General features: G+C 45.2%; 44 protein-coding genes and 2 pseudogenes (1 of these 46 running past the window's edge). 26 read left to right on the top strand and 20 right to left on the bottom strand.

The features are described from left to right. Positions 1-420, bottom strand: partial view of an arginine deiminase-related protein gene (locus AB4167_RS16710; protein ID WP_136977772.1) — the beginning only. The gene continues 555 nt to the left of window position 1, outside the view; only the first 420 of its 975 coding nucleotides appear in the window; the start codon lies at positions 418-420; the stop codon falls past the left edge of the window. 586 nt (positions 421-1,006) lie between these two features. On the opposite strand from AB4167_RS16710, the gene AB4167_RS16705 reads away from it, so the two are divergent. Then, positions 1,007-2,857 (top strand): ABC transporter ATP-binding protein, encoded by a 1,851-nt coding sequence (locus AB4167_RS16705; RefSeq protein WP_102393785.1) that lies wholly within the window; start codon positions 1,007-1,009, stop codon positions 2,855-2,857. Positions 2,858-3,143: 286 nt separating this feature from the next. Beyond that, a complete protein-coding gene (locus tag AB4167_RS16700) occupies positions 3,144-3,848 on the top strand; it encodes a hypothetical protein (protein ID WP_017065155.1) in 705 nt (234 codons plus the stop codon). A gap of 108 nt (positions 3,849-3,956) precedes the next feature. Here AB4167_RS16700 and AB4167_RS16695 read toward each other — a convergent pair whose 3' ends face one another. Next, on the bottom strand, positions 3,957-4,445 hold the full coding sequence (locus AB4167_RS16695) for an Lrp/AsnC family transcriptional regulator (RefSeq protein ID WP_004732526.1): 489 nt from the start codon (positions 4,443-4,445) through the stop codon (positions 3,957-3,959). Between the two features lie 278 nt (positions 4,446-4,723). On the opposite strand from AB4167_RS16695, the gene AB4167_RS16690 reads away from it, so the two are divergent. Further along, entirely contained in the window at positions 4,724-4,894 is a 171-nt protein-coding gene (locus tag AB4167_RS16690; protein WP_017071239.1) for a hypothetical protein, read from the top strand. 638 nt (positions 4,895-5,532) lie between these two features. Here the strand turns inward: AB4167_RS16690 and putP are convergent. The 4 genes from putP to AB4167_RS16670 form a co-directional block, all read right to left on the bottom strand. Continuing rightward, complete coding sequence (gene putP / locus AB4167_RS16685; protein ID WP_102320958.1) at positions 5,533-7,023, bottom strand: sodium/proline symporter PutP; 1,491 nt, start codon at positions 7,021-7,023, stop codon at positions 5,533-5,535. 183 nt (positions 7,024-7,206) lie between these two features. Continuing rightward, positions 7,207-7,911, bottom strand: a complete 705-nt coding sequence (locus AB4167_RS16680; protein ID WP_017065152.1) for a 1-pyrroline-5-carboxylate dehydrogenase — start codon at positions 7,909-7,911, stop codon at positions 7,207-7,209. An 11-nt stretch (positions 7,912-7,922) separates the two neighbouring features. Then, complete coding sequence (putA, locus tag AB4167_RS16675) at positions 7,923-11,060, bottom strand: bifunctional proline dehydrogenase/L-glutamate gamma-semialdehyde dehydrogenase PutA (protein WP_372136772.1); 3,138 nt, start codon at positions 11,058-11,060, stop codon at positions 7,923-7,925. A 181-nt stretch (positions 11,061-11,241) separates the two neighbouring features. After that, on the bottom strand, positions 11,242-12,066 hold the full coding sequence (locus AB4167_RS16670) for an AraC family transcriptional regulator (protein ID WP_017065150.1): 825 nt from the start codon (positions 12,064-12,066) through the stop codon (positions 11,242-11,244). 261 nt (positions 12,067-12,327) lie between these two features. Between AB4167_RS16670 and AB4167_RS16665 the strand changes: the two are divergent. Beyond that, positions 12,328-12,507 (top strand): annotated as a pseudogene (locus AB4167_RS16665) (SUMF1/EgtB/PvdO family nonheme iron enzyme); the annotation flags it as partial. 375 nt (positions 12,508-12,882) lie between these two features. Next, positions 12,883-13,665: a helix-turn-helix transcriptional regulator gene (locus AB4167_RS16660; protein WP_136982551.1), complete on the top strand. Its 783-nt coding sequence runs from the start codon at positions 12,883-12,885 to the stop codon at positions 13,663-13,665. A 102-nt stretch (positions 13,666-13,767) separates the two neighbouring features. Here the strand turns inward: AB4167_RS16660 and pdxH are convergent, their stop codons facing one another. Beyond that, positions 13,768-14,403 carry a pyridoxamine 5'-phosphate oxidase gene (pdxH, locus tag AB4167_RS16655; RefSeq protein WP_017061203.1) on the bottom strand — a complete coding sequence of 212 codons (636 nt, stop codon included), beginning with the start codon at positions 14,401-14,403 and terminating at the stop codon, positions 13,768-13,770. A gap of 167 nt (positions 14,404-14,570) precedes the next feature. Between pdxH and AB4167_RS16650 the strand changes: the two genes are divergently transcribed. The 6 genes from AB4167_RS16650 (at position 14,571) to AB4167_RS16625 (ending at position 24,129) form a co-directional block, all read left to right on the top strand. After that, complete coding sequence (locus AB4167_RS16650) at positions 14,571-16,493, top strand: ATP-binding protein (protein ID WP_136982550.1); 1,923 nt, start codon at positions 14,571-14,573, stop codon at positions 16,491-16,493. A 68-nt stretch (positions 16,494-16,561) separates the two neighbouring features. Continuing rightward, the gene (locus tag AB4167_RS16645; protein WP_017061205.1) at positions 16,562-17,848 is read left to right on the top strand and encodes a sigma-54 dependent transcriptional regulator; all 1,287 of its coding nucleotides are present in this window, start codon (positions 16,562-16,564) and stop codon (positions 17,846-17,848) included. Positions 17,849-17,960: 112 nt separating this feature from the next. Further along, on the top strand, positions 17,961-19,352 hold the full coding sequence (locus AB4167_RS16640; RefSeq protein WP_372136771.1) for an HlyD family type I secretion periplasmic adaptor subunit: 1,392 nt from the start codon (positions 17,961-17,963) through the stop codon (positions 19,350-19,352). Positions 19,353-19,411: 59 nt separating this feature from the next. Continuing rightward, the gene (locus AB4167_RS16635; RefSeq protein WP_019823329.1) at positions 19,412-20,080 is read left to right on the top strand and encodes a transglutaminase-like cysteine peptidase; all 669 of its coding nucleotides are present in this window, start codon (positions 19,412-19,414) and stop codon (positions 20,078-20,080) included. Between the two features lie 5 nt (positions 20,081-20,085). Continuing rightward, the gene (locus AB4167_RS16630) at positions 20,086-21,996 is read left to right on the top strand and encodes a LapD/MoxY N-terminal periplasmic domain-containing protein (protein ID WP_050647601.1); all 1,911 of its coding nucleotides are present in this window, start codon (positions 20,086-20,088) and stop codon (positions 21,994-21,996) included. A gap of 18 nt (positions 21,997-22,014) precedes the next feature. Next, complete coding sequence (locus tag AB4167_RS16625; protein ID WP_017061209.1) at positions 22,015-24,129, top strand: type I secretion system permease/ATPase; 2,115 nt, start codon at positions 22,015-22,017, stop codon at positions 24,127-24,129. Between the two features lie 122 nt (positions 24,130-24,251). On the opposite strand, the gene AB4167_RS16620 is transcribed toward AB4167_RS16625, so the two are convergent. From AB4167_RS16620 to AB4167_RS16605, 4 genes are all read right to left on the bottom strand, one after another. Beyond that, positions 24,252-25,922: a DUF342 domain-containing protein gene (locus AB4167_RS16620; protein WP_372116819.1), complete on the bottom strand. Its 1,671-nt coding sequence runs from the start codon at positions 25,920-25,922 to the stop codon at positions 24,252-24,254. Positions 25,923-26,341: 419 nt separating this feature from the next. Beyond that, complete coding sequence (locus AB4167_RS16615) at positions 26,342-28,435, bottom strand: GNAT family N-acetyltransferase (RefSeq protein ID WP_372136770.1); 2,094 nt, start codon at positions 28,433-28,435, stop codon at positions 26,342-26,344. Positions 28,436-28,528: 93 nt separating this feature from the next. Next, positions 28,529-29,503: a ParB/RepB/Spo0J family partition protein gene (locus AB4167_RS16610; RefSeq protein WP_017065141.1), complete on the bottom strand. Its 975-nt coding sequence runs from the start codon at positions 29,501-29,503 to the stop codon at positions 28,529-28,531. A gap of 5 nt (positions 29,504-29,508) precedes the next feature. Beyond that, positions 29,509-30,726 carry a ParA family protein gene (locus AB4167_RS16605; protein ID WP_017061213.1) on the bottom strand — a complete coding sequence of 406 codons (1,218 nt, stop codon included), beginning with the start codon at positions 30,724-30,726 and terminating at the stop codon, positions 29,509-29,511. 1,260 nt (positions 30,727-31,986) lie between these two features. Between AB4167_RS16605 and AB4167_RS16600 the strand changes: the two genes are divergently transcribed. Continuing rightward, a complete protein-coding gene (locus tag AB4167_RS16600) occupies positions 31,987-33,966 on the top strand; it encodes a replication initiator protein RctB domain-containing protein (RefSeq protein ID WP_050632639.1) in 1,980 nt (659 codons plus the stop codon). Positions 33,967-34,346: 380 nt separating this feature from the next. On the opposite strand, the gene AB4167_RS16595 is transcribed toward AB4167_RS16600, so the two are convergent. Further along, positions 34,347-34,865, bottom strand: a complete 519-nt coding sequence (locus tag AB4167_RS16595) for a hypothetical protein (RefSeq protein ID WP_017061216.1) — start codon at positions 34,863-34,865, stop codon at positions 34,347-34,349. Continuing rightward, a pseudogene (locus AB4167_RS16590) lies at positions 34,862-35,749 on the bottom strand (ABC transporter ATP-binding protein). Before AB4167_RS16590 ends, AB4167_RS16595 begins: the two are co-directional and overlap by 4 nt. 185 nt (positions 35,750-35,934) lie before the next feature. Between AB4167_RS16590 and AB4167_RS16585 the strand changes: the two are divergent. Both AB4167_RS16585 and AB4167_RS16580 read left to right on the top strand, forming a co-directional pair. Then, complete coding sequence (locus AB4167_RS16585; protein WP_017061218.1) at positions 35,935-36,129, top strand: hypothetical protein; 195 nt, start codon at positions 35,935-35,937, stop codon at positions 36,127-36,129. 189 nt (positions 36,130-36,318) lie between these two features. Further along, entirely contained in the window at positions 36,319-36,879 is a 561-nt protein-coding gene (locus tag AB4167_RS16580) for an NADAR family protein (RefSeq protein WP_050643559.1), read from the top strand. A 174-nt stretch (positions 36,880-37,053) separates the two neighbouring features. Here AB4167_RS16580 and AB4167_RS16575 read toward each other — a convergent pair whose 3' ends face one another. After that, positions 37,054-37,812, bottom strand: coding sequence for an ABC transporter substrate-binding protein (locus AB4167_RS16575; RefSeq protein ID WP_019823349.1), 759 nt, complete (start codon positions 37,810-37,812; stop codon positions 37,054-37,056). An 88-nt stretch (positions 37,813-37,900) separates the two neighbouring features. Here AB4167_RS16575 and AB4167_RS16570 point away from each other — a divergent pair, with 88 nt between their 5' ends. Continuing rightward, positions 37,901-40,333 (top strand): response regulator, encoded by a 2,433-nt coding sequence (locus AB4167_RS16570; RefSeq protein ID WP_372136769.1) that lies wholly within the window; start codon positions 37,901-37,903, stop codon positions 40,331-40,333. Positions 40,334-40,484: 151 nt separating this feature from the next. Here AB4167_RS16570 and AB4167_RS16565 read toward each other — a convergent pair whose 3' ends face one another. Together AB4167_RS16565 and AB4167_RS16560 are read right to left on the bottom strand one after the other, a co-directional pair. Then, entirely contained in the window at positions 40,485-41,237 is a 753-nt protein-coding gene (locus tag AB4167_RS16565) for an SDR family NAD(P)-dependent oxidoreductase (protein ID WP_017061222.1), read from the bottom strand. A gap of 12 nt (positions 41,238-41,249) precedes the next feature. Then, entirely contained in the window at positions 41,250-41,945 is a 696-nt protein-coding gene (locus tag AB4167_RS16560) for a sulfite exporter TauE/SafE family protein (RefSeq protein WP_017061223.1), read from the bottom strand. A gap of 362 nt (positions 41,946-42,307) precedes the next feature. Here AB4167_RS16560 and AB4167_RS16555 point away from each other — a divergent pair, with 362 nt between their 5' ends. Further along, complete coding sequence (locus AB4167_RS16555) at positions 42,308-43,624, top strand: aspartate aminotransferase family protein (protein WP_069595314.1); 1,317 nt, start codon at positions 42,308-42,310, stop codon at positions 43,622-43,624. A gap of 205 nt (positions 43,625-43,829) precedes the next feature. Here the strand turns inward: AB4167_RS16555 and AB4167_RS16550 are convergent, their stop codons facing one another. Continuing rightward, positions 43,830-45,344: a PLP-dependent aminotransferase family protein gene (locus tag AB4167_RS16550; protein ID WP_017061225.1), complete on the bottom strand. Its 1,515-nt coding sequence runs from the start codon at positions 45,342-45,344 to the stop codon at positions 43,830-43,832. A gap of 239 nt (positions 45,345-45,583) precedes the next feature. On the opposite strand from AB4167_RS16550, the gene AB4167_RS16545 reads away from it, so the two are divergent. From AB4167_RS16545 to AB4167_RS16530, 4 genes are all read left to right on the top strand, one after another. Beyond that, complete coding sequence (locus AB4167_RS16545) at positions 45,584-46,450, top strand: transporter substrate-binding domain-containing protein (protein ID WP_065584482.1); 867 nt, start codon at positions 45,584-45,586, stop codon at positions 46,448-46,450. Positions 46,451-46,581: 131 nt separating this feature from the next. Further along, positions 46,582-47,220 (top strand): amino acid ABC transporter permease, encoded by a 639-nt coding sequence (locus AB4167_RS16540; protein WP_372136768.1) that lies wholly within the window; start codon positions 46,582-46,584, stop codon positions 47,218-47,220. Between the two features lie 137 nt (positions 47,221-47,357). Beyond that, positions 47,358-48,023, top strand: a complete 666-nt coding sequence (locus AB4167_RS16535) for an amino acid ABC transporter permease (RefSeq protein ID WP_372135649.1) — start codon at positions 47,358-47,360, stop codon at positions 48,021-48,023. Beyond that, on the top strand, positions 48,016-48,870 hold the full coding sequence (locus AB4167_RS16530; protein WP_102428101.1) for an amino acid ABC transporter ATP-binding protein: 855 nt from the start codon (positions 48,016-48,018) through the stop codon (positions 48,868-48,870). The genes AB4167_RS16535 and AB4167_RS16530 overlap by 8 nt, the downstream gene beginning before the upstream one ends. 133 nt (positions 48,871-49,003) lie before the next feature. On the opposite strand, the gene AB4167_RS16525 is transcribed toward AB4167_RS16530, so the two are convergent. Further along, positions 49,004-49,732, bottom strand: coding sequence for a UTRA domain-containing protein (locus tag AB4167_RS16525; protein WP_004732583.1), 729 nt, complete (start codon positions 49,730-49,732; stop codon positions 49,004-49,006). A gap of 211 nt (positions 49,733-49,943) precedes the next feature. On the opposite strand from AB4167_RS16525, the gene AB4167_RS16520 reads away from it, so the two are divergent. The 6 genes from AB4167_RS16520 to AB4167_RS16495 all read left to right on the top strand — a co-directional run bounded on the left by AB4167_RS16520 (position 49,944) and on the right by AB4167_RS16495 (position 55,327). Next, positions 49,944-51,047: an ABC transporter substrate-binding protein gene (locus tag AB4167_RS16520; RefSeq protein WP_372136767.1), complete on the top strand. Its 1,104-nt coding sequence runs from the start codon at positions 49,944-49,946 to the stop codon at positions 51,045-51,047. Between the two features lie 61 nt (positions 51,048-51,108). Further along, entirely contained in the window at positions 51,109-51,972 is an 864-nt protein-coding gene (locus tag AB4167_RS16515; protein ID WP_372136766.1) for an alkaline phosphatase family protein, read from the top strand. Further along, a complete protein-coding gene (locus AB4167_RS16510) occupies positions 51,969-52,862 on the top strand; it encodes an ABC transporter permease (protein WP_372102643.1) in 894 nt (297 codons plus the stop codon). The genes AB4167_RS16515 and AB4167_RS16510 overlap by 4 nt, the downstream gene beginning before the upstream one ends. Then, entirely contained in the window at positions 52,862-53,647 is a 786-nt protein-coding gene (locus tag AB4167_RS16505; RefSeq protein ID WP_108155998.1) for an ABC transporter permease, read from the top strand. Before AB4167_RS16510 ends, AB4167_RS16505 begins: the two co-directional genes overlap by 1 nt. After that, positions 53,647-54,666 (top strand): ABC transporter ATP-binding protein, encoded by a 1,020-nt coding sequence (locus tag AB4167_RS16500; protein ID WP_372136765.1) that lies wholly within the window; start codon positions 53,647-53,649, stop codon positions 54,664-54,666. Before AB4167_RS16505 ends, AB4167_RS16500 begins: the two co-directional genes overlap by 1 nt. 1 nt (position 54,667) lies before the next feature. Then, complete coding sequence (locus tag AB4167_RS16495) at positions 54,668-55,327, top strand: HAD family hydrolase (RefSeq protein ID WP_280532112.1); 660 nt, start codon at positions 54,668-54,670, stop codon at positions 55,325-55,327. Between the two features lie 75 nt (positions 55,328-55,402). On the opposite strand, the gene AB4167_RS16490 is transcribed toward AB4167_RS16495, so the two are convergent. Both AB4167_RS16490 and AB4167_RS16485 read right to left on the bottom strand, forming a co-directional pair. Next, the gene (locus AB4167_RS16490) at positions 55,403-56,068 is read right to left on the bottom strand and encodes a response regulator (RefSeq protein ID WP_010432275.1); all 666 of its coding nucleotides are present in this window, start codon (positions 56,066-56,068) and stop codon (positions 55,403-55,405) included. Next, the gene (locus AB4167_RS16485; protein WP_108092646.1) at positions 56,065-57,435 is read right to left on the bottom strand and encodes an ATP-binding protein; all 1,371 of its coding nucleotides are present in this window, start codon (positions 57,433-57,435) and stop codon (positions 56,065-56,067) included. The genes AB4167_RS16490 and AB4167_RS16485 overlap by 4 nt, the downstream gene beginning before the upstream one ends. Positions 57,436-57,671: the final 236 nt, after the last annotated feature.

Here is a 57,671-nt window from a genome sequence, read left to right as displayed (position 1 = left end):
CTCTAGAGACTCGCTATGGTTAACAATGCGACCCGACGCTTCTAACGCTTCAATAAGAGCATTTGGCTTAACTTCATTCTGACGGTTTTCACAGGCCATAGGGAAAGTGAATAAACTTCCATCACTACAAGTACTGAACCAGTTGTTTGGGAACACTGCGTCAGGGGTTTCGACACCCAATTCTGGGTAATCAAACTCTACAACTTGCACACCTTCTTTACGCAACGAAGCCACCATAGCCTTAAATTCGGCCATCGTTTCTAGCTTCACCTCAGCTTCGGTCAGATTGACTCTGTGCTGAAACTCGTTGTCACGTGCTGTTTCTTCGTTAAATCGAAACTCTTTTGGCGGAACCATAACAACGCAATTGGCATTTTGAACATTAGTAATATGAAGTGATTTTTTGTGTAGGTTTAACATCTCAACCGTCCCTATCTTTTATTTACCTCAGAATTGTAAACAACTTGTTACGAAAAGATTCACTGAAAATAATAATGATTTGAATATTTATCCCAAACAATTACTGCAGATCTTAGATTAATCGGTAATTTTTACTGCAAGATAACAGCACATCAGAAAGAACCAACTGTATGCATATTCGTTAAGTCACTTTATGGATAAATATTCTGATTCCATTTTCTCGCCCATCACGAGTTTTGATTACAATTCAATCCATTTAACGTTAGGATTATCACCGTTGCATAACAATCAATTACGTTTGAAATAAGCTTAACTTTTCCTGTCTAATTCAATCTAAAATAAGCGTCATGAAAGACACTCTTTGGACCTTTCCTGTATCGCTTAGACAAAGTTTTAGTGTTTTAAAGCCAAGTGCCTAAATAGGCGCTAGAACAAAATCCATCGAATGACTTAATACTGATAAGAACCCATGGGCGCTTATATAATTTCAAACTAAGACAGTTAAATTTCGAATCAAGACCATAAAAACAAAGCTGCACCAACGATGCAGTCGCTTATAGATGCACTAGTTTATAAAGGGAAATCTATGTACAAGAAATTTGAAGGCTTTACTGAAGCCTTTCCAAAGGGAGAGCCGATACAACCTCCTACTGGCATACTGGCATTCTGCCGCCATTACACTCGAGGTTTCGAAAAACCATTGATTTTGCTCGGGTTGATGAGCATGACCATCGCGATCATCGAAGTCGCGCTGTTCGGTTACATGGGGCAATTGGTCGACTGGCTATCAACAAGCAACCCAGACACTTTCTTAGCAGACAACGAATCGACATTGATGGGGCTCGGTATTCTGCTGTTGGTTGTGATGCCAATCTTGATCAGTGTTTACTCGCTATTGCTTCACCAAACTTTGCTGGGCAACTACCCAATGTCGATTCGTTGGTTAGCACACCGCTACCTTTTGAAGCAAAGCCTGTCCTTCTATCAAGATGACTTCGCCGGACGTGTCGCGACCAAAGTGATGCAAACCTCGCTTGCAGTGCGCGAAACTGTGACCAAGATGGTCGATGTGTTTGTCTACGTGACGGTTTACTTCACGGCGATGCTGTTCATGCTTGCTGAATCAGATTGGCGCTTGATGGCTCCGATGCTGATTTGGCTATTCGTTTACATCGGTATTCAACTGCACTTCGTGCCAAAGCTAAAAGACGTGTCTTCAGAGCAAGCGGATGCTCGTTCACTGATGACAGGTCGTATTGTTGATAGCTACACCAACATCGCGACGGTGAAATTGTTCTCACACAGTAAAAGAGAAACCGAATACGCCGAAGAAGGCATGGAAGGCTTCCTAGATACTGTGCACCGCCAAATGCGCTTGGTAACCGGCTTCAACATCTGCGTGGAATTCGCTAACTATCTATTGGTGTTCAGCATTGCGGGTATCTCTATCTACCTATGGCTAGATAGCGCAATCACCGTGGGTGCAATCGCGATTGCGGTCAGCTTGGCTCTGCGTATTAACGGCATGTCGAAATGGATCATGTGGGAAATTGGTGGTCTGTTTGAAAACCTAGGTACCGTGATTGATGGCATTAAAACTCTGTCTAAGCCTATTGCTATTGAAGACAAGAAAGACGCGAAGCCTCTGGAGGTTCCACAAGGCGGTATCAACTTCGACAATGTAAGCTTTAACTACGGTGAGAATAAGGGGGTGATCAACAACCTAAACCTCAACATCAAACCGGGTGAAAAAGTGGGTTTGGTTGGCCGTTCAGGTGCAGGTAAATCGACCCTAGTTAACTTACTACTGCGTTTCCACGATGTAGAAAGTGGTCGCATCCTGATTGATGACCAAGAGATCTCGAGCGTTACTCAAGATTCTCTGCGTAGCAACATAGGTATGGTGACCCAAGATACCTCACTGCTGCACCGTTCGATCAAAGACAACATTCTTTACGGTCGACCAGAGGCATCAGACGAAGAAGTATACGCGGCAACTAAACAAGCACACGCGCATGAGTTTATCGAAACGCTAACCGACCCGTTTGGCAACATTGGTTACGATGCTCAAGTAGGTGAACGTGGCGTTAAGCTTTCTGGTGGTCAGCGTCAACGTGTCGCTATCTCACGTGTTCTTTTGAAAAATGCACCACTATTGGTTCTCGATGAAGCAACTTCTGCACTCGATTCTGAGGTAGAAGCGGCCATCCAAGAGAGCTTAATTGAGCTAATGGAAGGCAAAACGGTTATTGCGATTGCACACCGCCTGTCGACCATTGCTGCGATGGATCGCCTGATCGTGCTTGATGCCGGCAATATCGTAGAAGAAGGCACGCACCAAGAGCTGATTAACCAGAATGGTATTTATGCGCAGCTATGGAATCACCAAACCGGTGGCTTCATTGCCGATGACCTTGAGCAAGCTACAAACGCTTAATTTTTGTGCTATTTTAAAAGTGCGATGTGATTCACAGCAATTTGTTTATTAGCGGTAAATTACACATGGCAGAATGTTATGTCGTAATTATATAATGACATTAACACCAAAGACGCATCGCTTGCGCGTTCTGGAATAAGGCTAGACTTCGGGGGGAGGCTAGCCTTTTTTATGCCTGCTATTTGGCGCTCTTTGCTACCTGTCCAATAAACTTCATCGATCCTTTTGTTTTTTTCTTGGCGTTTTTTTCTTAAAATGCGCGCAATATTCTTTCTAGAGATCAACCATGAACAAAAGTGTCTTAACTAACGTTATCGCGTTAGCGCTGCTTGCTGGCGGCTATGCGACAGCAAACCAATACTTGCTTTATGCAGGCCTATTCGCCTTTTCTGGTGCCATCACCAACTGGCTTGCGATTCACATGTTGTTCGAGAAAGTACCCGGCCTATACGGTTCTGGAGTGATTCCAGCGCGCTTTGAAGAGTTCAAGGCGGCCATCAAGCAACTGATGATGGAGCAATTCTTTACAGAAAGTAACATCGACCGCTTCCTAAGCAGCGAGATGACAGGAAAGTCGCTCAATCTAGAGCCTGTGATTCAGAAGATCGACTTTAACCCTGCATTCGACTCACTGGTGCATGTTATCGAGAACTCTCAGTTTGGCGGTATGTTGGCAATGTTTGGTGGCACAGAAGCACTAGAGCCAATGAAAGCGCCGTTTGTTGAGAAGATGCAAGAATCTGTGATTGAAATCAGCAAGAGTGATTCTGTAAAAAATGCCATCAAAGACGAGCTAGAATCGCCTGCGATGATGGATGAAATCAAAGAAAATATTGAGGCGATCATCGATCAGCGCTTGAATGAACTAACACCTAAGCTGGTTAAAGAGATGGTTCAGACCATGATCAAGAAACACCTTGGCTGGCTTGTGGTTTGGGGCGGTGTATTCGGTGGTGTGATTGGCTTAATCTCTGCGGCCATTACGCTTTAAGGCGAACAAGTTTATCGGATTGCTCTTTATCTGACGCTCAACAAAAAATGGAAGCTTATTGCTTCCATTTTTTATATCTAAATCACGTTGGTAAGCGAAATTAGGCCACTATTTTAGAGTTGCCAACAACTCAGGGTTCACGCCGAAGCCCTTTTTATGCTCTTCAATCACCACTTCACTACGTGTCTGAATCACACCAGGCAAGGTGCCCAGCTTGGTGGCCATAAACGCTTGGTACGCCTTCATGTCTTTCACTCGAACCTTGATCATGGTGTCAAAGTCACCCGACAGTGAGTAGCACTCTTCCACCTCAGGCATCATTTCCACGGCTTGGGCAAATTTGTCGAAGATCGAAAAGCTAGTCTGATCGAGACGGATATGGATAAAGACTTGAACATCGAGTCCCAGCTTTTCTGAACAAAGCTCAGCATGATAGCCCGTGATGTAGCCCTCTTTCTCCAATCGCTTGAGTCTATCAGAGCAAGGTGACGTCGTAAGGTTGACCTGTTTTGCCAGTTCAACAACAGGTAAACGCCCTTTCATATGCAGAATTCTTAGTATCTCTTTATCGATACGATCGAGCTGATGCTGAGACATAACATTCCTTAAACATTCTAAATTCCGCTCAGTATATTCCATACCAAGTGCAATCGAAGAAAACCTCGCTCACACATTTAAAAACTAAATGCACGGATGATATTCACGCCAGATATAAACACATACAAATAGATAAGAACCCTTATAAATCAAACTCTGGTTATTAACAAATTATTATTGAAATGACCCGATTAACAAATAAGTTGAGCCGGAAACGAAAGAAAGGATATAGGCCAAAGTGAATAATATAATTATCAAAGAGAAAGGATGACTCTATTATGAAAACGCAAGAACTCGCATATAAACCTTACGGTATTGGTTCATGGACACACGTAACGGTATCAAAAGATGTTGCTCAAGCACTAGCAAGTGAATACTCAAACTATGGATGGGAAGTGAAGATTGATGGCAATGCCATTGAAGCTGAGCTTGCACTCAAGGCTGCTTAGAAACACAAAAACCTCCTAGCACGGAGGTTTTTTGAATAAAGTTAGTAAGCACTTACTATGAGTTAGGCTAGGCCAACTTGGGGAACAGCACTTCCAGTTTCGCAACGACAATTGCACGTGCGGCAGAAGTGCTGAGTTTCCATATCGTAGTACAGGTTTCCACTAAATAGTTTTGACGTCCATTGCATCATACGGCCAGAAGCTGTCTCGGGCTCTGATTCACAACGTTTCATTATAGACTTATGTAGTGTTGTTTTTTTACATCCTTTGCAATAGAGATCAGGCATACCTTTGTCCTATAGGTCTTTAGTGGTTACTGACAATTGACACATCATGTCCAATTCGGTTCCACAATTCACCGAGCTAATGACAAAAGTGAGCGCCAAGTTCAAAAAATAGCCATTTTTCTGTTTTATTTTTTGACATCACACGCCATTGAGTAAGTTGATCTTTCCCTTCTCACGCAAGATCCTACCGCTTCGATTTACATTGTAAACCCCCATTTCAATATCAGAAAACCTCGAATAAACTTAATTTGAAATAAGACAAAGGTCGTACTCACATAAAAAAATAGAGCCACCGAAGTGACTCTATTGTTCATGTCTTTTGCTAATTCATTGGTATTTTTACAATGTAAATTAGTCTAGCTCAACAAGGTTCTTCTCGAACTCAGCGTGTTGCTTCTTAACTTCGTCTTCTGGCTCGCCAGTGATTAGGCTCACGATAACGATAGAGATAGTTGATAGGATGATTCCCGGTACGATTTCGTAAACATCGAACCAACCGCCCGTGAACTGTTTCCAAAGTACAATCGTAACACCACCAACAACGATACCCGCTAGAGCACCGTTACGGTTCATACGAGACCAGTATAGGCTCAACACGATAGCTGGACCAAATGCAGCACCGAAACCAGCCCATGCATAAGATACAAGGCCAAGAACTGAACTGTCTGGCGTCATCGCTAGCACAAGTGCAATTAGAGAGATTAGGATTACCGCGAAGCGGCCTACACGAACGATCTCTTCAGACGTCGCATCTTTCTTAAGTACTTGCTTGTATAGATCTTCTGCCATCGCAGATGAAGAAACAAGAAGTTGTGAATCCGCAGTACTCATGATTGCCGCTAGGATTGCAGCAAGTAAGATACCTGCGATTACTGGGTGGAACATCGCGTTCACAAGAAGCATGAAGATCTTCTCGCCATCGTCTAGCTTAGGCGCGCCAGAGTTAGTCACGTAGATTAGACCAACAAGACCTACTAGCATTGCACCAACCATAGACAGAGCAGACCATACCACCGCGATACGACGCGCTGTTGTTAGGTCTTTGTTGCTGCGTGTTGCTTTGAAACGAGCAAGGATGTGTGGCTGACCGAAGTAACCTAGACCCCATGCCGCTAGCGAGATGATCGCGATAGCAGAAAGTGGCTCACCTTTCACATCATTCCATAGCGTGAGAAGCTCTGGGTTGATGTTGTGAAGATCAGTCGATAGCTGACCAAGACCACCGTTCATCGCTGCGATTGGTACAATCAATAGCGCAGCAGACATCAGCAGACCTTGAACCAAATCCGTCCAAGATACCGCAAGGAAACCACCAAATAGCGTGTAAGAAACCACACATACTGTACCGATGATTACCGCTGTTGTGTAATCTAGGCCGAATACTGTTTCAAACAATTTACCACCTGCTACCAAGCCAGAACTTGTGTAGAAAAGGAAGAATAAAAGGATAAAGAAAGCAGAAATTGTTTGGATCAGCTTAGAATTATCATTGAAACGACGAGATAGGAACTCAGGTAGCGTCAGTGACTCTGTTGTAATGCTGTAAGTACGCAGACGCTTAGCACTGATTAACCAGTTCGCCCAAGTACCAACTAGCAGGCCACCAGCAAGCCAGAATGCTTCAAAACCAGCAGCATAAGCGTAACCCGGTAGACCAAGTAGTAGCCAACCACTCATGTCTGATGCACCAGCAGAAAGTGCAGCAGGCCATGGGCCTAGCGAACGACCACCTAGGAAGTAGTCTGTCGAGCTAGAAGTACGTTTGTAAGCAATAACACCGATTGCCAGCATCATAATTAGATACGCAATGAACGTCGTCGTTATTGCAAAACTGTTTTCTATCATTTGATAGTCCTCATTTGTAAAAAGCCTTCCATACCTAATTCAATGCAAGACACTCACCGTAAAGGCAAGCGAGTGCATTGAGTTAGGTATTGAGGCTCCAAGGCACTATGAGTTAAATCCAAAGATGGTGAAACCAACAATGGAGAAAACAAAAGTGCTTAGAGCCAATGTAACTGAAGGTTAGTGAGCTTCGCTTCCAAGTTCGAGCAAGGTCGCGTTACCGCCCACGGCTGTTATATTTATAGTTCGCGTACGCTCGGTAATGAAACGCAGCGATAAGTGTGGATCGTGAGCAACATGCATTGCTGTCAGATCCGTTTCAGCTACTAAACTGACGATGGCACCGTCACGCTTAGCAAGTTGTAAATTGATAGCTTGAGCCGTTTGTGAGTTACCTACGTAACCTGCGCTACGTACATCGCAAGACAGCAGCTGTTGAGCCGCGTCGTACGAAGCAACCTGCACCAAGTTCGTCGGTAAATTCGCTTGTTTCGCTGCATCAGCGATCAAGGTGTTGAATTGCACGTCATCACTGCACAATTGCACGCTGTTACCCGCTAATAGTGCTGCGGTAATCATCGCGGTTGCTGTTTGCAGTGCTGGCTCTTTGTCTTGGCAATCATCAACAATCACCAAAGCCACACCACGTCCTGCAGCATACAGCTCGTTTGTTTCACCAGTCGGGCCAGCCATTAGGTGCTGCTCAGAAAGCAGCGCAGAGGCTTGCTCTAGGTGATAAGTTGCCACTGCCGCCAAAGACGTAGATTGGCTTTCGATCTCTGATTTGAATGCAAGTACCTGAGCACTCTTATGATCAAAGTCGGTAAGATTCCATTGTTCCCACGCTAACAAAGCATCAGAAAAACCTGTCACTTGATGAACCATGATACTGCTCCTTATGCCTTGTCTTGTGATTGAGAAAAATGAACATCAGTAAAGCGGTATAGGTAGTGAGGACCACCCGCTTTAGGGCCAGTACCCGACAAACCTTGACCGCCGAATGGTTGAACACCAACAACAGCGCCCACTTGGTCACGGTTGATGTAGCAGTTACCCACACGAATGTGTTTCTCGATCCAACGGTAAGTTGTTTCGTTACGGCTGTGGATACCCATAGTTAGACCAAAACCGGTTTGGTTAATTTGGTCTACTACTTGTGTCAACTCACTCGCTTTGAAGCGAACGATATGCAGTACAGGACCAAACTGCTCTTCTTTCAAACAGCTGATGTCATCGATTTCAAATGCACTTGGTGGAACAAAGTCACCATGTTCACAATCCGCTCCTAGAGAAAGTTGAGCCACTTTCTTCTGGGTCTTAGTCATATTTTCTAGGTGCGTCATCAACTTCTGCTTCGCGTTTTGGTCGATAACTGGGCCCACATCCGTTTTATGAAGATGTGGAATACCAACGCTTAGCTCATCCATCGCACCGTGAATTAGTCCAATCACGCGATCTGCAATGTCTTCTTGAATGTAAAGCACACGTAGCGCAGAACAACGTTGACCTGCTGAAGCAAAGGCAGAACGAATCACATCACGAACCACTTGTTCAGGCAGTGCAGTACTGTCGACGATCATCGCGTTCTGACCACCGGTTTCCGCGATAAACGGTACTGGTTTAGCGTTGCGGCTTGCTAGTGACACGTTAATGCGTTGTGCAGTTGGGGTTGACCCCGTAAAGGCAACGCCCGCAATCGCATCATGACTGGTTAGCGCACTGCCGATCTCAGCGCCACGACCCGGTAGTAACTGAATCGTGCCAGCAGGGAAACCCGCTTCATTCATCAATTCCACTGCGCGAGCTGCAATTAAGCTTGTTTGTTCTGCAGGCTTAGCCACAACCGTGTTACCCGCAACTAAAGCTGCTGTAATTTGGCCAAGGAAAATCGCTAGAGGGAAGTTCCAAGGGCTAATACAAACGAACACGCCACGACCTTGTCGAGAAGCAATTCGTGTTTGGCCATCAAAACCTTTTAGTTCGAAACCTTGTAGGTTATCCGCTTGTTTTGCGTAGTAACGACAGAAGTCGACAGCTTCACGCACTTCGTCAACGCTGTCGTGAATCGTCTTACCCGCTTCTTGATGACAAATTGCCACCAGCTCAGCCAGGTTTTCTTCCATCAGATCCGCCAACTTCTCAAGCGCAGCGGCTTTGGTTTCAACCGATGTCGCATTCCAATCAGCAAATGCGGCGTCTGCACCAGTGATCGCTGCGGAAACATGATCAAGGTTAGCGAAAGCCACCTGACCCACATTAATTCGACGATCATAAGGTGCAGTCACTTGCTCAACGTTCTGATCAGCCTTGATCATGCTTTCGGCAAGAGATTCACCGTTGATCACTGGGCCAGCAGTCCATTGATTGTTCAAAAAGCCTTTTACTTGCTCTTCAAACTGATGCGCTTCGCTTTCGATATCAATGTTCACACCGTATGAGTTCTTACGCTCAGGGAATACCGCTGGCGGCAGAGGAATCTTAGTGTTGTTCAATGTATCGAATGCCAGAAGCATATCGACTGGGTGTTGAGTCAGCTCTGCCACAGGGCAACGAGCATCAACCAGACGGTGTACAAACGAGCTGTTTGCGCCGTTTTCTAGCAAGCGACGTACTAGGTATGGCAGCAGATCTTTATGGCTACCAACCGGTGCGTAAATACGTACCGACTGTTGGTAAGCTTCCATTGCATGGTTGTAAAGTGAATCACCCATGCCGTGTAAGCGTTGGAATTCAAAGTCTTTATGGTCGGTCATTACGGCAATAGCAGAAACCGTGTGAGCATTGTGGCTTGCAAACTGCGGGAAGATATTGCCACGAACGCTTGGGCTCAATAGGTAACGCGCACACGCTAGGTAAGCTACATCAGTCGCTTCTTTGCGCGTGTAAACAGGGTAATCAGTAAAGCCCGCTTGTTGCGACCATTTGATTTCGCTGTCCCAGTACGCGCCCTTCACTAAGCGAAGCGGGATTAAATCACCCTGCTCTTTCGCTAGGCGGTTTAGCCATACTAGAACCGGTAGTGCACGCTTTGAGTAAGCTTGAATAACCAGACCAAATTTACCCCAACCTTTTACAAGATCAGTGCGGTACAGTTTTTCGAATAGTTTAAGAGATAGCTCTAGGCGATCCGCTTCTTCCGCATCAATCGTAATTGCAACATCAAGCTCTACTGCGCGGCGCAATAGCTGCTCTAACGTGTCGCAAAGTTCCGTCAATACGCGGTCTTCATTCGCCACTTCATAACGTGGGTGAAGCGCAGAAAGCTTGATAGAAACAGACGGTGCTGGGCTAGATTTTGAAGAGACGTATGTGTCTCGACCTACGGCTTCAATCGCCATTAGGTAATCTTTGAAGTATTTGTTTGCGTCAGCAGTGGTCAGTGCCGCTTCACCTAGCATGTCGTATGAGTAGGTAAAGCCTTTGTCGCGCATCGACTTACCGTTCTTCTGCGCTTCAGCAATGCTGCGACCAAGAACGAATTGGTGACCCATCACCTTCATCGCTTGGTGCATCGCTTTACGAATCACCGGCTCAGAAAGCTTGTTCACTAAACGGTTAACCGCTTGACCTGCACTCTGCTCTTTAGATGAAAGTCCAACCACCTTGCCTGTTAGCATTAGGCCCCAAGTTGATGCGTTAACAAAAACCGAGTCAGAATTCTTCAGGTGAGATTTCCAATCCGCAACGCTAAGTTTGTCGCGAATCAACGCATCAGCGGTTGCCGAATCAGGAATACGCATCAAGGCTTCCGCCAGACACATTAGCAAGATGCCCTCTTGAGTATCTAAGCTGTATTCAAGCAACAAGGCGTCGATCATCTGAATAGATGTTTTATCCGCACGGATAGACTCAATCAACGACGTCGTTTTGTCTGTAATTTGCTGCTTTTCAGACTCAGAAGGGGTAGCTAGCGGCAGAAGTTGCTCTAGCCATTGGGTTTCATCCACCATATATAATGGTGAGATAAGCGTCCAAAGATCAGCAAGCGACTGCTCATTGAATTCTGGCTTTAACACATCAGTAGCTGTAAACATGCGTTTTCCTTAATCTCACACCCGAAAAGAGTTCGGGATCTCTACAATGGCTGCAGTGTATTTAGAGTATATAAGGATTACTTGTCAAAAACTCCGAGTTTTTTGCTAAAAACTCGCTTTATTAACAAAACAAACACAAGGTCACATATGAAACTTTAAAATAATATGCCGTTTTGTTTCACTATTTAACAGAAATTTTCTTTTTGTATTGGGATGGTGACATGCCTTGAAGGCGTGAAAAGGTGTGAGTAAAGGAAGATTGACCGGAGAAACCAGCCAGTTCAGCGACCTGACCAAGGCTTAGATTACCTTGTTCAATTAAACGACGAGAACGGTCGATGCGCTTGCCAAGAACGTACTGGTGAGGGGTAATGCCCATTTGCTCTTTGAATAACATATGGAACTGGCTTTCACCCAAGAACACACTACCCGCAAGCTGCGCGACGGAGATCTTGTTTGCTAAATGCTGTTCTATGTAGCGATCCAACGCTTCAAGATCAAAGCGTGAATCTTTGATTGAGGTTTCAAATGCCGAGATGTGCCTTTGCATCAATGCAATCACCGTATCATTGCACGCACGGCTTAATAACAGATCATCAGGACTGGCCTGCATCTCTTGCACCAACATATGGATAAGCTTTTGAATTTGCGCATCTAATTGGAAGTAGACGTTCGATGATTCTAACTGGTTAATCTTCTCTAGCATCAGAGGGTCATCATCGGTTGGCATAGGCATGTTGAGCACGAGAATATCCGACTGACCAACCACTCCGCCGAAAGCATGATCAGAGCTCGCTGTCACCACACAACCTTGTCCTGGGCCAACAAGATTCCCCTTACCACTCACTTCAAATTCCGCCTGACCTTTTAAACCAATCACCACCTGAGAATAATGGTGATCGTGGCAATCCATATGCGATGGCAAAGTGATGATCTCAGCAGGACGAGGGCCAGTAAGGCCTAGCGGAGAAAGGTCTAGGTTAGGAAAGGGTAAAGGTTTAGACATGACAGAAAAATACTCGGGTCAACATAGTAAGAATAATACTCTTAAATGCGCATAAGATGAATTTGTAAATGCTCATGAGAGTTATTTGCTCGCGAGAATGAAAAGATCATTATCGCGATCATCTTGATCATGCCTCCGGAAGGATGATCAAGAGTGTACAAACTACGGGCATTGTAAAACCAATCGTTCCGGCGAGTTTAGGGACTTCACAAGCAATCACACAAGCACGAACACGAACACGAACACGAACACGAAAAACATTTTACAGGCTTCTACGACATGGTGGGTAATGTATGGGAATGGACAACCGTTCAGAAAGGCCTAGCGAAAGGTGGCGCGTGGAGCTTCTCTCCTGAAGAAGCAAAAGTGTTTAACGAACTGTACGTACCGCCTTCAACGGCAGCGAACTATCTAGGATTCCGAGTAGTACGAGAGCTGTAGGCTCCCAGTCATAGGCTCAGAACCCCAAATATTTACTCTAGGTTCTCAATTATCACATTGAGCAACATTTATAGGGGAATTCCCCCCTTATGCATAAGCACTCCTAGGAGTAGATTCGTCGATAGAGTAGTAAGTCACTCTGGGTATCAAATTGATGCCTCAGTTTAATTTACCTGACCCTCGTAAATTAGACTGAAAATCTTCTACATGTCGACAAGGCATATCTTGTCTTTAGCCAGCCCCTCTTCAGGCTGGCTTTTTTTTGCCTGTTTATCACCCTTTCTGCCCATCGATTCCCCGTGATTGAAGCAGTTAGTCAACAATCTGTTTAACTGTCATTCACCCCCTATTTTTCGAGCAGAGTACAAACTCTAATTGCCATTGCAGCGCTATAAGAAACTGATATTATTGCAACATCGCAACACACGAGATAAAACCTTGCCAGATCCACTCAACTCCATACATCGTTCTTTATTCGAACAACTTCCAGGCTGCTGGGGCTGCAAAGATACTGACTCGGTCTTCGTGTACGCCAACCTTGCTTACAACCAATTGATTGGCTTAAAACCCAATGAGACTTGTACTGGCTTGACCGACTTCGACATGCCCAGTCAAACCACGGAGTGCGCACAAGATTTCAGGGCTCAAGATAAACATGTGATGGATACACGCAGTACCCTTAAGATTCTCGATATTCACCCCTATCCAGACGGACGCTGGCACGCCCATGTCTTTACCAAAACCCCTTGGCTTGATGATGACGACAACGTCCAAGGCACCATCTTCTATGGCCAAGAGCTTACCGATACCGCGATCTTAGAGGTTGGTCATTGGGTTTGTCAGGCCACAGGGACAAAAGGCGATCAGGCATCGCTTGCGGGGTCAGAGCCGCGCGTGTCTAAGCTGCAAAAGCGGCTGACTTCGAGAGAATCAGAGGTACTGTTCTTACTGCTTTTCGGCAAGAAACCACAGTACATCGCGTCGACGTTAAACATTTCAATCAAAACGGTCGAAGGTCATGTCGCTAGATTGAAACAGAAGTTTGATGCACGCAGTAAAAGCCAATTGATTGAGTATGCGTTGGATTCAGGATTGGGCTCAGTGATCCCAGAAACTCTGCTCAAAAAACAGATCTCCGTTGTTCTGCACAGTGACTGATTGACTGTTCAGCTGAAAATCCAGACAAAAAAATGCCGTTGATTTGATCAGTCTAATCAACGGCACTTTTGGATCTGTTAAGCAGCTAAGCGATCAAGCAGCCTAAGGCGCTAGACGATCAATATCCCAACTGTTGTCTTGGCGAGAGAACAAGAAACGGTCGTGCAAGCGGTGTTCACCACCCTGCCAGAACTCAATGCTATCAACACGAACTCGGAAGCCACCCCAGAAAGAAGGCACGGGAATCTCGCCTTTGGCAAACTTCTGTTTAAGCTCTAGATACTTACCTTCTAAAATCCCACGCGCTGAGATGCGGCTACTCTGCTTACTTGCAATCGCGGCCAATTGGCTCTCTTTTGGACGTGACGAGAAGTACTTCATATTTTCCATAGCCGTCAGCTTTTCAGCCGTGCCCGTAATATGAACTTGTCGCTCAAGTGGATGCCAAGGAAAGTGCAAACTGATTTTGCTGTTGTGCTCAAGCTGGTGCGCTTTACGGCTACCTAGGTTGGTGTAAAAAACGAAACCGTCTTTATCCACATTCTTCAGCAGAACAATGCGTTGGAATGGCTGACCATTTTCATCAACCGTAGCAACTGTCATGGCAGTAGGGTCCGTCAACTTCGCTTCAATGGCTTGCTCTAGCCATAAATTGAATTGCTCAATCGGGTCTGCGGCCAAGTCTTTACGTCTCAATCCACCCTTAGCGTATTCGCGACGAATATCTGTCAGTTCCATTTGCTTGCTCCTTTAAATTTTTTTGTGATTTTGCGCCGTAATCCTTTGAAACACAAGTCTAAGCCATGGTTTTGTCTCACAGAAGGTGCTCTGTGTTAACAAGATCTCGGTACTCTCTCCATCATATTGATAATCTTTATACAAACCGATGACAAGCTGAGATCCGAGTGACCAAAATACTGCCTAACCTAATGACACCCTTTGTTTTATTCTCATTGTTATTGGGAGCTGCAGGGCTGACCGCAACCCACTTTATGGCAGTGCAATTCCAAGAAAAAATCGTCACTCAGCAACTCGATGAAGCAGCAAGTAAAGCCAATCTACAAATCGACTCTGAATTGGATAAATTCAAACAGATCCCGGATTTGCTCAGCCATGACCCGCGCTTGCTCTCTTATTTTGACTCATCACCACAAGCAGACAAGATTTCCGCTGCGCAGCTCAATCAATTGCTATTTGAATGGTCGAATCAAAGCCAAGCCGACACCATCTATATTCACGATCCGAACGGTACTGTGGTCGCTTCCAGTAATTACCAAAAGCCTCGCACTTTTGTGGGTGAGAACTTCTCGTTTCGTCCCTACTTTGCTTCTGCCATTCAAGGTAACAACACACAATATGTCGCGCTAGGCGCTCGTTCGAACGTACGCGGTTATTTTCTGTCTTCACCTCTGTATATCGACAAGGAAATTGTTGGCGTTATCACCGTAAAAGTGAGCTTAGAAAATCTCGAAAACATCCTAACCAGCGACGATTTTGAGATCGTAGTACTCGACTCTAACCAAGTGGTCTTTCTATCAAGCCAAGCTCCATGGCTTTACCATTCATTGTTGCCACTAACTCAGCAACAACAAACGGATATCGCACTTCAACGCCAATACGGTCAAAGCGAAATTTCGATCATCGAAGCCTTTCGTTCTTCAAGATCTCAGTCAGAAGCTAGCAACGCCAATCAATCTAGCAACCTTCAATCCAATGAAATCCGAAAAGAGCTCACCGCCAACCAGTTATTCAAGCTTGGTGCTTTTAATCTTTACCCCGCTACCATCAGCAACAACCAGTACCAAGTTGTCGCACTAAAAGGGACCAGAGCTGAACTTATTAAAATCTTTCAGATCGATGTCATCTTCGTGGTGATTTACAGCTTGGTGATGCTCATCGCTTGGTCGTGGCGCCAGACTTATCTCGCGAAAGTGGCGTTGACCCGACTCAACCAAAACCTAGAGCAAACCGTTGATAAACGTACCCACTACTTGAAGCAATCCAATCAGCAGCTGCAACAAACCCTTTTTCAATACCAAGAGTCGCAGTCGAAGTTGAAACAGACAGAACAAGAGCTGACACAAACCGCGAAACTAGCGGTACTCGGTGAGCTGTCAGCTAGCATTAACCACGAAATCAACCAACCGCTTGCAGCACTGCGAACCTACAGTGAAAACAGCTTAAAGCTACTGGAAATGGAACGAACCGATTTAGTGAAAAGCAATCTTGAGAAAATGATTGGCCTCAACAACACCATTACCGACATCATCGCGCGACTCAAAGTCTTTACTCGCAAGGTCACCAAACAAGAACATCATGTGGCGAACCTGCATCAAGCGGTCAATAACGCCACTAGCATTCTCAGTGCGCTGATGATCAAGCAAGGCATTACGCTAAGGCTAAGCACGGTGCCAGATGACATCAATATTGCGATTCATCCAACCGAACTCGAGCAAGTACTAGTGAACCTGATTCACAACGCGACTCAAGCGCTGCAACAACAAGTTCTTGAACACAAAATCTTGCAGGAGCAACAAAACCTGGAAAGCGTTGACCAACAGGCTAGCCCACAGATAGGCATCGAATGGCAACTGCATCATGACGCTTGTCAGCTGATCATTTGGGATAACGGAATTGGCATGCCGAACGATAAGCTAGAACAGCTGTTCGACCCGTTTTTTACCACCAAACCGGAAGGCTTAGGGCTAGGGCTTTCAATATCGAAACGGATTATTGAAGCGTATCACGGCACGATCAGCGCGAACCGATTAGAGCCTTCAGGCATGGTATTCTCGCTAAGCATCCCGTTATATAACGATAAGGGCTAACTCGCCGTTGTTATCGCTGATTAGAAAACGAATCTCACATACTGCTAAGGACTCGACTTTTGCACTCTATGCCTAAACTCTATTTTGTCGACGATGAACCCGCCATTCGAGACTCCGTAGAACAAGCCATGCTCATTGAAGGCATCGATATCGTCTGCTTTCCCAATGCTATTGAGGCATTAAAGAAAATAGATACCACGCAAGCCGGAATTGTCATCACCGATATTCACATGCCAGTGATGGATGGCATTCAATTAACGCAAAAATTACTGAGCCAAAACCCTCATTTTCAGGTCATCGTACTTACCGGACATGGTGACGTGCAAACCGCGGTATCCGCAATGAAAGCCGGCGCTTACGATTTTCTGGAAAAGCCATTTGTGGTCGATGCCCTACTCACTGCCGTTAAAAAAGCCGCAGATAAACTCGCACTGGTTGAAGAGAACAACCTATTGCGCAAAGAGTTGGCAATGCAAAATCAGGTTGGCCCAAAACTGATTGGTCAATCTCCATCAATGCAGGCATTGCGCCGAGAATTGATCACCCTAGATACCAAAACTAACCCACTTCTATTGTTTGTTGGTGATTTAGGGACGGGGAAAAGGGTCACTGCACAATACACCCATGATTTACACAGTCATCAAACCGCGGAGCTTTGCCCTGTCGCGGCGTTTAATTTGCCACGCAGTGACGAAGCGACATTCCATCAGTTTGTTTTGCAACTGTTCTTAAAGCATCAAGGTGGAACACTCTATATCCATGAAACAGAAGCGTTAACTTCGCAGCAATGGCTATGGTTAGCCGCTCTAAAACCCACTCTACTTCATGAAAACTCATGCAAGACCAATGCAACTTGTATCATTATCGCAACTACAGTAGTTCCTACTACAATTACAGGTGAACTACGCCGGTTTAATTTACTACCCTTGGCGCAAAGAACGGAAGATATTGGCTCTTTATTCAAACACTTTGCTCGTGGTGCGGCCAGTCGCTATCAGCTGCCACCCCCCGTCATTACAGAAAAAGAGATTCAGCGACTCATTGCAACGCATTGGACGGAGAACATTCGTCAGCTTCGCCAACATGCTGAACTCAGAGTGCTGACTCAAATTAAGCAGCCGTCGCTCGACAGCGATACTGATGAGCAAAATGAACTCGATATGAGCATTGAAGAGCAACAACAGTCGTTAAACCAACGCACCGATAGCTTTGAACAAATTATCTTGATTGAGGCACTACATCGCCATCAAGGTCGTTTAAAAGAAGTACAACAAGAGCTGCAGGTATCGCGAAAAACACTGTATGACAAACTAAGAAAGCACCAACTCGATAAAACAGATTTCAAGAACCGATAAGTCTTAAAAAATATATAAATTCAAAGATTTAAATGAGCAAAATCTTAACATTTATCAAAAGTAAGAATACACTCAATAGGCTTGCACTTTTATTTAGCGAACAAGGACTGTTATGAGTCAGAAAAATTTCAGCAAATTGAACGAGACCGAGCTTGAGTATGTCGATGATAAAACAGCGGCACTACTCCTCAATACGCCCACCAGTGCGCGAATTATGTTGTGGGTGATCGTTCTGTTTTTTATTGCTGCTATTGGGTGGTCTGCATGGGCAGAGATCGACAAAGTTACCGTTGGCCAAGGCAAAGTGATCCCTTCCTCTCAAATCCAAGTGGTGCAAAACCTTGAAGGTGGCTTAGTTAAAGAGATCTTAGTTAAAGAAGGTCAACGTGTTCAGAAAGGTCAGCAGCTACTGTTGATCGATGACACTCGATTCCGTTCGGACTTCCGCGAACGTGAACAACAAGTCGCGAACTTGACCGCCAACGTGTTAATGCTTTCCGCTTCCCTGACCAGTGTTGTCATCAACGAAGAATTCTCTGAAAAAGAATGGAAGAAAAGTGTCACTCTCGATTATGGCAAGCTTGCGTTCCCACCTAAATTCTATGAACTTCAACCTCAACTGGTTAATCGTCAAAAAGCAGAATACCGTCAAGATCTCAATAATCTGAGAAACCAGCTTTCCGTTTTTGATCAACAAGTTGAACAGAAACAGCAAGACCTAGTTGAGATTAAAGCGCGTGTTCGAAACCTAAAACAGAGCTACCAGTTTGCTCGCCAAGAACTGGATATCACCAAACCTCTCGCCGATGAAGGGGTGGTACCACGAATTGAATTACTTAAACTGCAAAGACAAGTGAACGACACTCGCCGAGAAATGACTTCGAGCGAGCTAAAAATCCCTCTGCTACGCTCAGCAATCAAAGAAGCGATGCTCAGCCGTATTGATGCCGCACTGAACTTCCGCTCCGAACAACAAGAAAAACTCAATCAAGCCCAAGACAAGCTCTCAGCAATGACCGAATCGGCCGTTGGCCTTGAAGACAGAGTAAACCGTACCGTGGTGGTTTCTCCTGTAACAGGCACCGTTAAAACATTGGGTATTAATACTGTCGGCGGTGTTATCCAACCGGGTATGGACATCGTTGAGATTGTACCGACAGAAGACTCGCTATTGGTTGAAGCGAAAATCGCCCCGCAAGATATCGCGTTCCTACGCCCAGAACTGACAGCCATCGTTAAATTCAGTGCCTATGACTTCACTAAGTACGGTGGTCTAGAAGGCGTGTTAGAGCACATCAGTGCCGATACCACTCAAGATGAAGAAGGCAACAGCTTCTACATCGTGCGTGTACGCACCGAAAAACACAATTTTGGTAAAAACGAAGAACTGCCAATTATTCCGGGAATGACGGCCTCTGTCGACATCATCACGGGTAAAAGAACCGTGCTTGAGTACATGTTGAAGCCAATATTAAGCGCTCAAAACAATGCACTAAAAGAGTAAGGACGTTTGATGTTTGATAACGCCTTTCAATACACAGCAAATAAACAAGAGCAGAGGCTATGAAGTCTCGGATTTCGCTATTGCTGCTGGTTCTCACCTCTTTTACCTCTGTGGCGCTCAACAAGAGCGACCAACGGTGGATAGATGCGGTGACCAAAACCTACGGCGATAGAGCCGGAAAGCGAGTGGCAACATGGCGCTCAAATATGACGTCATACGACGGATTAAGTGAAAAAGAGAAGCTCAGGTCGGTGAACCAGTTCTTCAACCAGATGTACTTTGTCGATGACAACATACTGTGGGGAAAGAATGACTACTGGGCAACACCACTGGAATTTTTAGGCAGCAACGCCGGTGATTGTGAAGACTTCACTATCGCTAAATACTTCTCTTTGCTTGAACTGGGCGTCCCAGATAAGAAATTACGATTAGTGTACGTAAAAGCACTGGAGCTAAACCAGTTCCACATGGTGTTGGCGTACTACTCAACACCGAGTGCAGAACCACTAATTTTGGACAACTTAAACCCTGAAATTAAACGCGGTTCCAAACGCCCAGATCTAAGACCAATTTACAGTTTTAACGGTAAAAACCTTTGGTTGATCAAGTCGGCAGCAGGCAGCGGCAAGTTGGCAGGGAAATCTTCAAGATTGAGCTTATGGAACGACTTACGTTCACGTGAGCGCTCTCTAAAATTAAACAAACCCATTATCAATTACGATGAGTAGGTACAATGACTTTATATAAACAGCTTGTGGTCGGGATGGTTGCAGTGTTCATACTGCTGATGACGTCAGTTTTTATGATCGAATTCAATACCACCCGTGGATACTTAGAGGAGCAGCAACGCTCTGAGGTAAGTAATACCATTAATACTGTTGGACTGGCTCTCGCCCCTTACCTAGAAGAAAAGGACAAGGTGGCAGTGGAGTCTGTTATCAACGCCCTGTTTGATGGCAGTTCTTACTCAGTCGTTCGATTGATCTTTCTCGATAGCGGTGAAGACATTCTCCGCTCATACCCTGTAAAGCCAACTGGCGTACCAGAGTGGTTTACCAACCTAAACCTGTTCGAGCCTGTTCATGACCGCCGCGTGATCACCAGTGGCTGGATGCAATTGGCCGAGGTCGAGATAGTAAGTCACCCAGGCCCTGCCTACGATCAACTTTGGCAAGCATTCATCCGCTTACTGAGCATATTTGGCACGATCTTCTTGCTCGGTTTGGTATCTATTTCTTGGATCCTTAAGCGCGCTTTACGCCCGCTCTCGTTGATCATTACCAAAATGGATCAGATCGCCAAGAATCAGTTTGGCGAACCTCTAGCTCGTCCAAAGACAAAAGATCTGACCTTGGTTGTCGATGGTATCAACCACATGTCGACTCAAGTTGAGCTGGCATTTAAAAACCAAGCGAAAGAAGCTCAGAAGTTACGTGAAAGAGCGTATATCGACCCTGTATCTCAGCTAGGTAACCGTGCTTACTACATGTCTCAGTTAACTCAATGGTTAGAAGAGTCCAGCTTAGGTGGTTTAGCGGTGCTTAAAGCGGAATTTATTAGCGAAGAGTACGACGAAAAGGGCTATCAAGAAGGTGATGCCTTGGTTCATCAACTGGCTGAACAGCTACAAGCTTCAATCTCATCACCAGATATCACCATCGCCCGTATTTCTAGTGACGAGTTCGGTTTCATCATGCCAAACATTGATGAGAGCGAACTGAAACTTGTCGCGAGCAGCATCGTAAACTGTATTCAGAGCCTAGGTTCAGACCCAACAGGCACTGCGAACCCACATATTGCTCTTGGTGTGACATACAGCAACACGCGTAAAACCAGTACCGAAATCATGTCGCTGGTGGATAACGCACTTTCAAGTGCCAAGGCGAACCGAGAGTTGTCTTACGGCTACGTAACCGCAGACGATCACGGCGCAGTGATGGGCAAACAACAATGGCGTATGTTGGTTGAAGAAGCGATCATCAACGATCTCATTACCTTCCGTCTGCAGGCTGCAAACAATGCTTTTGGTAAAACGTATCACCAAGAGGTGTTCTCTGCGATTGAAAAAGATGGTGTGCGTTACGGTGCCAACCAGTACTTATACGCCCTAGAACAGCTTGAAATGAGCCACATTCTCGACCAATACGTTATCGAGAAGATGATTGAAAAGCTCAATGCAAAAGAAGTAACCAGCCCTGTCGCTATTAATATTTCACCAAGCAGTATTTCTCAACCAAGCTTCATCCGCTGGATCGGTAAGACGCTTGAACAGAATGCTTCAATCGCGCACCTGTTGCACTTTGAGATTCCAGAAAACTGCTTCATCAACGTTCCGCACTACACGGCACTATTATGTAACACCATTCGCAACGCTGAAGCGGTGTTTGGTGTCGATAACTACGGACGTAACTTCCAATCACTGGATTACATCAACGAATACCGTCCAAGCTATGTGAAGCTAGATTACCTATTCACTCATAACCTTGATGACGAAAAACAGAAATTCACCTTAACGTCGATCTCTAGAACCGCTCACAACCTAGGCGTCACCACCATCGCGTCTCGAATAGAAACTCAGACTCAGCTAGATATCCTGTCTGATAACTACGTAGAAGTGTTCCAAGGCTTCATTGTTGATAAATAGTTGTAAGGGTTATATCACATGCAAGATCCACTATTGAACTCACTGATCTACGTTAGCCGGTATTACGGGTTAGCTAACTCGCCCGAAGCGTTGATCAATGGGCTACCACTATCAGACGGAAAGCTAACCCCTTTCCTATTCCCTCGCTCTGCTGAACGAGCAGGATTAGTGGCAAAAGAAAACCGTTCCGACTTAGAAAAGATCCCTCACCTGATTCTGCCTGCGGTTTTACTGCTTAAACAAGGTGAGGCGTGCGTTCTCAACAGTATCGATTTAGAGAAGCAAGAAGCGGAAATCATTACAGCGGAAAGCGGAATGGTGCCAATCATCATTCCTGTCGAAGAGCTGAAAGAACAATTCATCGGCCGCTACTTCTTGGTAAAGAAACAGTTCCGTTATGATGAACGTTCACCAGAGGTTCTAAAAACACGCAAAGGGCATTGGTTTTGGAGCACCATTTGGGAATCTAAAAACATCTACCGAGATGTGTTGATTGCCTCCATTCTGATCAACATCTTCGCGATAGCCGCGCCGATGTTTACTCGCTTGGTGTACGACAAGGTAGTACCCAATCTCGCCTTTGAAACTTTGTGGGTACTAGCGAGTGGTATCTTCGTCGTATTCCTATTCGATTTGCTGCTCAAATTGATGCGCAGCTACTTCATTGATGTTGCCGGTAAGAAATCCGACATTCTCATTTCCTCCAAGCTGTTCAGTAAAGTACTGGGGATTCGTATGGAAGCGAAGCCTGCTTCCGTCGGTGCTTTCGCTAAAAACTTGCAAGAGTTCGAATCCATCCGTGAGTTCTTTACCTCTGCAACCATTGGTTCGCTCATCGACCTCCCCTTCGCACTGATGTTCTTAGCGCTAATTTGGCTAATGGCTGGAAACCTTGTGTTCGTTCCCGTTGCTGGAGTGGTCATTTTGATCGTCTATGCATTGCTAATCCAAGGTCCACTGCGCCGTACCATTGAAGAAGGCTCTCGTCTTGCTTCGCAGAAGTACGCGAACTTAATCGAGAGTTTGGCAGGGTTAGAGACGGTTAAGCTGTTCAGTGCGCAAAGCCAATTCCAATTCCGTTGGGAAGAAGCGGTTGCTCACATGGCGAATTGGAATATCAAAAGCCGACGCATCACTGACAGCATCCAAAACACCGCCGGCTTTGTTCAGCAAAGTACTAACGTAGGTATGATCATCTTTGGCGTGTATCTAATTGCAGAAGGTGAACTTACGATGGGTGGCTTGATTGCCGCGACCATGTTGAGCGGCCGAGCGATTGGCCCGCTTGTTCAGCTGTCTTTGCTTTCGACTCGTTACAACCAAGCGAAGTCATCAATGACTCTGATTGAGCAAGTGATGTCGATGCCTGATGAACAAGAAGAAGGTAAACGTTATATCCACCGTCCGATTATTCAGGGCCATATTGCGCTAGATAAAGTGACGTTTCACTACCCAGATTCACCCGTTGCTTCTATTAGAGACTTAACCCTCAATATTAGTCCAGGTGAGAAAGTAGCAATCATTGGTCGTATTGGTTCAGGTAAAACCACACTAGAACGTCTGATTATGGGCCTCTACAAGCCCACAGAAGGCCATGTACGCATTGATGACACGGATATGGAGCAACTGCATCATGTCGACGTACGACGCAATATAGGTTGTGTTCCGCAAGACAGTAACCTGTTCTACGGTTCAGTAAGAGACAACATTACTTTAGGTCGTCCTTTGGTGGATGACCGTGACGTGATGGATGCAGCAAACCGTGCAGGGGTAACCGCGTTTACTCAACAAGATCCTGCAGGTTTGGAACGCCAAGTGGGTGAAGGTGGTGCCTTGCTGTCTGGTGGACAACGTCAGTCAATTGCCATTGCTAGAGCCTTCCTTGGCCGTCCGCCAGTGTTGTTGATGGATGAGCCGACCAGTGCTATGGATAACCGTTCAGAGATGCACATCAAACACCAACTTAACCAATTGCTACCAAGCGAGACGTTAATTCTGATTACACACAAAACGTCGATGTTGGACATTGTCGATCGAGTGATCGTAATGGAGAAAGGCTGCATCATTGCAGATGGTCCTAAAGCACAGGTTCTTTCAGACCTTAAACAAGGTCGAGTTAGAGCCGTAAGTTAGAGCGCTCAAGCCATCTAAATAAATCATTATCAGTAGAAACCATAAGGGGAGCATCAGCTCCCCTTTTTCTATTTGTCAGTATCATCACCTAAGCCAAGCATCACTTATGTTCAACACAAAGCCTACAAAGCAATATCCTCTTGCTCCATCTTGAATGAACATTGGATCTCGTATTGGTTGAATGAGAAAACACTTCCGCCGTGGGTCCGCTTGGTTGTGACTGTCTCATCACCAAATTGAATCGTCACTCGGGTATACACTTTTTCGTGTACCTCTACCGTGCATTCAGCAAGATTGGTTGCAAACTCTGCTTCGAGTGTATCTAGCTGCGACTTTGTGTTTTCTATTGCGAGGTTATTCTTCTCACGTTGCTGCTCTATTTCTAGGGCTTGCTCTTCGCTTCTCTCTGCTTTCGGGCGCTTCTTAAATTCTAACTCTTGGCGAATCACACCCATGGTTTGCTCTTGAGTGTATTTATAAGTTTCCTTCAGCTCAGCTATCTTTTGGCGGTAACCATCGTAGCGCGCAAAACCATGTACCTTAGTTGCGGTGTCTCCCTCAACACCTAGGAAGACACATTCTACTTTTCCGCCAACTTTGGCTTCACCACCGCTTAGCGTGCCGTGTTTTTTCAAGCTGTCCATCACGATAAGGTTGTTACCACAGCGAATGTCGTTACTCATACTGTGCACACCAAGTCGAAGGTCATTGGCCGTTTGTAGCTCGGCATTCTGTGCGTAGCTTGCTGTGATAGAGCCTTTACTGAATACCTTACAACTTTTTGGCTCACCCTCTTTGGTCGTGTGGCCGATAATGCCTTTGGCGACTTTGATATCCCCCTGAGCTTGCACTTCGGCCGATTCGATAAAGCCACCAACCGTAACACTTCCGGTCGCCTTGACGATCATCCCCGGCTCGATGTTGCCAGAGACAAAGACATTACCTTTAAATTTAACGTGCCCAGTTGAGACATCGACGTTGCTGACACATAAGGCGTCATCCACTTCGATGGTTCGGTCTTTAATGATGGGCAATCCAGGGTGTGAGGCGAGTAGTAAATTGGGATCTTCAGGGGAGATGTAAGTGCCCTTTCCAGGCTTGATTAAACTGTCTTGTCCAGGAAGCGGTGGGATAATTCGGCCTTGAACGGTAAAGCCAGCGATACCTTTGGTAGCGGGGGTACGTTTCATTAAGTGATCATTTTGACCAACGGTAATGGTTTGTCCCAAGTCTCGCATATCAATCTTGCCTTCGTCTTTGCTGCGAGGCTTCAAGACTTGGCGAGTAATATCTTCAACCAAAGCGGCAAACTTAGCATCCTTACCTTTTACTGGTTGTGTCCCTTTAGCGACGGGCTGAGTAAACTTTTCCCCGGGCTTAAGTTTGCTACTCATCATCAGAACTTTTCTGAGCGCTAACTTATTTATTCCTTTTGTTATTTGAGCTAGAGATAAGCACTGAATGATGTCGCTACCACGCAGTGGGTGTCCATTGTAGGGACCAGTGACCACGAGGCTCGCCAACATCTCATCATCAGACAGTTCGACCGCAACAGTGGCATTTCGAACTTCGGCAATCAAGATTCCTTCATAAGCTTCACCCTTACCTTCTTTAGCAAGAGTAACGAAACGCAACACCTCTTCTTCGAAAAGAAAATAGTTTGATGCATTCAAAGCTTCCAAGGTTGGTGGCAGCGTCTTGTTATCAAAGCTTGCGTCAACCACAGTCCCGGTTGGCAGACATGCCATTACTTGTTGCTTGTCTTCCGACAATGTAACGATGTTATCCCACATTCGAATTGAGTATCCCTAATGACTCAGTTGTTATTCAGTCTATATAATTCATTCTGCGCTGAGTATCACATTATTAGAATAATCAGCGTCACATCACTTACTTTCGATTCTGCAAACATGACTCATAAATAAGACTTACACATTTTATGATCTGCTTCGCCTTTACAAATACATAGGAAAATTTTTTCAGAATATTTCGTGCGATTGAATGTTGATTCGATGTAGGGCTAGATAGTAAAGGCGAATAGCTTTAGAAGATTAAAGGCTGTACTGGAGAGATAAAACAGAAATGATGTAACAGATAATCAGGGTAAAAACGGGTTTCAATATGGAGCTTCAGTTTACAGTGTAAATCCAATATTCTAATTTACACTGTAAATCTAATTTGTTGCGGTCAGTCTATTTAAATGATGGCTAGCCTATTTACACTGTAAATTTGCTAACAGAGCATCGACATCTTTACGAAACTGAATCTCTGCTTGTTTACGACCAACAAGATTAAACTGTTCAACACAAGTCCCCCACTCTTTCTGCTGAACAACCTTTGCGATGAGTAAGTCAGAAATACCTATGTTTCGATCGTTACTGAGTAGAATCAAGTTCAGTACGCTGAAGCTGATCGCATCATAACTGTTGCCACCGTTCACGTAATTTCTAACTAACTGAGTTTCAAACTCACTAACGGTGTGAACACTCTTTGGCAGCAGTGCTCGCACCATATCGGTTTCAAGTGAAACCAAAGAACCTGAAACAAGAAAACAGTAGCTACGCTCGAAGTGATTTTGAACTTGGTTTATCCAGCCTTGAGAGTTTGAGTTAAGCGCCTTAACCATCAGAACCGAGTGACAGCCACTGGCCTGATCTCGCTGGTGGCCGATGTGCACAGCTTCAAATTCACTACCACGCCAAAAAGAAATCAATTCGCTGGTCGCGCCAAAGCTTGTCGCCAGATAATCTGCTTGGCTGGTTTGCTGTGATAACTGAGCCAACATCCAACGGCCAATACCCAAACCTTGATGACGTGCTGAAACAGCAATGCGCATAACTCGAAGGCACCGACTGGTCGCCGCCTGAGTACAGCCAAATTGGTTTGCCAGTAATACAGGGGCAAGGTGACCTTGAGGCCTGCGTTTTCCAAGTTGAACTTGAGCAATCAACTCGCTGTCCAAACCACCCTCTTCCGTCACCAACATACAACCTAAACATTTATCTTGCTGCCAAGCGGCGTATAAACGGATTGCTGGATTGTTGAGAAATTGCATTAAGTCATTTGGCGAGGTCTGATAGTGCGCATCCACGAGAAGAGAAAAACATTGTTGTAGCTGCTCAGGATTAGCCAAGCATTCTGATTTTGATAACTCGCCCAAGTTTAATTGGTTGATTGCGTCAGCAGAAAAGCCTTCGATTTCATCAACCGCCGATTCAGTGACTGATGCGTCATTACCAAGTAGGAAGCAATCAAACAACCAAGCTTCTAGCGGATCGTTGCTATTCCAACGAATCGGTTGTTCGAGCTTAAAGCCTTTCCACCCCGGACGATGCTCAGAAAGCCAAGACTCAAACTTAATACCGAACCCTCGCCCACTGCCTTCGTAACCATGTACCGTGGTTGAAAAGACCATACGGTGATAGATGTCGACCATGGATTTAAGCATCGGAATTGGAATTGCAGCTGCTTCGTCAACCAATAACAGATCGCAATCAGGCTTAGATTTAAGTAATTCATCTGCTGCGACGAATCTTAAACTGCCACCTTGATGACGAATGTGAGTAGCGTTAACCACTTCGCAAGATTCTAACCCTTGGCTAGCATGAGAAAATACCGGCATTACCGCTTTCACTGAAGGCGCGGTAACAATAATATTAAACCCGTGACGCTCAACTAACAGCTGCGCTGCGGCAATACCCAATGTCGAGCTTTTACCACGCCCTCTATCCGCAGTGAGAATCAAAGGACGTTTACGATGTCCAGACACAACTTTTTTAACTAATTCAACAGCCGTATTTTGCTGTTCAAATTTATCCAATCCGTTTTGGGCACTTTGCATCTGAGGAAGAGCGTGAGTCGCTTGAACTACATCGCCGGCTTCATTGTGTTGTGAAACAGAAATAAGTTTATCGAAATGACATTTTAACCAACGTTGACCAAAGCTTTCGCTATCTTCAGAGGCATCAACTTTTGGCGGCAACACCAACAACAGCCCACCACCGACTAACGAACCCAGCGCAGCACTAAAACCATTCGCATCAAACTGCTCTCTAAAGTCACAAACAAGAACTTGGCACTCACGACCAAGCAGTTGTTGGCCTTTTTTTACTGGAGCATGAATCACACCTTCAAATGACGTACCGCCAATCTGGAAGATGCTCGGACTGTGTGAGTCTTGAAGGAAAGAAAAAACAGCAGAGTTTTGCCAATCAAAATCGCCATCAAAGACCACGCCGTAACGGTGATCGTTATGTTGAGCAATATTAGAAAGTGTATGTAGAAAAGTGTTGGTTGGGTTTGTCATAGTTAGCGTCCAGATTCATCTAAACACAGTTTATCACAGCCAAATAAAAAGCCGCATTAAGCGGCTTTAGAGGAGTAATGAAAAGTCGTCGACTTAGTCGAGCTTCGATTGAACGAAGGCGAGGATTTCTTCCATTGTTGCATCATCAACTTTCTTAAGGTTCAACGCCAAGTTTGAACCCTTGCGGCTGTATGATGCGCGGCCCTTAATAAGCTCAACTTTTGGAGAAGCTTTCTTCGCTGGCGCTGGCGCCAATTCAAGAATCCAACCTTCCAGAGTTTCTGTCACGTCTTTGGTTAGACGAGTTACGCCTTGAGCTTCGCTACGCTGCCATACAAAACCTTCAGAAGCATCACACTTAGTCAGTAGTGTTTGCTGCTGTTCACTCGTCAATCCACCAAACTGCTTGTGTAGTTTAACAATTGTTGGACGACCAAGGTCGCTCACATTTGGGTAAGCTTGTAGCAATTCAAGTGGCAAAGCGGCTGCTTTCAATGCACCACTCACCAAAGCTTCACTGCACTGGAACATTTTAGCCAGTGCTTTCTGATCTTCAGCTTCGCCTTTATCCAGCTTCGCTTGCATCTCTTTGCCCTTCTCGTAAAGAGAAAGCGGTTTATGAGCGTTAGCTACGTCTGATAGGAACTTAGCGTGTTCGCCGTTAATGTTTTCAGCAACATAGATTAGGAACTCTTTGTCAGCCAAAATACATGACATACGACGACGGCTACCATCAAGAACTTCAATCTTACCGTCTTTGTTCTTACGACCAACTGCTGGGTATTGCTGACCACGTTCTTTCAATGTTGTAAGAACATCAGAAAGCGCATGCTCGTTTAAGAAAGATTGCTCACGAGCATTCTCTTCAAAAACAACCGTTCGAGTTGCCACTTCAGCCGCAGGAATTCGAACCAATTCAAATGAAACCAGGTCTTCGCCAGCAACAGAAAGCTCGATCACTTGAGCCTGTTCTTTTGCCGCTGTTTGCGCTTCTTGTGGTGTTGCTACGCGACGTTTGTTTGCTTTACCAAATAGCTTTGCATTTAAGTCAGATGTTTTAATTGCCATTGTTGTTATCCCTGATTAAGTGAAGGCCAGTTGCTATGTAATACGCGCTCTAATTCTAGAGCACTTTTTTGTACTGCGTCTTGAGCAACAGCTAGAGTTTTCTTACCGCCCTCAAAGTCGCTCACCGTTAGATCGAAAACCGTGCTGTAAGTGTCAGCACAGGTTTCAAAAGCACGGCTTCTTGGAATGGTTGCCATCATTACTTGGTCATTCAACAGGTAGTTCATTTCGGTCAGAACTGACACTTGTTTCTTGTTGTCGTCTTCAAACATGGTTGGCATTAGACGAACAAATTCGAGCCCTTTCCAATCATCCGGGAACATTTCGTAAACAGTTGGTAAGTGCTGGAAGAAGTTAACCGTTGAAGCCCAATCCAAACGCTTAGCTGCACATGGAATCAGAAGTGCGTTCGACGCGTACATTGCATTCCATACTAGAGGGTCAACGTGCGGGCCGGTATCAATCATAATCACATCGAAATCATCGGCGATTTTGTCGATAAGCTTCTCTTTTAACAGACGAACAATATCAAGTGACTGATCTTGTGAAAGGCTTTGCCACGCTTCAGCGTTAAACATCGCATCTTCTGGGAAAGCAGAAATTGTCTTCAGATTTGGATACTGAGTTGGCAATAGTACGTTCTTACGAAGAAACTCTAGATCGACATCTTGGCCTTCAGGCACGTTGTCCAACATGATATCGACGGCAGAATAGATGCTGTCGTGCTCTGCCCCACTAATTTGTGGATTTAGGAACAGACGCAAAGAGCCCTGTGGGTCCAAGTCAATCAGACAGATACGGTAGCGCTTATCCAAATTCAGAGACAAACAAGCGGCTAAGTGAACTGCTGTCATTGATTTACCCGTACCACCCTTCTGGTTTTGTACGTTGATAATCCATGGCTTATTGTCAGCGTGCTGCTTACGTTCATGGAACTTCGGCACTTCTGCCGCGTCCATCAACATGTGAGCTTCTGTCAATGAAATCGAGTAATGATTAGCGTTGTTCTTTGTGAACTGATGGCCATCAGCTTCAAGTTTAGTGATCGCTTCATCGAGCTTACGACGCGTTAAACCAGAACGAGTCTCCATCATAGCTTTAGACATTGGAGGGAAATGTTCATCACTTCGCTCTTCCAAAATAATCTCAATTCGGTCAGCCTGAACTTGTTGAGTTTGTTCGGCTAGCTGATAGAGCTTATCAATCGTTTGTTCTCTTTTCATTGCCAGTTTCCGTAATGATTAACTAAGTACAAATTGTACAGCGATTAACAACAAACACAACAAAAACATGAACATACATTTATGAGTAAAATCACATAAAATAGACCGCGTTTTTACAATTTGATGAAACATCGCCTTAGACAAACACAAAAATGACTGTTTCTATCATGTATAACCATGCTATTTCTAGCCTACATTTTAAATGTTACAGCATCACTTATTTACAATGTAAATGGAATTTCAACGAAAAACCTTCGGAACGATTGAAATACAACCGTAGATTACGGTTGGTGTGATTTGCATTCGAATTTATAGATTTTCAATCCAATAAAAATTAAAAAACACTCAATGACCAAAAAATTCAAAACAGAAGAGAAGATCGGGTGTCAAAAAACAACAGAGGATTGGAACCTAACCGGAAGAATGATCATGGAGCACATCCAGTGTAAGATAATTGATAACGCCAAATTATGAAGCATGATCAAGGCGTAAACTGAGCAATATTGATCCGAGCAACTGCACATTGAAAATGATCAACCTCCGGAAAAATGATCAAGTAAACATAGTTCCGGAAGCATGTAATTTATGAACTAAGTTACGGACAAATGCTTTTGGAATGGGGATTCAACGCCTATAAGGGCTCAATGATTGAAAATTCAATCGACACAGACCAAGAATACACAAACATGACAATTTCATGATCATGCTTCCTAGTTAAGACCCACCCGCTCTAAATACATCAAAGCAATCCATTTCCAGCGGATACAGACTAAATTTTGCACTCAATAGGGTAGGAACGATAAAAAAGTATGCTCTCTTGATCATTGTTCCGATAGATTGGCCACCACAAGTGTCCACTTAGACAAGTCAAAAGCGACTTAGAAACCGATGTTGAATTCCGATCTGTGGATAAGCTGTATAAGTATAATGATCATGCTTTCGAACCAATAATGATCATGCTTACAATGACTTAATGATCATCGTTCTGATGTTCTGTGATCATGCTTTCTTAAGTTTAATGATCATAGTTTCGGAACCTTTATGATCATGCTTTCCAAGGCGGTTTATTTTAATGCTTTAAATTCAGCCGCTTATAAGCAAAGTTACGTCCAGATCATTAGATCACTTAATCATTTAAGATCATATTAATCAAAAAGATCAGTTATTTAAAAGCCAATAAATTCTCTTTATTTATGATCATTCTTTCTTTATCATTCAGGAACTATAGTGAAATTACGGTTAGTGTGATACGGATCAAAAATGAAACCAGAAGAGAAATTGTTAATTAAGGCACGAAGCCACAAAGATGGTCATTTATTTGAGGTATCTGAAACAGCCGTTGAATGGATAGAACAATATCAACACTTCAAAGGTGTCACCAAAAGCATAGTTGAGCTTCTTAACCTAATTTCACTTCGTGGGTTTAGCAGCAAAGACGGGTACGTTTCCACCACTGAGATTATTGAATCAACTGATGGTCAAGTCACTCGCGCGGCCTTACAGCAAAGGCTGAGAGCAGCAGTCAATATCGGATTGTTCAAACAAATCCCCGTTCGCTTTGAAGAAGGCCTTGCTGGTAAAACCATGTTGCATCGCTTTGTGAACCCAAACCAGTTGATATCGGTACTGGGTGCCACCAGCTTAGTGACAGAAAGCGTGAAGCAAAATGAAAAGCAAAAGCGCTCTAAAGCCCTAGCTCAAACCAAAGTAAACAAGCGCTTACTGAATGAACATGGGTTGAATACCCCACCAACGATGAAAGATGAAGCGGATCAATTCATTGTTTCGCCAACCAATTGGGCGGGGATTATTGATCAAGCGTTAGCGCCACCTAGAACTCGTAAGAGCTACCAGAAATCCATGGTTTCGATCTCTGGCACTCGCGCTGTGATCGAGACACGATCTTCTAAAAATATCATGACCGTTGACGATCTGATGACGCTATTCGCGTTATTCACTCTCACCGTTCAATATCATGATCATCACCAAGATGATTACCATCTAGACGCGAAACACACGCCAAACAAAACACCACTCTACATCACTGATATTTTGTCTTTACGTGGCAAGAAAGACAGCGGCCCTGCACGTGATTCTATCCGCGACAGTATTGATCGTATCGAATTCACGGATTTCCAACTGCACGAGCTTACAGGCCGTTGGCTTAGTGAGAACATGCCAGAAGGCTTTAAGAGTGATCGTTTCCGATTCTTAGCTAGAACCATTACCGCATCGGAAGAAGCGCCTACAGAAGGCTCTGACGGCGAAATTCGCATTAAACCGAACCTATACATCCTGGTTTGGGAGCCTTCGTTCTACGAAGAGCTGCTGACACGTGACTATTTCTTCCTATTTCCGCCAGAAATCCTGAAGCAACATACCTTGGTCTTCCAAATGTATTCGTACTTTAGAAGCCGCATGGCACGTCGTCATTCAGATAGCATGTTGCTCAGTGAGCTCAACCAGAAATTGGCGCGTAACATCGATTGGCGTCGTTTCTCGATGGATCTGATCCGCGAGCTCAGAAAGCTGGGTGAAGTCGGGGAGCAAGAAGATACCTTCCTGGTTAATCTTTGGGGTTATCACTTGACGATCACCGCGTTGATCGAAAAAGGGAAAACGACCGATTATCAGGTAGATATCAAATGTAATGTGGAAGAGGTCTTACGTTACTCAAGAGCGCGTACCACTAACGCGGGTAAGCGTAATATGGCACCAACGCTGCCGAACCCACTTCGTAACGAAATGGTGTCTAAGCAGAAACTGGAAGAGCTGTCTGAGATTATCGACGGTGAGTTTGAGCCAATTCAGCGTAAAGCACCGTCGCCAAGAGGCAAATTGGGACGTCGAGTTAAGCAGCGTAAACACTCTGTTGAGATCAACGCTGACGAGATCATGATTACTCTCTCTAAATATACCTCTGCAGAGGCTCTAGAACGCAGCATAACGGCTTTATCTGCTATGACAGGGCACTCACATGCCTCAATCAAAGAAGAGTGCTCAGAGCTCATTGAGAAGCTTGATTGGTTGAGAGTAGGGGAGGACGTTATCCCATACGAAACACTGAGTCGCTTGATTGAGCTATATAACGACCGAGATAGCACCAGCAATCGACATCTGTCCATTGAACGTTTGATCTCTGGTTTAGCGGTGCGTCGTAAAGTGTGTAAACAAGTTCATGAAGGTCATTTAGACGAAAACGTGTTCCTTGCGCTCGATGAAATGGCGATTGGCCACTAGTCATTATCCTATCGCGATAAGCCTGTTTTACCGTCGCTGAATGGATAGTTTTGAACACATTAGGTGCTGATTAAAATCGCACCTAACGCTGACAAAGTGATGACAAAGTAGCGCATCTAGTTGATTATTATTTATCCCGAATAGACAACCTTTGTCCTTTCTTGTGATTAATAGATTGGCTCATATTTTGTTACATCATACTGAATAGATTTTTGCGAGTTCCCAAGGGACTCGCTTTTTTTTGCCTAAAATTCAGTCAATCATTAAAATTCAATAGCTTACAGAGTTAAACGCCGAAGCATGATCAAGGCTCGATCATGCTTTCTACGGATCTAGCTCTGGTGAGATTCTGATTTGATGCTTGATCGAGAAGGGCTTGATCAGTGGAGATGGCGTTGAATAATGCCTTGATCATCGTTTCGGGGATGGGTTGCCATAAAGCGTACATGCGACTCGATCAATTTTTCAGACTCTGCTTTCCAACGTGGTTCTTGCTGTTGGTTCGTAAACTCCAAAGCCAATACACACAAGTGTTGTAGCCGCTGTGTACACCACTCTTGCAATCCTGCTTCTGATTTTGGGTCACATGACACCGCTTGCAGCTTACTGTAGGCAAACATTAGGTATTGGTAGGCTTTATCTTGATGGCTTGAGCTGCTGGCCTCCTGCGAAGCCAACTCCGGATTCGATGAATCCGCGAGGTGGCGATAGAAAGTAAAGATTCTCAGGCATCCGTCTAGCCAACATGCGATACCTTTGCTCTGCTCATCTGTGATCAATGGCCCCCAGAGCGCATCTGGAGGCGTTAAGATCAAAGGTTCTAACCGGTCCACTTGATCATGCTTTCGGTCTTTGTACCAATCTCCGATCCGCTCTAACCAAGTGTCTAGTTCATTCATGCAACGTTATCCCACTGTTTTACAAAGTGATTATCAGAAACTTGTTTGATTTCATGCTGTATTTCACTGCTCTGCTCTCGAATACGATCAGCGTCTATTGAATAGTTTGGCTCATTTTTGACGAGTTCGCCAAATGGCAGATCGGGATCTGGTACGGCAGAGATCAACAACTTAGTGTACGGGTGTCGTGGATTGGTTAAGATCGACTGGGTTGATCCCCATTCGACGATCTGTCCTTTGTACATAACCGCTGTCTCTTCTGCGATGTAATGTGCTGTGGCAAGATCGTGGGTTATGTACAAAAAGCCAATCCCCAACTCTTGCTTCATTTTTTGCATCAGGTTCAACACGCCAAGTCGAATCGAAACGTCCAACATCGAGGTGGGTTCGTCAGCAAGAATAACCTCAGCGCCAACGGCCAGTGCTCTCGCTAGGTTAACCCTCTGTCTTTGGCCTCCACTGAGCTCGTGCGGGTATTTGGCGAGCGTTTCGATGGGTAACTCCACCAGAGTTAATAACTCTTTGAGGCGTTCTGTGAGAGCCTGTTTAGTGGCTACCTGTTTATGGATCTTAAGTGGGCGCGCTAAATGGTGCTCAATGGTGTGAGTGGGATTAAGTGAACCAAAGGGGTCTTGAAACACCATTTGCACACGGCTGCGATAATCCAAGATATCTTTACGGCTTTTCAGCGTAGAGATGTCTCTGCCTTTGAACAGTATCTCTCCCTCTGTCGCAGGGTAAACCTTGGTCATCAATCGTGCGCAGGTGCTTTTCCCGCAGCCTGATTCTCCGGCTAAGCCGAAAATCTCGCCTTAGCCTATGTGAAAGCTAACGGATTTGATTGCATTGAAAGAGGGGAAAATGAGAGTTGGATCAAACCACATTTCTTATGGGGAATCTTTTAAATATAATTGCAGAAAATGGCTTTGGCAAAGTTTAAATGAGGCATTTATTAATTAGCTTTGTGAAGCGTCGGAATCATCACACTTCAGTACAGAATTTCTTAACAAGCGAAAAAGCATTTGCTACAGATTACCTGTCCATTACATGGTGCTTTTCGGAGGAAAACATGTCCATTAATTCTATCAACCATGATGAAATGACAAATATTGCAAACAAGTGGGATGCTGAAGAAGAAGTATCTTTCAAACCAGAAAAGAAAATGAAGTCTGCTGAAGCTCGTCGTCGTATCGAGACTCTAAGAGAAATTAGAGAAAGCGGTTTGAGTCTGGAAGAAGCGAGGGAGCTAGGTCTTATTCACTAATAATCCCCATTGCATTTAGAAGGGTGGCACAACGCCACCCTTTGATTTATAAGTGTTTTTTCATGTTTCCTATCCAGATTTAATCAACTCCTTGATTCTTTGGCTCACTGTTCTGTTTAGCCCAACCCTTTTGATATTACGCTTTTCAGATGAAAAACACGCACATGGCATACTCTTGAGCTAAGTTGTTTGACAGTCATATTCAACGCCACTAATTTTAAAGTTAAAGCAAAAATATGCGATGTCGTTGGTAAGGAGAAGGCTATGTCTAATTCTGTGGCTCAAGCTAAAGAAGTGCTGTTTTACGAACCCGAAGATCCGAACGGATACCTGTCAAATTTTGCCGCTTGTCCTATCAAGGTAGGTGATCAAGTTTGGGCAACCAGCGAACATTATTATCAAGCGATGAAGTTTGCCTCCGAAGCGCTACGTAATACCATTTTGGAAGCCAGTACACCTGCTGAAGCGTTCTCTTTAAGTCGTGACTACGAAGACCAAGTTCGCGAAGATTGGTATGACATTCGTGTTGAAGTGATGCAGTTTATTGTGACGGAGAAGTTCAGACAGAATCCACAGTTTGCGCTGTTTCTTACCAATACCGGAGATTCGGTGATCAAAGAACATTCGCACAAAGACCACTTCTGGGGCGATGGCGGCGATGGAACCGGCGAGAACCATTTGGGTAAGATTCTGATGGCAGTGCGTCACCAGCTTCGCACTCAGCAACTGCATTTAATTGCTTCGCACTGATTCGTCGATTCAGATAGCGGCATGCTTATGATTACCCCTTAGACGCATTTAAAAGGCCGCCCTGCTATCTAGTATGAAGCAGGGCGGCCTTTTCGGTTTTAGAGAGTCAGGCATCAACGAGAGTTAACGTACGTGACTAAGCTATCCGTTGCTAAGTTCTAAGTTACGCTGGTGCTATAAGTAACTCTGTACGATGTCGTCAAGCTGTCCATCGTCTTTCATTTGGTCTAGGCGTTGGTTGATGAAGCTTTGCAGTTTAGGATCCATCTCAGGGTCAAACGCCAAATGGATAGGGTAGTTATTGATGACAGAACCAAACTCTTGCATCTGGTAATCATCAATACTCAGTTTTTGTTCGTTTAGGTTGTATTTGATTCGTGATTCCATTTCCACAAACACGGTGTCGCCAGGTGCTCGGTTCAGGACACGAAACGCAGCAGTGTAATCTTTTACTCGAATCTCGTTGAGCTTGCCTTGTTGGATATAAGGTTCCAAATTCGGGTACTCAAATCCTTTTAGCAATACCACGGCTTTCCCATCGAGATCATCGATTGTATTGAACTCAAATGGCTTTTTACCGCTGCTGAGTAATACGTGTTTTACATTGTAAATCGGGTCTTCAGATAGGTTCGCAGATTGAATATTCCCCCAACTAGGGCTGCCATAGGTAACCCAGTTTGGGTTCTCTCTCGCATCGAGCTTGTCGATCATTCGATTAAAAGGGTAGGTGTGGTAGTTGATCTCATATTGGCTGTCATCAAACACGGCTTCCACAATATCTGAAACGATTCCTCTGTGAGATGACCCGTCAGTTTCGATTTGAAAAGGTTGCGCTTGGCTCGCAATAATGTAGTAGTGAAGAGGTTCGCTTGCAGAAGCATAACTGCTTGAAAACAAACTGACTATGGATGCAACGATAAGATGTTTTTTCATAACCTTCCCTAGTTATTTGATGAATGACTACTATTATACTAGTTGAGTAATTGTAGTTTGCTAGGATAACAATAATGGTAATTTTTGTATGGTGACAAAAGGAAAACGCTACGTTGGGCTCTCCCGACAGTTGATCGGGATGATAATAGCGATCAGTACCTTATTCACAGTTATAGTGACAGGTCTCGGGTTGTATGTAGAGTACCAAAGTCGAGTTTCTTTTATCAGCTCTCAGATCGAGCAGGTCAAGGCTGGCTACCTTTCTGGTTTAACGGCCAGTTTGTGGGTTGAAGATCGAGAGCAATTGTTTGTGCAAGCCGAAGGCATCTCTCGCCTCCCTTCGGTCAGTTACCTTCTTATCGAAAGTCCCGATGAAAAAATTCTAGAGTTAGGTCAAAAGACCGAAGGCCAATCTTATTCTCAGTCTTGGGAAATGGTGCACCAGATGGGCGGCACAGACTTCCCGTTGGCGACGCTCACGGTTCAATCAGACTTGAGCATGATCCTAGATGACTTTGAAGAACGAGTGTTATTGTTGCTCGCCTTCGAAGCCGTTAAAATCTTCTTGTTGTCTCTGGTATGTTTAACCATCGTCTATCGTCTTGTCGTAAAACGTTTGATGACCATGTCTTCCCAAATCAACCAGCAACAGGTCGAAGACAACAAACCGCGCTTTATAACGCCAACTCACTCTACTTACAAAGATGAGATATCGACTCTAGAGAGTAGCTATAACCGATCGGTAGAACGTATTCGTCAACAATATCAAGAGCTGGAAAAAGCCAAAGACGTTGCTGAGGTGGCCAACCGCAATAAAAGTGAATTCCTTGCCAATATGAGTCACGAAATCCGTACCCCAATGAATGGGATTATCGGGTTATCGTCTTTGCTCTCTGAAATGGATATGCCGAAAGAGCAAAAAGAGTACATCAACATGCTCAATACCTCTTCGCTTACTTTGCTCGACTTAATCAATGACATTCTCGATTACTCGAAGATCGAAGCGGGGCGACTAGAGCTTCAGCAAGAGCCGATGAAAATGATGGGCATTGCGGCCGACGTTGAATCAATCTTTCGAGTGAAAGCCGAACAGAAAGGGCTTCGATTCCAATTAGCGATCGACCCTAAGATCCCAACCATGGTGATTGGCGACGGTACTCAACTAAGACAAGTCCTAAATAACTTAGTAGGCAACGCGATTAAATTTACCGAGCATGGCCACGTCACGCTCTCGCTTCGTTTGGAAGAGGTGGTTGAGCCTGAGCAAAAACTCAGAGTGAGGTTCGAGGTTGTCGACAGCGGTATCGGTATTGCAGAAGACAAACAGAAATCGGTGTTCGATAAGTTTCAACAAGCCGACGGCAGTACCACACGTATTTATGGAGGCACAGGGCTTGGTCTAACAATATGCGAGAAGATAGTGACATTGATGGGCAGCAAGCTTGAACTCACCAGTGTTGAAGGTAAAGGCAGTACCTTCTATTTTACGGCTGACTTTGACCCGTGTTTAGAAGCCGATGAAAGCAATATCGATTTCAATAAGGTTTCGGTTCTGCTTGTGGATGATAGCCAGCTGAACATGCGTATAACGTCTACACAGCTTCAATCCTTTGGCGTTAAGTCTGAGTGCTGTGAAACGGCAAACCAAGCGTTAGAGTTGGTTTCAGAGTCTGTGGCTCAGTCATCACCTTATGCTCTCGTTCTGATAGACAAAGTAATGCCGTCCGTTGATGGCTTTCAACTGGCGAGAAGCTTAGTTGAACGCTTTGGTAGCGAGTGTCCCAAGTTAGTGATGATCTCTGCTGACCCTAGAAAGCAAGATGAAGCTCGTGCTAAACAAGTCGGTTTTGTTGCCTACATTGCGCGTCCTTACCAAGATAATCAGCTTAAATGGACCATCAGTGAGGTACTCGCGAGAGCGGCTGATACTTCAGTCTTTACCTATCCGAACAGAGGAGAGGTTGCGTTTAAAGACAATGAACCTGTGCCGTTAAGTAAATCTGCAGCGGTTGTTAAAGATGCTCCCATTGTCTCTGTAAACGCCACACCAGCCGATAAACAAGCTCCAATTCAAGCAGAGTCAAAACCTGTCGCAGTTGCCGGAGAATTTAGTGGTACAGTTTTAGTTGTTGAAGACTCGCGAGTAAACCAACAAGTCGCCAAGATGATGCTCAAGAAGCTTGGCTTTGAGGTTGATATTGCCGACAACGGTGAAATTGGTGTCGAGAAATTCAAAGTCAACGAATACGAGATGATTTTTATGGATTGTCAGATGCCGGTTCTCGATGGCTTCGAAGCGACCAAGCAGATCCGAGCGCTCGAAGAAGGGGCTGCAAAGCATATTCCAATCATTGCGCTGACGGCCAACGTCGTGCAGCGAGACAAGCATTTGTGCTTCGATGTAGGCATGGATGAGTTTTTACCTAAACCGGTTAACCAAGGCAAACTGAGAGAGATCGTAGCGAGTTTCTTGTCGAAAGAGACGGAATCAAACAAAGAACATGAGCAGCAAATTGTTTAGTTGAGTATCTCTAATCTTACTTTCATTAAAAGAGTAATGAGGCGAATTAGACATAGTCTTTTATGCCGTTGGTTATATTTGAAGTATCGTGTGAAAGAAATGATAAAGGTGGCCTGAAAAGACCACCTTTTTTGTATGTGTCGGTTTGAACTTAATCTCTATCGATTGCGAACGCAGACCATGCTTGACGTGTCGGCATCACTTCGACTCGGTTAATGTTGATGTGATCTGGCAAGGTTGCGATATAAAACATCTGCTCGGCAATATCCTCTGCTGACAACGGTGTAGTGCCTTGGTAAAGGTTGTCTGAAGCCGTCTGGTTACCTTTAGTTCTTACAAGAGTAAATTCCGTTTCTGCAATACCAGGGGAGAGGTCAGTCACTCGTACCCCTGTGCCTTGTAAGTCACAACGTAGGTTGTAACTGAACTGCTTTACGAACGCTTTGCTGGCACCATACACATGGCTTCCTGGGTAAGGCCACTGTCCGGCGATTGACCCAACATTGATGATTGAGCTTCCTGCGCCTTTTTTAATTAACGTAGGCAACAGCGCATGAGTAACATTAACCAAGCCTGTGACATTGGTATCGATCATAGTGTGCCAGTCTTTCAAGTCCACATCAGGCGCGCCTTCTGGTGCCAAAGCTAACCCAGCATTATTGACCAATGCGGTAATCGATGAAAATTCAGCGGGTAATGAATCAATGGCTTGTTTTACGGCGTCTGCGTCTCGAACGTCGAGTTGAATTACATGCACAGGCACCGTTAATTCTTCCTTTAGGTCGAGTAGCCTTTCGATTCGACGACCAGACAGCACTAACGACCAGTTATCTTCTGCGAAACGTTTTGCTGCCGCTTTGCCGAAACCAGAGGTTGCCCCTGTAATGAACGCTATCTTATCCATAAATACATCCTTCTAATTTGAAATTAACATAAGTAGTGCCATGCCGATCAAAATCGGCGCGGTCGTTGTTTTTGCAGACAAGTTCGGTACTGATAGATACAGTTTTTGCCCCAGTACATTGCCAATCAAAGCTGCCGGTAATAGCCATAAACCTGTGATGAACGATTCTTGGTTAAATGCGCCAATCCATATGAAGCCGATCAGTGAAATCGCTGAACTCAGCAGAAAAAACACAATCGCGGTGGCTCTCTGTTCACTGGTTTTAATGGTCAGGTTCATCAAATACGTCACTAATGGCGGACCTCCTGAAGAAGCGGTGGTCATGCTAAACCCCGAAATGGCTCCCGCCCAAAACGCGTGTCGTTGGTGCAACCAAGTGAGGCGTAAGTCCAAAATAATCAGCGTGCCAGCGACCAAAGACATCATCGCGATAAAGGCCTTCAAGCCTGATTCCGATATCGTGCTAATGAAATACAGCGAGAAAGGCACCGCAACCAACATGCCAATACACAGCGGCGCAATAAGCCGGATATTGATGGTGGTTTTACTTCGCTTGAGCAGAGGAAAGGCACTTAAAAAGTCCAACAAGATAGCGATGGTTACCGCTTGCAATGGTGGAACAATAAAGCTGAGGGAAAGCGCTACGATAATCGCAAACCCAAATCCTGAATAGCCTCGAACTACTCCTGCAAACAGAATCAATGTCATCGCTAATCCTAATTCCACTCTTGCTCACCTCTTTGCTTTTGATATTGCTGCTGCGTTAATTAGCGTTCGATGAGACCTGTCTCGTCTGCCTTTCAATCTATTCACACCTAAGAGTTTTGAATAGAGCCAGATCGACGATTGGATTGGGTCAGGCTGTTTGTTGGATCGGGGATGAGACTTGGGCTGATGTACTGGCCCAATGTTTTGTTGAAACTGACACTATGACCTCCGCCCTGTTTGGGATGAAGATTATTCCATCCGATAGCGCAGCCTTTTCAATGTCGTGTTTTGTGTCTTTCATTCTCGAAGACGAGCCAAGCACGAGCGGCTGTGAATCTAGTGTTGTTAATGGAGACGATGAAATGGAAGTATCAACAGAACAGCTTGTGAACCAAGATATTATCGACCTCGACAAGAGCGTATTTCATTCTTGGTCGATTCAAGAAGCAGCGGAGCCTATCGCCATTGCGGGTGGGCAAGGATGCAAAATGTGGGACTACGAAGGTAAAGAATACCTTGATTTTAGTAGCCAACTGGTTAACACCAACATTGGTCATCAGCATCCACAAGTGATCAAAGCGATTAAAGATCAGGCTGATTCATTAGTGACCGTTGCCCCTGCGACCGCCAACCTCACTCGTGGTTTGGCGGCTAAGCGTATCTTGTCGAAAGCGCCAAGCTCGTTTAAGAAGGTGTTCTTTACCAATGCAGGGGCAGATGCCAACGAAAATGCGATTCGCATGGCGCGACAATTCACAGGGCGCGACAAGGTGCTATCTGCTTACCGTTCTTACCATGGCAATACAGGTACTGCTATTGCTGCGACGGGGGATTTTCGTCGAATTCCAAACGAGTATAGCCGTGGGCACGTTCACTTCTTCAATCCATTTCTCTATCGAAGCGAATTCAACGCGGCGACTGAGGCAGAAGAGAGTGAGCGTGCCCTGCAGCATTTAGAGCGAGTGATTGAATGCGAAGGACCAACGGCGATTGCGGCGATTATCCTAGAGACGATTCCGGGAACGGCTGGTTTTCTCATTCCGCCCAAAGATTACCTTATCGGCGTGCGTGAGCTGGCAACCAAACATGGCATTCAGTTGATATTCGATGAAGTCATGGTCGGCTTTGGCCGCACGGGTAAGTGGTTTGCGTTTGAGCACTTTAATGTAGTGCCAGATCTGATTACTTTCGCGAAAGGGGTGAACTCGGGTTATGTGCCGGCTGGTGGCGTGGTGGTCAGCGAACCGATCGTTGAGCACTTTAAGTCAAACTTCTTTATGGGCGGCTTAACGTACTCTGGTCACCCTTTGGCGATGGCTTCTATCGTTGCAACGCTCGATGTGATGGAGCAAGAGGGCATTGTCACACATGCTGATAACGTCGGTAACAGCGTTCTAGGGCCGCTCCTACTGAGCCTTCAAGAGTTACACCCTATGATTGGTGATGTGCGCGGTAAAGGGATGTTCTGGGCTGTAGAGCTGGTGGAAGATCGTGAAAGTAAAACACCTTTAAGCAATGAAAAAATGGGGCAATTGAAAGCGCAATTGACCAAGCGAGGCCTGTTGACCTTCATTGTGAATAACCGCATTCACGTTGCGCCACCTTTGGTTATTCAGCCAAGCGAGATAAAGAAAGGCGTTAAGATCATTGATGAAGTGTTGTTTGAACTTGCTTCTTAATTCTTCAATAAGATAGCTAGCACAGCAACCAAGGCACTTTGGCAAAGGATTCCCCGTTCTTTTCAAAGTGCTTATTTTTCCTGAGTGCTTGGCTTTTGAGTGTCTAGCTTCCAATTGGTTAGGTATAGTCGAAAAAGAGCATCGATTGATGCTCTTTTTTACGTCATTGTCTTGAATAACAACGTCTACATAACCCTTTGTGATGCTAGCTCTTCATTACCTCTGACAGCTCTTTGATGCCGGGGGCGATCAAGTCTTTGTCGATGGCGTGAAAGCCCAACCTGAAATAAGAATTAGGATCAAATTCGGATGAAGTTTCATTGCTCAACTTCGTTTCAGGATCGGTCATGAAGTGAGAATACCCTGTCTCAATCAAAATCCCTTTTTGTGCGGCTCGTGACGCTAAGCGTTGGCTATTGATGTGACTGGGCGTTTGTAGCCACAGAGAGTTGGCCTGCTCGCTTTGAGCCAGTCGCTTGCAGTCAGGTAAGTACTTCAAGACAGCATCGTTGATCAGCTTCCAGCGCTGGCGAGTGTTTTCTCTAAAGCGCCTCACAAAGCTGTCGTAGTAGCCTTGTTCAATAAAGTGCGCTACTTCCATCTGAACACGGCTTGGCGCATGTCGGTACATCAAGCGACGCAGTATTCTAAGGTCGTAGATTAACTCTTCAGGTGCCACGATGTAGCCTAACCTCAAGCCGGGTGCCAGTAGCTTAGAGAAGCTGCTGACGTAGATGACTCTCCCTTCCTTGTCATTGGCTTTTAGCGCGGGTTTAGGATTCCACTCCACGTTGCACTCGGCGTCATAGTCATCTTCGATAATTACCGCGTCATTGGCTTTGGCCATTTCAAGTAACTGAGTTCGACGCTCATCACTCATGGTGACGCCGGTTGGAGCTTGATGGCTAGGCGTGACATAGAAGTGATCACACAGTGAAGAGTGCTCATTGAATCTCAATCCTTGTTCATCCACTTGATGCGGGTGTAACTGCGCGCCAGAGAGATTGAAGATGTGATTCGCTTCTTTGTAGCCGGGGTTCTCGACTCCGACTCGACTCTGATGGTTCATGAGCAAAGTCGAAATCAAATACAGCGCATTCTGCGAACCTAAGGTTATGAGGATCTCATCACTTTGGGCATGAATACCGCGCTGTGGGAGCACCCTTGTGCGTATCTGTTCGACCAGCATGTCGACGTCTTTATCGACCTTGTCGCAAAGCCAGCGGTGATCATGTGGGTCTGAGGTGACCTTTCTTGTCGCTTCTCGCCATTGAGCTAATGGGAAGTCATTGATAGAGGGTTGGCCAAAAATAAATGGGTATTGGTAACAACTCCAATGCGAGGGTTTGACGATGCGTGGGTATTGGCCCAATTGCAGCTTAACGCGTTTGCTCCAATCCGGTGCATTGTCGCTGTCGGCTGATTCAAAATGATCCAAACTCGCGTCGATAGTATCACTCGGGTTTTCATACTTTTCTGAAAGGTAATAACCACTGCGAGGCTTACTGATGAGGTAGCCATCGTCGAGCAAACTGTCGTACACCAACGAGACAGTATTGCGTGAAACACCCAATTGGCTAGACAGCTTACGACAAGACGGAAGCGCTTGTTCAGCCGGAAAAATACCATTCAATATCGCCGTCACCAAATAGCTACGTACTTGTTCTTGCAGGCTTCTTTTGGAATCAAACTCGATGAAACAATTGTGATTTATCGCCATGAGATACAGTCCTTATTCTCAGTGAACCTCAGTCCAATTTGTATAAAAGAGCAAGAAATGCGCCAGAGTTCATATTGATGTTTTAAGAGTGTGTTTTGCTCTCTCTAAACCCCGAAAATTACGTTGTCCCAAACTAGAAAATCGTTCTGTCCCAACCTGAAAATTAAATTGGCTCTACGTCTCCGATGCATTCCGTTCATAAAGTAAAGGCAGGCAAATAATCTCGATAAGGAAAGCGTATGAAACAGGGAATGACGATGAAGGCATGGGTTTCAACAGCGGCAGCGACAGTTGTACTGGGTTGTTTTGGAGTCGCACAAGCATCGGAGCTTGCAGCCATCGAAAAGCAAGGCTTCATGAAAGTGGCGACAGAAGACAACTACTCTCCATTCAACTATATCGACCGCGGTAAGCCTGCGGGGATTAACAAAGATTTGCTTGATGAGTTACGTGAATATTCGAAGTTCGATATCGAACAAGAGATCTTACCTTGGACAGGACTACTCGCTTCGGTATCTGCGGGTCAATATGATGTGGCGTTAACTGGCGCGATCATTACCGATGCTCGCTTGAAGGCCTTTGATTTCACTCCACCTATCGCTTCAGCGCAGCATTACTTCTTAACCAGAGCTGACGCGGAAGATATTAATACGGTAGCCGATTTAGATGGAAAAACAGTGGGCTTACAAGCGGGCAGTGCTTTGCTAGAAAGGCTTCCAGAGCTCGAAGTGATGCTCGAAGCACAAGGCAAATCTTTGGGTAAAGTGGTGCAGTATCAATCCTACCCAGAAGCGTATTCCGACTTGGCAATCGGCCGAATAGACTATGTGATCAACAGTGTGGTTTCAGTTAACGAGGTAGTGAAGTCGAAGTCAAAGGTATTCAAAAAAGGCGAAGCAGTCTCTGGCCCAGGTTTCGTTAGCTGGCCAGTTCCTAAAGATAATCCTGAGCTTTTGGCTTACCTAACGGAATTCTTCCTACACCTTGAGCAAACAGGAAAAATGGCAGAGTTGCAGAAGAAGTGGTTCGGTGAATCGTTCGACCAACTCCCTTCAGAAGCCATCACTTCGGTTGAGCAGTATCACAAGCTAACAGCCGTTCAATAGATGAATAAGCATGCGCTGACACAAACAGTTAACGGCTGTTTGTGTCCATGCCAATGGGTTCAAAGCGGTTTAACCCATGAGTCATTGGCGCACAATCTATCGAAAGAAGTCGCTGATCAAAGAGGTCGTTTATGGATTATTACGCTTGGGAACAGTTGCTACAGGGCGCGTGGGCAACGGCATGGATATCGGCAGTATCGATTGTATTAGGTGTCGTCATCGGCCTAATGATTGCCTTAGTTAGAATGATGAAAATCCCGTTTGTGGATCAAATATTGGGTATCTATGTCAGCTGGGCACGAGCAACGCCTTTGGTGACACTGGCTCTGTTTATTTTCCTTTCTTTTCCGTCATTTGGCATCAATTTAGATAAACACGTTTCTGCTATTTTAGCTCTCACACTCAATACATCGGCATTCAATGCAGAGATTTGGCGCAATGCCTTTCTTAACTTTTCAAAAGGTCAAATGGAAGCGGCAGAAGCCATTGGTATGAGACGTATCACTTATTTTCGCCGCATCATGTTCCCGCAAATGGTGATCATGAGCCTACCAGCGCTAGTCAATGAGATGTCGTTCTTAATCAAAGGCAGCCCAGCGATTGCGGTGATCGGCATCGTCGACCTAACTCGTGTCACCAATCGAATCTCTGCGGTTACCTATGAACCACTTGGGCCGATTCTATGTGCCGGTGCCATTTACATGTTGATTATTGGCGTGTTGGTGAAGTTGCAAGCGGTGGCTGAAAACCGAGCTACTTATCTGCAGTAGTAAGTGTGGCTATCAGTAATCTACCTCAGTCACAGCTATCAACAACAACCACAGTTTAGCCGTCATGGCTACTTGGTCAGAAACACCATTTACCTGCTTGTGATGCGTTATTGAGCGGGTAAGTTTAAGGAGTAAATATGGAAGAATGGAATATTATCTGGCAACAAAAAGAGCTGTTTGCTTCAGGGTTTGTGACCACATTTTATCTTTTTGTTTCGTCTTCAATCTTGAGTTTCGTCATCGGTATTGGTTTGTTGTATTGCCTCGAAAACTCAAAACTTGGTGTGAAGTACACCATCAATAGTTTGATAGGCATGATGCGCACCTTGCCGTTTCTTATCTTAGCGTACCTGCTCTATTACGGGTTGCCGCAGGTTGGTATTCGACTCGATGCTATTACAGCGGGAATCATCGCGCTAAGTCTCTATCACGGTACCTATTTTTGTGAGATTTTCCGAGGTGTTCGTAAAGGGCTAGAGCCAGGTTACATCGAAGCAGCGCACGCTTATGGCTTCTCTAAATTCAAAACCTTTACCCGAGTTATTACCCCAAATGTGTTGTTTAAGTCGGTTCCACTGATCACGAACCAACTCATCATCTGCTTAAAAGACACTGCGTTTCTTAGCATCATCACCGTCGCAGAAATTACCGCGGCCGCCAACAGCATTCAATCAACGTACTTCATCCCATTGAATGCGTTCATCATTGCTATCGCGCTCTACTGGGCCGTGAGTATTGCACTTGAAACCATCACCAAACGAATCCAAACCAAAGTTGAACTTAGAGGGCTTAGCCATGCTTAAACAATCAGAGATTATTGAAACGGAAGCACCGATTAACCCTTCTTTGGGCGTGAATTTGGAAGTGATTGAGTGCGAACCACTATTGGAAGAACGAGAGACGATCATTAAGGTTGAAAACCTGTCGAAACAGTTTGATGGCATCGAAGTACTGCGAGACATCAACCTCAACATCAACAAAGGCGATGTGGTGAGTATTCTCGGTTCGTCAGGTTCGGGGAAATCGACGCTATTACGTTGCATGAACTGGTTAGAGCAGCCAGAGCGCGGCACGATTTTTATGGGTGATGAGCGTATTGGTATCAACTCTGAAACGGGTAAGCCACTCAAATACAAAGAGTTGGCGAAACTTCGAGAGCGCCTTGGTATGGTTTTCCAAAGCTTCAACTTGTGGCCGCATCTCACCGTGTTGCAAAACGTTATGGAAGCGCTGGTTCACGTTAAGAAGATAGCGAAATCAGACGCCGAAGAGATGGCACGTAAGCAACTCGATAAGGTTGGGATGTCGCACAAACTAGAAAACTACCCAAGCATGTTATCGGGTGGGCAAAAGCAACGTGTCGCTATTGCCAGAGCTCTCGCGATGGAGCCGGATGTGTTGCTGTTTGATGAACCAACGTCAGCACTCGATCCTGAATTGGTCGAAGAGGTGTTGTTGGTGATGAAGAAACTGTCGCAAGAGGGCTACACCATGGTGGTTGTGACACATGAGATGGAGTTTGCGCGTCAGGTATCGGATCAGGTGGTGTTTCTTGAAAAAGGCATATTGATTGAAAAATCCAACCCAGAGAAGTTTTTCACTAACCCAGATTCATCAAGGGTAAGACAGTTCCTCAAGCTTGATTCATGAGTTAGATAGCTTGCACAGCTTCAAGGTTCGATCGTTAAAAAACTCCGTCAGAATTTGTCGGAGTTTTTGTATGTTAGCTTTTTCTTCCCAAACCTAAACTTAAGCCTAAAACTATACAAATGGCCATGTGGCGCTAACCAATACTGTCAATATGAATGACCACAGAGTCCGGTCGCCAGTATTCCAACTCGCAGTCCATTAGCTCACCGTCTTGTTTGTAGTTCACTCGACAGATCTTAAGAACAGGCTGCCCCTCAGCCAAATTCAGCGCCTTGGCGACATGAGCAGGGGCAGAAGTTGGAATTACATCAAAACGCGAGCGTTGGGTCTCGTAGCCGTATTTTTCTCGGTAGATGCCTGTCAGCGACATGGTGAGGTTTTCTGACAACACCTTCTCAAACAACGGCGCTTTTAAGACGTTTTCAACAAACAGCACCGCTCGGCCATCAATAAAGCGTAGTCGCTCAATCACGTGTATCGGCGTTATCTGTTCTATCTCTAATGCTTTGGCGTAATCGCCCGCGGCCATCTCTGTGCGGGTGCTCAGCAGCCTTGTTTCTGCAATACGATGTTGTTCGCGAATCATTTGATGAAAGTGAGAACGAGACAATGGGTTGTAGCGAATTCGTTCGGGTGACACATACCAGCCTCGACGCTCTTCTCTGTATATCAGACCTTCGGTTTCTAATGACACCAATGCATCTTTGAGCGTGATTCGTGTGGTGGAAAACAGCTCGCTAAGGTTTCTTTCGGATGGCAGTTTTTGCCCTTCAATGAAGATACCTGATTGAAGCTGCTCTCGAATACTCGCCTTAATTCTTCCTAACTGTGTCCCTGATTGCCCGGTGCCCAATGTTCTCATTACTGATCTAGTCCATAAGTTCGTGTGCTTAATAAGGTAAACCATGGAGTTAACAGGAATGTGACAGTAAACAATGGCTTATTGTCATATGAGTGAAATATAACTGCCACGTAAATGCACTCGAACTGTCAAATAACTTACGGTAAACCGTCACATTCCGGCTATAGCATACAAAACGAACTTACTGACCTAGTCCAGAAGGATAGAGACAATGAAAACTTTGCTTAGCCGTTCAACTGTATCGCCAGCTAAATTAATCGGTTCACCTGCAAAATTAATCGGCGCAACGCTAATAACGGCAACACTTTCAATGCCAGCGATGGCGAAGGATGCTGATCTTGAGTCACTGATTGAAGCCGCTCAAAAAGAGGGTGCTGTTTACAGTGTGGGTATGCCAGACAGTTGGGCAAACTGGAAAGGCACATGGACTGACCTGAAAGCAAACTACGGTTTGAAGCATCAGGATACCGATATGAGCTCGGCTCAAGAGCTCTCGAAATTTGAAGCAGAGAAGAAAAACGCAACCGCTGATATTGGTGATGTGGGTTTCGCATTCGCACGTGTGGCCGTAAAGAAAAACGTCACTCTGCCATACAAACCAACCACTTGGAATGACATTCCAGACTGGGCAAAAGACAAAGATGGTCACTGGGCTCTGGCTTACACTGGCACCATCTCTTTCATTTCCAACAACAATCTTGTTGAAGATGCGCCGAAAACTTGGAGTGACTTACTAGAAGGTGACTACAAAGTCACAGTCGGTGACGTAGGCGTAGCAGCGCAAGCAAACAACGCGATTCTAGCGGCTGCATTTGCTAACGGTGGTGACGAGTCAAACCTAAAACCGGCGATTAAATTCTTTGGTGAGCTAGCGAAGCAAGGCCGTCTGTCTTACACCGACCCAAGCATCGCGAATCTTGAAAAAGGCGAAGTGGAAGTGGCAATCATGTGGGACTTCAACGCACTGAACTACCGCGACAAGATCGACCGTGAGCGCTTTACAGTCAGCATTCCACAAGATGGCTCAGTGATTTCTGGTTACACCACCATCATTAACAAATACGCACAAAACCCGAACGCGGCGAAGTTGGCTCGTGAATACATCTTCAGCGACCAAGGCCAAATCAACCTAGCAGAAGGTTACGCACGTCCAATCCGCAGCAACATTACGCTACCTCAATCAGTACAAGACAAGCTGATCTCGAACGATGAATACAGCAATGTGCACCCAGTGACTGACTTCTCAGCATGGGAAAAATCAGCACGTCGCCTGCCACGTCAATGGCAAGAAAGCGTATTGATTCACCAGCAGTAACCCCGCTTAACACGCCACCTGTAACGGGTGGCTTATAGAAACAAGCAATAGAGAATAGACCATGAGCAATAAGGTTATCCTTGTTGTTCTAGATGGACTGAACTATCAGGTAGCCCGTGATTGCATGGGCTACCTGAACGGCCTTCTAGAACTAAGCAATTTGCAGACAAAACAGGGCACTTCGCAAATCATGAGCGCGCAAAAAAACAAGCTGCGCGCCACGCTTTACCCTGTGCAATGTGAGCTGCCATCTATGTCACGCCCGCTGTATGAGTGCATTTTAACTGGGGTTCGCCCTGTCGAGAGTGGCATCGTTAACAACCAAATCGTGCGTTTATCGAATCACGAGTCGATCTTTAGCTTGGCTAAATCGCAGGGCAAAGTGACGGCTGCAGCGGCATATCATTGGGTGAGTGAGCTGTATAATCGAGCGCCATTTGATGCTGTACGCGACCGTTTCACTAACGATGAAAGTATGAACATCCAACACGGCTGTTTCTACCATTGGGACCACTACCCAGATGAAGCCTTGTTCTTGGATGCAGAGCACTTGCGCGTGACTCATCAGCCTGATTTTTTGCTGATTCACCCAATGAACATTGACGATATGGGACATAAGCATGGGTTGGATTCTCGCCAGTACCGCAATAGTGCACGTGGCGCGGATATCTACCTATCAAACTATCTTGAGAAATGGGTAGACGATGGTTATCAGGTGATCATCACCAGTGACCATGGCATGAACAATGACCTGTCTCATGGTGGCATTTTGCCTGAAGAGCGCGAAGTACCTTTCTTTGTGATTGGTGATAAGTTCACACACCAAGAATGTTCAGTGAAACAGACCGACATCTGCGGCAGCGTTTGTCAGTTACTCAACCTTGAACACGATAAATCTTACACTCAGGAATTGTTGGCCCTATGAGCAGTTCTGTAATCATGCAGAGCGATGGCTCTGCGCTTAAACCCAAAACCAAATCTTTGTTTCAACGCTTCAAGCCCGCTTTGTGGCTTGCGCCTTTCGCGCTGTTCTTCTACCTGTTCCAACTGGCACCTATGGTTTGGGTGCTGATCAACAGCTTCTTCTATGACGATGAGCTCTCTCTCGAAAACTATTCTGAAATATTCGATTCTGCTTTCATGATGCAGGCTTTTGGCAACAGTTTATGGTTGTCGATTTGGTCGAGCATTGTTGGCTTGGCGATTGCGACTCTGTTGGTCTCTTCATTGCGCCGTGTTGATTCTAAAATCCGCGATGCGGTGATTGCCTTCACCAACATGAGCAGTAATTTTTCTGGCGTTCCGTTGTCTTTCGCTTTCATCATCATCCTTGGGACCAACGGTGCGATTACCTTGTTGCTCAAGCAGTATGGATTGCTGGGTGATTTCGACCTTTACGGCAAGTGGGGCTTGCTGGCGATTTACATCTACTTCCAGATCCCATTGGCGGTGTTGTTGCTGTATCCAGCGTTTGATGCTCTGAGTGACGACTGGCAAGCCGCTTCGGCACTGCTTGGCGCGAAAACTTGGCAATACTGGACCAAAATCGCGCTGCCTGTGTTATCTCCGGCTTTGTTCGGCACCTTCATCATCTTGATTGCTAATGCGATTGGCGCCTATGCGAGTGTGTATGCGTTGACCTCGGGCAACTACAACGTGATTACGATTCGAATCGCGAGCTTAGTATCAGGCGACTTGTTCCTAGAGCCAAACCTAGCCGCTGCAATTTCCGTGATTCTGATGGCGATGCTGGCCTTCATCACAGTGATTAACCAATGGCTGATCAGTAAAAGCTACGCAGGGAAGAGAAAGTAATGAACACCGTAAATACTCGCTTTCATAAAACGGTTGTCTATTCGATTGTCGGCATCATGATGATCCCGATCTTAGCGACCTTTATCTACTCGATCTCTTCTCGTTGGGGCGCAACGATCCTGCCGGATGGCTTCACGTTAGATTGGTATATCAACCTGCTGACCGATCCTCGCTTCTTACAAGCTTTTGGTCGTTCACTGTTTATCTGTGTGGCAGCACTGTCATTGAGTGTGGTGTTGGTCTTGCCTGCGATTTTCGTGGTGTTTTACTATTTCCCGAAACTCGACAAGGTGATGAATATCCTGATCTTATTGCCATTCGCGGTGCCACCCGTGGTGTCGTCGGTTGGCTTGCTTCAGCTATATGCCGATAGTGAAATTTCCTTGATAGGCACACCGTGGATCTTGATTGGTACTTATTTCACCATCGCGCTGCCATTCATGTACCGCGCGATTGCCAACAGCTTTGAAGCGATCAACCTGCAAGACTTGATGGACGCGGCACACCTGCTCGGCGCGAGTACTACTAAAGCATTCTTGTTGATTATTCTGCCAAACCTTAAGAAAGGCTTAATGGCGTCACTGTTCTTGTCGTTCTCGTTCCTATTGGGCGAGTTCGTGTTTGCCAATATCTTGGTGGGTACACGTTACGAGACACTGCAAATCTACCTATACAACATGCGTCAAACCAGCGGCCACTTCACGTCAGCCCTTGTGATGACGTACTTCCTGTTTATTTTCTTACTGACTTGGTTGGCAAGTCGTTTCAGCCAGGGAACAAAATAATGAGCTATGTAAATGCAAAAAACCTCACCAAGAGCTTTGGTGACAACATGGTGTTTGAAGATATTGAATTTTCCATCGAGAAGGGCGAATTCATTACTCTGCTTGGCCCAAGTGGCTGTGGTAAATCGACTCTACTGCGCAGCTTGGCTGGCCTGAATCCGGTCGATGGTGGCGAGATCTGGGTCAACGGTGAAGAGATAACTCACCAAGTGCCGCAACAACGTGGCATCGGCATGGTGTTTCAATCTTATGCCCTGTTCCCTAACATGACGGTTGAAGGCAACATTGCGTTTGGCCTGAAAATGAAAAAGCTTGCTGCTGACGAGATTAAACGTGAAGTGGCGAAAGTGATTGGGCTGGTGGAATTAACGGGCAAAGAGAAGTTCTACCCGCATCAGTTATCGGGCGGTCAGCGTCAGCGTGTCGCCTTGGCAAGAGCCTTGGTAGTGAAGCCGCGTATTCTGCTACTTGATGAGCCGCTTTCGGCGCTGGATGCGAAGATCCGTAAACACCTACGCCAACAGATCCGAGATATTCAAAAAGAGATGAATCTGACCACGATCTTCGTGACTCATGATCAGGAAGAAGCGATGATCATGTCTGACCGTATCTTCTTGATGAATAAAGGCGAGATCGTACAAGCGGGTACACCCGAAGAGATCTACACTCAACCTGCCAATGAGTTCGTTGCTGGGTTCATGGGGCACTATAATTTGGTGCAAGCAAACCAAGCCAAGCAACTTTTCAACATTGAAACGGAATGGAAAGTGGCGATTCGACCGGAATCTATCTACGTGAAAGAGCAAGGTCGACAATATGGCGAACATATCTCTGCGCCAAAAACCGGTACCATTCGTAACCACCAGCTCTTGGGCAACGTGATTCGCTACCAGGTAGATGTCGATGAATGTGAATTAACGGTCGACTTATTAAACCGTTCCTCAGAACGACTGTTGGCAAACGGCAGCCAACTTGAACTCCTGTTTAACCTTAACGAAATTCAACCTGTGAGAGCCTAAGATGTTCAAACCTTTGTATGTATTTGATATGGACGAAACGCTGATCAATGCTGATGCAGCAATGCTTTGGAATGAGTTCTTGGTTGAAAAGGGCATTGCCACTGCGCCCAACTTTATTGAAGAAGATAAGCGCCTAATGGGCCTGTATTCGGAAGGCAAACTGAACATGGAAGATTACCTCACGTTTTCCATGCAGCCTTTAGCCGATATGCCAACAGAGCAAGTCACCGCCTTGGTGGAAGAGTGTGTTGAACAGCATATTTTGCCTAAACAGTTCAAGCAGTCGAAACCTTTGATTGAGCAGCTTGAGAATGATGATATTGATATGCTGATCATCTCTGCCAGCGTGACTTTCTTAGTGGAAGCTGTGGGCCGTAAGATTGGTATCGAGAATGCACTTGGTATTGATTTGATTGAAAACCAAGGTCGTTTCACGTCTCAGATCTCTGGTGTGCCAAGCTACCGTGAAGGCAAAGTGACGCGTTTAAAAGAGTGGTTAGATAAGCAAGAAACTAACTACTCAGACATTCACTTTTATACGGATTCAATCAACGACTTACCTTTGTGTGAACACGCTGATTTTGCTTACCTAGTAAACCCATGCCCGCGTTTGAAAGCACTGGCTGATCAACCGAATTGGTCGATTCTCAACTGGGATTAACGCGAACCTTATATTCGATTTAGGTTCGTTCTAGAACTCATCAAGCCGCTGACTACAGCGGCTTTTTGATTCGTATTATTCTATTTCTAGTTTGTAACCTATCCCGTAAATGGATTTGATGTAGTCACATTTTTCATTTATCGAGACCATTTTTTTGCGTAAGTTTTTAATATGGCTATCGATAGTGCGATCACTGACCACTCTTCTATCGTCGTAGATTTTATCAATCAATTGATCGCGACTATAAATGCGGCCAACATTTTGATAAAGAAGGTGCAAAAGCCGAAACTCAGCTGGCGTTAAACTTAGCTTAATACCACATAGGACGGCGGTCATACTCAATTCATCAATATCAATGGCGTTCGTTGCTGACGTGGCTTGGGGCTTGTTGGAACGGCGCAAAATATTTTTCACCCTCACGACTACTTCTCTCGGGCTGTACGGCTTACATATATAATCATCTGCACCCAATTCAAGCCCAACGAGTCGATCGATCTCTTCGACCTTGGCTGTCGCCATAACCACTGGGATGTCACTGAACGTTCTCAGCTCTCGATAAATATCCAACCCGTCTCTATTGGGTAGCATGAGGTCGAGAATAATGAGTTTAGGCGATGCTTGCTTTACCCAGTCAATGACAAGGTTACCATCGATAATATGATGACTTTCAAGGCCAGAGTGCTCTAAGTACTCACACAGTACACTTGCTAATGCAGGCTCATCTTCGACGACTAAAATCACGATTTTATTTCCTTTGGTAACGCTATGATGATTCGTAGTCCACCCAATTCTGAGTGGTCGGCAGTAATGTGTCCTTGGTGCGCTTCAACGATATTTTTACAGATAGATAATCCAAGTCCAGAACCGCCACTTGAGCGACTACGCGATTTATCAACGCGGTAAAGCCTCTCAAATAAACGTGGAAGTGATGCATCAGGTACACCTGGATCACTGTCTTCAACGTTGATAATAATACTATCACTAATGTCGGTAACATCTATCGATACATACCCATTATCGCCAGTGTATCGCGCGCTATTTTCTAACAGATTCACAAACAGTTGTGTCAGTAATCTCTCATCACACGAGGTAAACAGTGGCGCCGAATGGTCATAGTGCTTTGTTAATGTGATGTTTTTTTGTTCTAAACGGATCGAGTTTTGAACGATCACAGAATCAATCAGTTTATGTATATCAACGTTGTTTTTAACATTGAGGTTAAATCCGATGTCATACAGGGAGAGTTGGTGAAGATCCTCAACGAGTTGACCTAGTGTGATGATTTGTTGATGTAACGAGTCGATGTATTTTGGTTCAGGAGATCGGATACCGTCTTGTAGCGCTTCTAGTTCACTTCTAAGCACGGTGATAGGCGTTCTAAGTTCATGTGAAATATCTGATAACCACTGTTCTCTAAGTGTTTTCTGTTTTCTTAGTGTCTCGACAACACCGTTGAATATTCCGATGAGATCGGACAATTCATCATTGCCGCTTTTTTTAATGTAGAAATCGAGATCGCCATTTTCGATAGATTTGGCACCTTTCGACAAAGCACGCAATGGTTTCAAAAATCGCCTAACAAGAAACAAAGAGATAAGGAATGAAAGCAACACGGTAATCGATGCGATAGTGCTTACATGCGTCGTTTGTTGTTTGAAAAAGCTTTCTGCTAAAGGCCCTGATATTTCATCCATCTGGACGATGGAGATATACCCAATAACTTGATCATCCAGTGTTATTTCGACTAGTGCTTGATGCTGACCATCTTCAAGGTGATGTAGGTTTTCAGGCGGTCCAATTATGGCTCGCCCGTCTTGATCTAAAATGTTGAGTCGTTGCCAAATAGGTTGAAGGCCTGGCGCTTCCGGCTCTCTTAATGGTGGTGGCGATGGGTGTCTGTCACGAGGATGTGGTCGTGAGGGGCCGCTAATGCTACTGGCGATTAAATGTGGTTCACGCTCTAGCCGCCTCCACTTTTCGGAAGGTGAGTAATATTGCTTTAAGTTATTGGCGAGTTCTTGAGCTAGGGCAATCTCATTATTATTTGTGAAATCTTGGAGCCCTCTTTGAAAACTGGAGTTAATAAAATAGGTCAGTACAAAGAGCATGGTCACGCACACCATTAGTATTGAAACAAACAGTTTGGTGAAAATTGATATGCGCACGTTCTCTCCAGAAATTAAAGTGAATTAAGACGATAGAGTGAGTTAAGACAATAAAATGAGATAAACCAATATTAGCCCTCGATCGTGTGGGAAATATGGACATTGATTTCTTTATTCATCTTAGGCCATGTATAAGCACTCTTTTGTTAGAAATGAATAGGGCTTTGTTTCCTAATTGG

This window comes from Vibrio sp. 10N.286.49.E11 (genome assembly GCF_041469505.1).
In the GTDB taxonomy this organism is placed as follows: Bacteria; Pseudomonadota; Gammaproteobacteria; order Enterobacterales; family Vibrionaceae; genus Vibrio; species Vibrio crassostreae_C.
Note: the sequence above shows the minus strand (reverse complement) of the source record. Positions and strands in the feature narration are given on the sequence as shown.

Bases quoted from the DNA above. Each gene is read 5' to 3' on its own strand.
- AB4167_RS16705 (WP_102393785.1), top strand. From the start codon at position 1,007: ATGTACAAGAAATTTGAAGGCTTTACTGAAGCCTTTCCAAAGGGAGAG.
- AB4167_RS16700 (WP_017065155.1), top strand. From the start codon at position 3,144: ATGAACAAAAGTGTCTTAACTAACGTTATCGCGTTAGCGCTGCTTGCT.
- AB4167_RS16695 (WP_004732526.1), bottom strand. From the start codon at position 4,445: ATGTCTCAGCATCAGCTCGATCGTATCGATAAAGAGATACTAAGAATT.
- AB4167_RS16690 (WP_017071239.1), top strand. From the start codon at position 4,724: ATGAAAACGCAAGAACTCGCATATAAACCTTACGGTATTGGTTCATGG.
- AB4167_RS16680 (WP_017065152.1), bottom strand. From the start codon at position 7,911: ATGGTTCATCAAGTGACAGGTTTTTCTGATGCTTTGTTAGCGTGGGAA.
- putA (WP_372136772.1), bottom strand. From the start codon at position 11,060: ATGTTTACAGCTACTGATGTGTTAAAGCCAGAATTCAATGAGCAGTCG.
- AB4167_RS16670 (WP_017065150.1), bottom strand. From the start codon at position 12,066: ATGTCTAAACCTTTACCCTTTCCTAACCTAGACCTTTCTCCGCTAGGC.
- pdxH (WP_017061203.1), bottom strand. From the start codon at position 14,403: ATGGAACTGACAGATATTCGTCGCGAATACGCTAAGGGTGGATTGAGA.
- AB4167_RS16645 (WP_017061205.1), top strand. From the start codon at position 16,562: ATGCCTAAACTCTATTTTGTCGACGATGAACCCGCCATTCGAGACTCC.
- AB4167_RS16640 (WP_372136771.1), top strand. From the start codon at position 17,961: ATGAGTCAGAAAAATTTCAGCAAATTGAACGAGACCGAGCTTGAGTAT.
- AB4167_RS16635 (WP_019823329.1), top strand. From the start codon at position 19,412: ATGAAGTCTCGGATTTCGCTATTGCTGCTGGTTCTCACCTCTTTTACC.
- AB4167_RS16630 (WP_050647601.1), top strand. From the start codon at position 20,086: ATGACTTTATATAAACAGCTTGTGGTCGGGATGGTTGCAGTGTTCATA.
- AB4167_RS16625 (WP_017061209.1), top strand. From the start codon at position 22,015: ATGCAAGATCCACTATTGAACTCACTGATCTACGTTAGCCGGTATTAC.
- AB4167_RS16620 (WP_372116819.1), bottom strand. From the start codon at position 25,922: ATGTGGGATAACATCGTTACATTGTCGGAAGACAAGCAACAAGTAATG.
- AB4167_RS16615 (WP_372136770.1), bottom strand. From the start codon at position 28,435: ATGACAAACCCAACCAACACTTTTCTACATACACTTTCTAATATTGCT.
- AB4167_RS16610 (WP_017065141.1), bottom strand. From the start codon at position 29,503: ATGGCAATTAAAACATCTGACTTAAATGCAAAGCTATTTGGTAAAGCA.
- AB4167_RS16605 (WP_017061213.1), bottom strand. From the start codon at position 30,726: ATGAAAAGAGAACAAACGATTGATAAGCTCTATCAGCTAGCCGAACAA.
- AB4167_RS16600 (WP_050632639.1), top strand. From the start codon at position 31,987: ATGAAACCAGAAGAGAAATTGTTAATTAAGGCACGAAGCCACAAAGAT.
- AB4167_RS16595 (WP_017061216.1), bottom strand. From the start codon at position 34,865: ATGAATGAACTAGACACTTGGTTAGAGCGGATCGGAGATTGGTACAAA.
- AB4167_RS16585 (WP_017061218.1), top strand. From the start codon at position 35,935: ATGTCCATTAATTCTATCAACCATGATGAAATGACAAATATTGCAAAC.
- AB4167_RS16575 (WP_019823349.1), bottom strand. From the start codon at position 37,812: ATGAAAAAACATCTTATCGTTGCATCCATAGTCAGTTTGTTTTCAAGC.
- AB4167_RS16570 (WP_372136769.1), top strand. From the start codon at position 37,901: ATGGTGACAAAAGGAAAACGCTACGTTGGGCTCTCCCGACAGTTGATC.
- AB4167_RS16565 (WP_017061222.1), bottom strand. From the start codon at position 41,237: ATGGATAAGATAGCGTTCATTACAGGGGCAACCTCTGGTTTCGGCAAA.
- AB4167_RS16560 (WP_017061223.1), bottom strand. From the start codon at position 41,945: ATGACATTGATTCTGTTTGCAGGAGTAGTTCGAGGCTATTCAGGATTT.
- AB4167_RS16555 (WP_069595314.1), top strand. From the start codon at position 42,308: ATGGAAGTATCAACAGAACAGCTTGTGAACCAAGATATTATCGACCTC.
- AB4167_RS16550 (WP_017061225.1), bottom strand. From the start codon at position 45,344: ATGGCGATAAATCACAATTGTTTCATCGAGTTTGATTCCAAAAGAAGC.
- AB4167_RS16545 (WP_065584482.1), top strand. From the start codon at position 45,584: ATGAAACAGGGAATGACGATGAAGGCATGGGTTTCAACAGCGGCAGCG.
- AB4167_RS16540 (WP_372136768.1), top strand. From the start codon at position 46,582: ATGGATTATTACGCTTGGGAACAGTTGCTACAGGGCGCGTGGGCAACG.
- AB4167_RS16535 (WP_372135649.1), top strand. From the start codon at position 47,358: ATGGAAGAATGGAATATTATCTGGCAACAAAAAGAGCTGTTTGCTTCA.
- AB4167_RS16530 (WP_102428101.1), top strand. From the start codon at position 48,016: ATGCTTAAACAATCAGAGATTATTGAAACGGAAGCACCGATTAACCCT.
- AB4167_RS16525 (WP_004732583.1), bottom strand. From the start codon at position 49,732: ATGAGAACATTGGGCACCGGGCAATCAGGGACACAGTTAGGAAGAATT.
- AB4167_RS16520 (WP_372136767.1), top strand. From the start codon at position 49,944: ATGAAAACTTTGCTTAGCCGTTCAACTGTATCGCCAGCTAAATTAATC.
- AB4167_RS16515 (WP_372136766.1), top strand. From the start codon at position 51,109: ATGAGCAATAAGGTTATCCTTGTTGTTCTAGATGGACTGAACTATCAG.
- AB4167_RS16510 (WP_372102643.1), top strand. From the start codon at position 51,969: ATGAGCAGTTCTGTAATCATGCAGAGCGATGGCTCTGCGCTTAAACCC.
- AB4167_RS16505 (WP_108155998.1), top strand. From the start codon at position 52,862: ATGAACACCGTAAATACTCGCTTTCATAAAACGGTTGTCTATTCGATT.
- AB4167_RS16500 (WP_372136765.1), top strand. From the start codon at position 53,647: ATGAGCTATGTAAATGCAAAAAACCTCACCAAGAGCTTTGGTGACAAC.
- AB4167_RS16495 (WP_280532112.1), top strand. From the start codon at position 54,668: ATGTTCAAACCTTTGTATGTATTTGATATGGACGAAACGCTGATCAAT.
- AB4167_RS16485 (WP_108092646.1), bottom strand. From the start codon at position 57,435: ATGCTCTTTGTACTGACCTATTTTATTAACTCCAGTTTTCAAAGAGGG.